The sequence below is a fragment of the Pseudomonas sp. MHK4 genome (assembly GCF_054600775.1).
Genome location: NZ_BAAIAK010000013.1, coordinates 1 through 55,873, shown reverse-complemented (window position 1 = coordinate 55,873; position 55,873 = coordinate 1). Strand labels below are relative to the sequence as shown.

General features: G+C 60.2%; 53 protein-coding genes, 2 tRNA genes and 2 pseudogenes (1 of these 57 cut by a window edge). 35 read left to right on the top strand and 22 right to left on the bottom strand.

The window, feature by feature from the left end:
• On the bottom strand, positions 1-273 hold the 5' portion of the coding sequence (locus ACYP2Q_RS25880) for a gluconokinase (protein WP_459733075.1). It extends 261 nt beyond the left edge of the window; the window shows 273 of its 534 coding nt (coding positions 1-273); its start codon is at positions 271-273; its stop codon lies off the left edge, out of view.
• 215 nt (positions 274-488) lie between these two features.
• On the opposite strand from ACYP2Q_RS25880, the gene gntR reads away from it, so the two are divergent.
• The 4 genes from gntR to ACYP2Q_RS25860 all read left to right on the top strand — a co-directional run bounded on the left by gntR (position 489) and on the right by ACYP2Q_RS25860 (position 4,469).
• Positions 489-1,520, top strand: a complete 1,032-nt coding sequence (gene gntR / locus ACYP2Q_RS25875; RefSeq protein ID WP_459733074.1) for an HTH-type transcriptional regulator GntR — start codon at positions 489-491, stop codon at positions 1,518-1,520.
• 53 nt (positions 1,521-1,573) lie between these two features.
• Positions 1,574-2,212 carry a glutathione S-transferase family protein gene (locus tag ACYP2Q_RS25870; protein WP_459733073.1) on the top strand — a complete coding sequence of 213 codons (639 nt, stop codon included), beginning with the start codon at positions 1,574-1,576 and terminating at the stop codon, positions 2,210-2,212.
• 141 nt (positions 2,213-2,353) lie between these two features.
• A complete protein-coding gene (locus tag ACYP2Q_RS25865; protein ID WP_459733072.1) occupies positions 2,354-3,775 on the top strand; it encodes an MFS transporter in 1,422 nt (473 codons plus the stop codon).
• Between the two features lie 166 nt (positions 3,776-3,941).
• Complete coding sequence (locus tag ACYP2Q_RS25860; RefSeq protein WP_459733071.1) at positions 3,942-4,469, top strand: hypothetical protein; 528 nt, start codon at positions 3,942-3,944, stop codon at positions 4,467-4,469.
• A gap of 92 nt (positions 4,470-4,561) precedes the next feature.
• On the opposite strand, the pseudogene ACYP2Q_RS25855 reads toward ACYP2Q_RS25860, so the two are convergent.
• The 3 genes and pseudogenes from ACYP2Q_RS25855 to ACYP2Q_RS25845 all read right to left on the bottom strand — a co-directional run.
• Positions 4,562-4,978: pseudogene (locus tag ACYP2Q_RS25855) on the bottom strand (methyl-accepting chemotaxis protein); the annotation flags it as partial.
• A 129-nt stretch (positions 4,979-5,107) separates the two neighbouring features.
• A pseudogene (locus ACYP2Q_RS25850) lies at positions 5,108-5,776 on the bottom strand (PAS domain-containing protein); the annotation flags it as partial.
• Between the two features lie 527 nt (positions 5,777-6,303).
• Positions 6,304-6,963, bottom strand: coding sequence for a peptidase inhibitor family I36 protein (locus ACYP2Q_RS25845; protein WP_459733070.1), 660 nt, complete (start codon positions 6,961-6,963; stop codon positions 6,304-6,306).
• A gap of 227 nt (positions 6,964-7,190) precedes the next feature.
• On the opposite strand from ACYP2Q_RS25845, the gene ACYP2Q_RS25840 reads away from it, so the two are divergent.
• From ACYP2Q_RS25840 to ACYP2Q_RS25805, 8 genes are all read left to right on the top strand, one after another.
• Positions 7,191-9,641, top strand: a complete 2,451-nt coding sequence (locus ACYP2Q_RS25840) for a penicillin acylase family protein (protein ID WP_459733069.1) — start codon at positions 7,191-7,193, stop codon at positions 9,639-9,641.
• Positions 9,642-9,831: 190 nt separating this feature from the next.
• A complete protein-coding gene (locus ACYP2Q_RS25835) occupies positions 9,832-10,857 on the top strand; it encodes a ligase-associated DNA damage response exonuclease (RefSeq protein ID WP_459733068.1) in 1,026 nt (341 codons plus the stop codon).
• A complete protein-coding gene (locus tag ACYP2Q_RS25830; RefSeq protein ID WP_459733067.1) occupies positions 10,854-12,539 on the top strand; it encodes an ATP-dependent DNA ligase in 1,686 nt (561 codons plus the stop codon). Before ACYP2Q_RS25835 ends, ACYP2Q_RS25830 begins: the two co-directional genes overlap by 4 nt.
• A 219-nt stretch (positions 12,540-12,758) precedes the next feature.
• The gene (locus tag ACYP2Q_RS25825) at positions 12,759-13,541 is read left to right on the top strand and encodes a transporter substrate-binding domain-containing protein (protein ID WP_431761355.1); all 783 of its coding nucleotides are present in this window, start codon (positions 12,759-12,761) and stop codon (positions 13,539-13,541) included.
• 56 nt (positions 13,542-13,597) lie between these two features.
• Entirely contained in the window at positions 13,598-14,326 is a 729-nt protein-coding gene (locus tag ACYP2Q_RS25820; RefSeq protein ID WP_008060712.1) for an ABC transporter permease, read from the top strand.
• A complete protein-coding gene (locus tag ACYP2Q_RS25815; protein ID WP_459733066.1) occupies positions 14,323-15,033 on the top strand; it encodes an ABC transporter permease in 711 nt (236 codons plus the stop codon). The genes ACYP2Q_RS25820 and ACYP2Q_RS25815 overlap by 4 nt, the downstream gene beginning before the upstream one ends.
• 24 nt (positions 15,034-15,057) lie before the next feature.
• On the top strand, positions 15,058-16,176 hold the full coding sequence (locus ACYP2Q_RS25810) for a succinylglutamate desuccinylase/aspartoacylase family protein (protein WP_459733065.1): 1,119 nt from the start codon (positions 15,058-15,060) through the stop codon (positions 16,174-16,176).
• A gap of 13 nt (positions 16,177-16,189) precedes the next feature.
• Entirely contained in the window at positions 16,190-16,954 is a 765-nt protein-coding gene (locus ACYP2Q_RS25805) for an ABC transporter ATP-binding protein (protein ID WP_020797089.1), read from the top strand.
• Positions 16,955-17,000: 46 nt separating this feature from the next.
• On the opposite strand, the gene ACYP2Q_RS25800 is transcribed toward ACYP2Q_RS25805, so the two are convergent.
• Positions 17,001-17,381, bottom strand: coding sequence for a hypothetical protein (locus ACYP2Q_RS25800; RefSeq protein ID WP_459733064.1), 381 nt, complete (start codon positions 17,379-17,381; stop codon positions 17,001-17,003).
• Positions 17,382-17,580: 199 nt separating this feature from the next.
• Here ACYP2Q_RS25800 and ACYP2Q_RS25795 point away from each other — a divergent pair, with 199 nt between their 5' ends.
• Both ACYP2Q_RS25795 and pdeM read left to right on the top strand, forming a co-directional pair.
• Positions 17,581-20,067, top strand: a complete 2,487-nt coding sequence (locus tag ACYP2Q_RS25795; protein ID WP_459733063.1) for a ligase-associated DNA damage response DEXH box helicase — start codon at positions 17,581-17,583, stop codon at positions 20,065-20,067.
• Positions 20,067-20,726 carry a ligase-associated DNA damage response endonuclease PdeM gene (gene pdeM / locus ACYP2Q_RS25790; RefSeq protein WP_459733062.1) on the top strand — a complete coding sequence of 220 codons (660 nt, stop codon included), beginning with the start codon at positions 20,067-20,069 and terminating at the stop codon, positions 20,724-20,726. Before ACYP2Q_RS25795 ends, pdeM begins: the two co-directional genes overlap by 1 nt.
• 111 nt (positions 20,727-20,837) lie before the next feature.
• On the opposite strand, the gene ACYP2Q_RS25785 is transcribed toward pdeM, so the two are convergent.
• Positions 20,838-21,047, bottom strand: a complete 210-nt coding sequence (locus ACYP2Q_RS25785; protein ID WP_017336784.1) for a hypothetical protein — start codon at positions 21,045-21,047, stop codon at positions 20,838-20,840.
• A gap of 107 nt (positions 21,048-21,154) precedes the next feature.
• Positions 21,155-21,721: a dCTP deaminase gene (dcd, locus tag ACYP2Q_RS25780; RefSeq protein WP_046816561.1), complete on the bottom strand. Its 567-nt coding sequence runs from the start codon at positions 21,719-21,721 to the stop codon at positions 21,155-21,157.
• A gap of 353 nt (positions 21,722-22,074) precedes the next feature.
• On the opposite strand from dcd, the gene ACYP2Q_RS25775 reads away from it, so the two are divergent.
• The gene (locus tag ACYP2Q_RS25775; RefSeq protein ID WP_002554837.1) at positions 22,075-22,284 is read left to right on the top strand and encodes a cold-shock protein; all 210 of its coding nucleotides are present in this window, start codon (positions 22,075-22,077) and stop codon (positions 22,282-22,284) included.
• Between the two features lie 139 nt (positions 22,285-22,423).
• On the opposite strand, the gene ACYP2Q_RS25770 is transcribed toward ACYP2Q_RS25775, so the two are convergent.
• Positions 22,424-23,431 (bottom strand): DUF481 domain-containing protein, encoded by a 1,008-nt coding sequence (locus ACYP2Q_RS25770; RefSeq protein ID WP_459733061.1) that lies wholly within the window; start codon positions 23,429-23,431, stop codon positions 22,424-22,426.
• A gap of 164 nt (positions 23,432-23,595) precedes the next feature.
• Here ACYP2Q_RS25770 and ACYP2Q_RS25765 point away from each other — a divergent pair, with 164 nt between their 5' ends.
• The 4 genes from ACYP2Q_RS25765 to ACYP2Q_RS25750 all read left to right on the top strand — a co-directional run bounded on the left by ACYP2Q_RS25765 (position 23,596) and on the right by ACYP2Q_RS25750 (position 28,385).
• Positions 23,596-23,949 carry an MGMT family protein gene (locus ACYP2Q_RS25765; RefSeq protein ID WP_459733060.1) on the top strand — a complete coding sequence of 118 codons (354 nt, stop codon included), beginning with the start codon at positions 23,596-23,598 and terminating at the stop codon, positions 23,947-23,949.
• A gap of 44 nt (positions 23,950-23,993) precedes the next feature.
• Entirely contained in the window at positions 23,994-25,553 is a 1,560-nt protein-coding gene (locus tag ACYP2Q_RS25760; protein ID WP_459733059.1) for an AmpG family muropeptide MFS transporter, read from the top strand.
• A 142-nt stretch (positions 25,554-25,695) separates the two neighbouring features.
• Complete coding sequence (locus ACYP2Q_RS25755; protein ID WP_459733058.1) at positions 25,696-27,411, top strand: proline--tRNA ligase; 1,716 nt, start codon at positions 25,696-25,698, stop codon at positions 27,409-27,411.
• A gap of 17 nt (positions 27,412-27,428) precedes the next feature.
• On the top strand, positions 27,429-28,385 hold the full coding sequence (locus ACYP2Q_RS25750; RefSeq protein ID WP_459733057.1) for a hypothetical protein: 957 nt from the start codon (positions 27,429-27,431) through the stop codon (positions 28,383-28,385).
• Positions 28,386-28,472: 87 nt separating this feature from the next.
• On the opposite strand, the gene dinB is transcribed toward ACYP2Q_RS25750, so the two are convergent.
• The gene (dinB, locus tag ACYP2Q_RS25745) at positions 28,473-29,534 is read right to left on the bottom strand and encodes a DNA polymerase IV (RefSeq protein ID WP_459733056.1); all 1,062 of its coding nucleotides are present in this window, start codon (positions 29,532-29,534) and stop codon (positions 28,473-28,475) included.
• A 297-nt stretch (positions 29,535-29,831) separates the two neighbouring features.
• Between dinB and ACYP2Q_RS25740 the strand changes: the two genes are divergently transcribed.
• From ACYP2Q_RS25740 to ACYP2Q_RS25725, 4 genes are all read left to right on the top strand, one after another.
• Positions 29,832-29,908, top strand: a tRNA-Met gene (locus ACYP2Q_RS25740).
• Between the two features lie 231 nt (positions 29,909-30,139).
• Positions 30,140-30,216 (top strand) — tRNA-Met (locus ACYP2Q_RS25735).
• A 277-nt stretch (positions 30,217-30,493) separates the two neighbouring features.
• Positions 30,494-33,136: a bifunctional lysylphosphatidylglycerol flippase/synthetase MprF gene (mprF, locus tag ACYP2Q_RS25730; protein WP_459733055.1), complete on the top strand. Its 2,643-nt coding sequence runs from the start codon at positions 30,494-30,496 to the stop codon at positions 33,134-33,136.
• Positions 33,136-34,431, top strand: coding sequence for a virulence factor family protein (locus ACYP2Q_RS25725; protein WP_459733054.1), 1,296 nt, complete (start codon positions 33,136-33,138; stop codon positions 34,429-34,431). Before mprF ends, ACYP2Q_RS25725 begins: the two co-directional genes overlap by 1 nt.
• Before the next feature lie 58 nt (positions 34,432-34,489).
• Here the strand turns inward: ACYP2Q_RS25725 and ACYP2Q_RS25720 are convergent, their stop codons facing one another.
• Complete coding sequence (locus tag ACYP2Q_RS25720) at positions 34,490-36,391, bottom strand: potassium transporter Kup (RefSeq protein ID WP_459733053.1); 1,902 nt, start codon at positions 36,389-36,391, stop codon at positions 34,490-34,492.
• 292 nt (positions 36,392-36,683) lie between these two features.
• Between ACYP2Q_RS25720 and rimO the strand changes: the two genes are divergently transcribed.
• The 6 genes from rimO (at position 36,684) to tsaA (ending at position 41,822) form a co-directional block, all read left to right on the top strand.
• Complete coding sequence (gene rimO / locus ACYP2Q_RS25715; protein ID WP_339554449.1) at positions 36,684-38,021, top strand: 30S ribosomal protein S12 methylthiotransferase RimO; 1,338 nt, start codon at positions 36,684-36,686, stop codon at positions 38,019-38,021.
• A 112-nt stretch (positions 38,022-38,133) separates the two neighbouring features.
• On the top strand, positions 38,134-38,607 hold the full coding sequence (locus ACYP2Q_RS25710; RefSeq protein ID WP_459733052.1) for a GNAT family N-acetyltransferase: 474 nt from the start codon (positions 38,134-38,136) through the stop codon (positions 38,605-38,607).
• Between the two features lie 197 nt (positions 38,608-38,804).
• A complete protein-coding gene (locus ACYP2Q_RS25705; RefSeq protein ID WP_459733051.1) occupies positions 38,805-39,515 on the top strand; it encodes an rRNA pseudouridine synthase in 711 nt (236 codons plus the stop codon).
• Positions 39,516-39,590: 75 nt separating this feature from the next.
• Positions 39,591-40,061: a YehS family protein gene (locus ACYP2Q_RS25700; protein WP_103394455.1), complete on the top strand. Its 471-nt coding sequence runs from the start codon at positions 39,591-39,593 to the stop codon at positions 40,059-40,061.
• A gap of 136 nt (positions 40,062-40,197) precedes the next feature.
• Positions 40,198-40,968 carry an SDR family oxidoreductase gene (locus ACYP2Q_RS25695; protein WP_459733050.1) on the top strand — a complete coding sequence of 257 codons (771 nt, stop codon included), beginning with the start codon at positions 40,198-40,200 and terminating at the stop codon, positions 40,966-40,968.
• Between the two features lie 155 nt (positions 40,969-41,123).
• On the top strand, positions 41,124-41,822 hold the full coding sequence (gene tsaA, locus ACYP2Q_RS25690; protein ID WP_459733049.1) for a tRNA (N6-threonylcarbamoyladenosine(37)-N6)-methyltransferase TrmO: 699 nt from the start codon (positions 41,124-41,126) through the stop codon (positions 41,820-41,822).
• Between the two features lie 130 nt (positions 41,823-41,952).
• Here tsaA and fpr read toward each other — a convergent pair whose 3' ends face one another.
• Positions 41,953-42,732 (bottom strand): ferredoxin-NADP reductase, encoded by a 780-nt coding sequence (gene fpr / locus ACYP2Q_RS25685; protein ID WP_008054100.1) that lies wholly within the window; start codon positions 42,730-42,732, stop codon positions 41,953-41,955.
• A gap of 139 nt (positions 42,733-42,871) precedes the next feature.
• Between fpr and ACYP2Q_RS25680 the strand changes: the two genes are divergently transcribed.
• The gene (locus ACYP2Q_RS25680; protein WP_046816547.1) at positions 42,872-43,798 is read left to right on the top strand and encodes a LysR family transcriptional regulator; all 927 of its coding nucleotides are present in this window, start codon (positions 42,872-42,874) and stop codon (positions 43,796-43,798) included.
• Here the strand turns inward: ACYP2Q_RS25680 and ACYP2Q_RS25675 are convergent.
• The 3 genes from ACYP2Q_RS25675 to ACYP2Q_RS25665 form a co-directional block, all read right to left on the bottom strand.
• Positions 43,795-44,157: a diacylglycerol kinase gene (locus ACYP2Q_RS25675; RefSeq protein WP_034149863.1), complete on the bottom strand. Its 363-nt coding sequence runs from the start codon at positions 44,155-44,157 to the stop codon at positions 43,795-43,797. The genes ACYP2Q_RS25680 and ACYP2Q_RS25675 overlap by 4 nt on opposite strands.
• Before the next feature lie 76 nt (positions 44,158-44,233).
• Positions 44,234-44,884, bottom strand: a complete 651-nt coding sequence (erdR, locus tag ACYP2Q_RS25670) for a response regulator transcription factor ErdR (protein ID WP_459733048.1) — start codon at positions 44,882-44,884, stop codon at positions 44,234-44,236.
• Positions 44,885-45,103: 219 nt separating this feature from the next.
• On the bottom strand, positions 45,104-45,847 hold the full coding sequence (locus ACYP2Q_RS25665; RefSeq protein WP_459733047.1) for a tRNA-uridine aminocarboxypropyltransferase: 744 nt from the start codon (positions 45,845-45,847) through the stop codon (positions 45,104-45,106).
• Between the two features lie 186 nt (positions 45,848-46,033).
• Here ACYP2Q_RS25665 and ACYP2Q_RS25660 point away from each other — a divergent pair, with 186 nt between their 5' ends.
• Positions 46,034-46,456: a PA3611 family quorum-sensing-regulated virulence factor gene (locus ACYP2Q_RS25660; protein WP_274073312.1), complete on the top strand. Its 423-nt coding sequence runs from the start codon at positions 46,034-46,036 to the stop codon at positions 46,454-46,456.
• A 1-nt stretch (position 46,457) separates the two neighbouring features.
• Here ACYP2Q_RS25660 and ACYP2Q_RS25655 read toward each other — a convergent pair whose 3' ends face one another.
• Positions 46,458-46,652, bottom strand: coding sequence for a hypothetical protein (locus ACYP2Q_RS25655; RefSeq protein ID WP_459733046.1), 195 nt, complete (start codon positions 46,650-46,652; stop codon positions 46,458-46,460).
• Between the two features lie 163 nt (positions 46,653-46,815).
• Between ACYP2Q_RS25655 and ACYP2Q_RS25650 the strand changes: the two genes are divergently transcribed.
• Complete coding sequence (locus ACYP2Q_RS25650) at positions 46,816-47,073, top strand: hypothetical protein (RefSeq protein ID WP_459733045.1); 258 nt, start codon at positions 46,816-46,818, stop codon at positions 47,071-47,073.
• A 62-nt stretch (positions 47,074-47,135) separates the two neighbouring features.
• Positions 47,136-48,254, top strand: coding sequence for an LOG family protein (locus ACYP2Q_RS25645; RefSeq protein ID WP_459733044.1), 1,119 nt, complete (start codon positions 47,136-47,138; stop codon positions 48,252-48,254).
• A gap of 43 nt (positions 48,255-48,297) precedes the next feature.
• On the opposite strand, the gene recX is transcribed toward ACYP2Q_RS25645, so the two are convergent.
• The 6 genes from recX to ACYP2Q_RS25615 form a co-directional block, all read right to left on the bottom strand.
• Positions 48,298-48,765, bottom strand: a complete 468-nt coding sequence (gene recX / locus ACYP2Q_RS25640; protein WP_459733043.1) for a recombination regulator RecX — start codon at positions 48,763-48,765, stop codon at positions 48,298-48,300.
• Between the two features lie 8 nt (positions 48,766-48,773).
• Positions 48,774-49,832, bottom strand: a complete 1,059-nt coding sequence (recA, locus tag ACYP2Q_RS25635) for a recombinase RecA (protein WP_459733042.1) — start codon at positions 49,830-49,832, stop codon at positions 48,774-48,776.
• 83 nt (positions 49,833-49,915) lie between these two features.
• A complete protein-coding gene (locus ACYP2Q_RS25630) occupies positions 49,916-50,416 on the bottom strand; it encodes a CinA family protein (RefSeq protein WP_459733041.1) in 501 nt (166 codons plus the stop codon).
• 108 nt (positions 50,417-50,524) lie between these two features.
• Complete coding sequence (locus ACYP2Q_RS25625; protein ID WP_459733040.1) at positions 50,525-51,091, bottom strand: glycoside hydrolase family 19 protein; 567 nt, start codon at positions 51,089-51,091, stop codon at positions 50,525-50,527.
• 141 nt (positions 51,092-51,232) lie between these two features.
• A complete protein-coding gene (locus ACYP2Q_RS25620) occupies positions 51,233-51,583 on the bottom strand; it encodes a phage holin family protein (RefSeq protein WP_459733039.1) in 351 nt (116 codons plus the stop codon).
• A gap of 123 nt (positions 51,584-51,706) precedes the next feature.
• A complete protein-coding gene (locus ACYP2Q_RS25615; protein ID WP_459733157.1) occupies positions 51,707-52,441 on the bottom strand; it encodes a LexA family transcriptional regulator in 735 nt (244 codons plus the stop codon).
• Between the two features lie 203 nt (positions 52,442-52,644).
• On the opposite strand from ACYP2Q_RS25615, the gene mutS reads away from it, so the two are divergent.
• Both mutS and fdxA read left to right on the top strand, forming a co-directional pair.
• On the top strand, positions 52,645-55,224 hold the full coding sequence (mutS, locus tag ACYP2Q_RS25610; RefSeq protein ID WP_459733038.1) for a DNA mismatch repair protein MutS: 2,580 nt from the start codon (positions 52,645-52,647) through the stop codon (positions 55,222-55,224).
• Between the two features lie 142 nt (positions 55,225-55,366).
• Positions 55,367-55,690, top strand: a complete 324-nt coding sequence (gene fdxA, locus ACYP2Q_RS25605; protein WP_274073301.1) for a ferredoxin FdxA — start codon at positions 55,367-55,369, stop codon at positions 55,688-55,690.
• 71 nt (positions 55,691-55,761) lie between these two features.
• Here the strand turns inward: fdxA and ACYP2Q_RS25600 are convergent.
• Positions 55,762-55,873 (bottom strand): transposase (locus tag ACYP2Q_RS25600; RefSeq protein WP_036984840.1); only part of this gene is annotated, 112 nt, incomplete at its 5' end.

Here is a 55,873-nt window from a genome sequence, read left to right as displayed (position 1 = left end):
GTAGATGTGCTTGAGTGCCGAGCAGGTCAGCACCGGGCGCTGGCCCTGGGCATCGATGCGGCGCAGTTCATCGCACAGGCTGTCGAGCCAGCCGGTACGGTCTTCATCGTTCAGAGGGATACCCGCGCTCATCTTTTCGATATTGGCGGCAGGGTGGAAAGAGTCGCCTTCAATGGCAGTGGCGCCGCTCAATTGGCACAGGGCCTCGCTGACGCACGTCTTGCCGCAACCGGCAACGCCCATGATGACCAGGGCGGTGATGGGATGATTCATGTAACACCTCAGCGCGCAGACAGCGCTACCTTTGCCAGTTATGACACTAGACCAAAAGCAGAAGTTGCCGACGCCTTTCTTGTCATTTTGTGGGTTGCAGCATGTGTGTTCCCAACGCCAAAAAGCGAGGATCAGGCGAACCCCCGCTCACGCATTTGCAGCTGCATCGAGACAGCGCTACCTTAGTGCCTTGAATTTTGTTTGGCAAGCCGTCGATGACTCCAACTAAAAACGATAAAAATACCCGCACCACTGGCCGCCCTACTCTCAATGAAGTGGCACGCCTGGCCGGTGTTAGTCCCATTACCGCCTCCCGCGCCCTGCGCGGGGTCAGCACGGTGGCCACGGAACTCGTGGAAAAAGTCCAGAAAGCGGCGCTGGAACTCAACTACGTGGTCAATCCCGCAGCCCGCGCCCTGGCCTCGGCGCAGAGCCATTCGGTGGTGGTGCTAGTGCCGTCCCTGTCCAACCTGCTGTTCATCGACACTCTGGAAGCCATTCACCAGGTCTTGCGCCCCAAAGGCTTCGAAGTGCTCATCGGCAACTTCCACTACTCGCGCGACGAAGAAGAAAACCTGCTGCGCAACTATATGGCCTATCAGCCCCGCGGCTTGCTGCTGACCGGTTTCGACCGCACCGAAAGCTCGCGGCGGATGATCGAAGCCAGCAACATCCCGTGCGTGTACATGATGGAACTGGACAGCGCGGCCGGGCTCAATTGCGTCGGCTTCTCGCAACTGGCGGCCGGGGAAACGGCGGCCGAGCATTTGTTGTCACGCGGACGCAAGCGCCTGGCCTACATCGGCGCGCAGCTGGATCAACGCACCCTGCTGCGCGGTGAAGGTTTCCGCAAGGCCCTGAAAAAGGCCGGCCTGTATAACCCCGACCTGGAAGTGCTGACCCCGCGCTCCTCCTCTGTCGGCCTGGGCGGCGAACTGTTCCTGCAATTGCTGGCCAGTCACCCGCAGGTCGATGCGATCTTCTTCGGCAACGACGACCTGGCCCAGGGTGCCTTGCTCGAAGCCATGCGCTGCGGGATCAAGATCCCCGAACAGGTGGCGATCCTGGGTTTCAACGATTTACCGATGTCGGAACACATGGTCCCGCGCCTGAGCAGCATCAACACCCCGCGCGAAGCCATCGGTCGTCGTGCGGCGGAGCAGATGCTGACGCTGATGGCCGGTAATACCGTGGCCAAGCCGGTACAGGACATGGGGTTTGAGTTGAAGGTGCGCGAGAGTACCTGACGCAATCACTCGTCTCCTACACTTGGATATACACCTCTCGCTGGAGTAGCTCCATGGACCACACACTGAAGATTCTGGGAAAAGCCTCGTCGATCAACGTCAGAAAGGTCCTGTGGACCTGTGAGGAACTGGGGCTTTCCTACGAACGCGAGGATTGGGGCAGTGGTTTTGCCTCGACCCACAGCCCCGAGTTTCTCCGGTACAACCCCAACGCACAGGTGCCGGTGATCATCGATGAGGCCGGCGTGTTGTGGGAGTCCAACACCATCTGCCGCTACCTGAGCGCAAAACATCAACACCATCACACGGAGCTGCTTCCCAGCGAACCGGCCGCACGCGCCCGGGTGGAACAGTGGATGGATTGGCAGGCCACCGATCTCAATTCGTCCTGGAGCTATGCGTTCATGGCCCTGGTGCGCAAGGATCCGGAATTCCAGGAAGCCCATCGCATCGAAGTCGGCGTGCGCGGCTGGAACCAGAAAATGGCCATCCTCGAACATCAGCTCGCGGCCACCAAGGCGTATGTCGCCGGGGCAAAATTCACCGTGGCCGACATTGTCATCGGCCTTTCGGTTAACCGCTGGCTGATGACGCCCATGGAGCGTCCCGACTTGTCGGCCGTCGACGAGTATTTCAAACGCCTGGCGCAACACCCGGGCTTCCTCAAGCACTGCTGTAATGGCCTGCCTTGAGCGGTCGAGCGCTATAAAACAGCAAAATGTAACCATTCATTGCAATAACTTGGCGAATCTTGCTGTTCAAGCAACGGGATTCACAATCATTGATATCCGATAGCAGGCTAAGCTTCTCCATCATAAATACTGGACCAGCCCATGACTGCTCACACCCCTGCTGCACCAGCAGATGACATCGACCCACTGCGCGCCGCGCAGATTTCTGCCCGCATCGATCGCCTGCCCGCCGTCTCCACCCTCTGGCGCCTGGTGGCGCTGCTATCGATCGGTGGGTTCTTCGAGCTCTACGACCTGTTCCAGACCGCCTACATCAGCCCCGGCCTGATCAGCGACGGCATCTTCGCCACCGGCAACCAGGGTGTGTTCGGTATCTCCGATCAAGCCGCCTTCGCTTCGGCGACGTTTCTTGGCCTGTTCCTCGGCGCCAGCCTGTTGAGCCCTTTGGCCGACCGCTTCGGCCGACGCGCGATCTTCACCTTCGCGTTGATCTGGTACACCATCGCCACCGTATTGATGGGCGTCCAGAGCTCGGCGCTGGGTATCATCTGCATGCGCTTTCTGGTGGGCATCGGCTTGGGCATCGAACTGGTGACCATTGACGCCTACCTCTCGGAACTGGTGCCCAAGCGCATGCGCAGCTCGGCATTCGCCTTCGCTTTTTTTGTGCAATTCCTGTCGGTACCGGCGGTGGCGCTGATGTCTTGGTGGCTGGTACCCCAGGCACCGTTCGGTGTGTCGGGCTGGCGTTGGGTGGTATTGGCCAGTGCGGTGTTTGCATTGTTCATCTGGTGGCTGCGCTCACGCTTGCCGGAGTCGCCGCGCTGGCTGGCGCAGCATGGGCGGTTCGAGGAGGCCGACCAGATTCTCGCCCGCATCGAGGCACGCTGCGTGAAGGATCAGGGCAAACCGCTGGACGAGCCGGAACTGGCAGCGGTGGATATCCAGGGCAAGGGGCGTTTCGCCGATATCTGGCAGCCACCGTATCGCCGCCGGGCCTTGATGCTGATCGTGTTTCATGTGTTCCAGGCCATCGGCTTCTTCGGTTTCGGCAACTGGTTGCCCGCGTTGCTCAATGGCCAGGGTGTGAGCATCACGCATAGCTTGATGTATGCATTCATCATCACCCTTGCCTATCCGCTTGGGCCGTTACTGTTCGTGAAGTTTGCCAACCGTTTCGAGAACAAGTGGCAGATCGTCGGCTCGGCGCTGGGTGCCATGACCTTCGGCACATTGTTTGCCCTGCAAACCAGCGCGTTCGGTCTGATCTTCTGCGGGGTGATGATCACCTTCTGCAATGCCTGGTTGAGCTTCAGCTATCACTCGTACCAAAGCGAATTGTTCCCTACCAACATCCGCGCCCGGGCGGTAGGGTTCTGCTACTCGTTCAGCCGTTTGTCGACCGTCTTCAGCAGTTTGCTGATCGGTATTTTCCTCGAACACTTCGGTACCCCGGGTGTACTGGCATTCATCGTCAGCAGCATGTTGATCGTCATGCTGACCATCGGCGTGTATGGCCCGCGCACCCGCAACCTCGCACTGGAAAACATTGCCCATCGCTGAAGACCTTGCGGTCGACCTCTGCCGCCAAGCGGCAAGGTCTGACCGCAAACTCACTCAACCGAACGGGTAAAAATCATTTAATCCGTTGATCCAATTCGGCTTTCATCTCAAGGCACACTATTTGCTCAACGCACTGCACCGCCAATACCTACAAGGTCTGCCTATCATGTTGGTCAGTGCAAAATCAAACCTGGTAACGCCTCTCCCCAAACGCCCTGGTGAAGATCCGACCGCCGAAGCCGCCGCCGGCCTGCAAAGCGTCATGACCCAGGCCCTGCAAAACAACGAGCAGGCGCAAGCCAGCACGCAGGTCGAGGAATCCGCCACGCAACTGGCCACGCAACAGGTGAACGAAGCCACCCGGATCAGCGACAACGTCGATGAGGCGTTCGCCAAGACCCGCGTGGGCCTGCAAGTGACCCCCGCGCCACTGCCTGACGAGGTCAAGGACAGGATTGGCGATGGCTCGGCGACCGCCGAATTCAAGGACTACATGAGCAAGTCCCCGGAACAGCGCATGCGCGATGCGATCCTGCGGGAGATGGGGTTGACCCAGGAAGAGATCGATCAGATGCCGCCGGAGAAACAACAGGCCATCGGCGAGGAAATAGCCGAGCGCCTGCTGGACAAGGCGAAGCTGGCTCAAGTCGAGACAGACCAACGCAACGGGGAAATCACCTCTCAACCACTGTAGGAGCCGGCTTGCCGGCGAAGGCGGCCTTGAACCTTTTATTGATCTTTTGGACGCCTTCGCTGGCAAGCCAGCTCCTACAGGAGAGGTGTCGGTCAGTTCAACTGCAAAGTCGAGTTGAACTGGCTGATCGCATCCACCACATGTCGCGAGCCCTGCTGGATTTCCAGGATCACCTCCCCTGCCTCGTTCGCCAGTTCCACGCCCAGCCCGGTTCGACTCAGGCTCGACTGCATGCTCGACACCGCACTCAATGACAGGTCGTGGTTCTTGCGCACCACATCGACAATCTCCAGGGTGGCCTGGCTGGTGCGTGCGGCCAGGCTGCGCACTTCATCGGCGACCACGGCAAACCCTCGCCCGTGCTCGCCGGCGCGGGCCGCTTCGATGGCGGCGTTGAGCGCCAGCAAGTTGGTCTGATCGGCAATCCCGCGGATGGTCTGGACGATAGTGCCGATGATCTCGGATTGTTTGTTCACCGCATCGATGCTCAGCGCCGCCTGGTTCAGGTCCTTGGAAATGTCCTGGATGATCTGCACCGTCTGCTGCACCACCTCGGAGCCCTTGCGCGCGCAGGCGTCGTTTTGCACCGAGGTGCTGTGGGCCGAATCCGCGGCGGTTTGCAGGGTGGTCATCTGTTGGGTGATGTCGCTGGCAAACTTGACCACTTTGTATAGGCGGCCCTTGGCGTCGAACAACGGGTTGTAGGAGGCTTCGAGGAATATCGTCTGGCCCTGCTTGTTCTTGCGCTCGAAACGATGGGAGTGATACTCGCCGCGGTTCAGCGAGGCCCAGAAGTTCTTGTAGCCCTGGGATTCCGCTTCGGCGCGATGGCAGAACAGGCTGTGATGCTGACCGACGACCTCATTGAGCGAGTATTGCGTGGTTTTCAGGAAATTGTCGTTTGCCGTGATCACCCGGCCTTCGGGGGTGAACTCGATCACGGCCATGGAGCGGCCAATGGCGGCGAGCCTGCTTTGGTTTTCGTGTTCCTGGTTAACCCGGGCGGAAATGTCGGTGGCCACCTTGATCACGCTGCGCACCTGCCGGTCGGGACCCAACACCGGCATGTAGCTGGCTTCGAGCCAGATCTCCTTGCCGCTCTTGTTCAAGCGCAGGAAGGTACCGCTGATCGGCTCGCCCCGGGCGAGATCACGCCACAATTTGGCGTACTCTTCACTGCGGTAAAACGCTTCTTCACAGAATATCCGGTGATGTTTGCCACGCACTTCTTCGGCGCTGTAACCCATGGCCTTGCAAAAGTTCTCGTTGGCCTCGAGGACGATGCCATCAGGGGTGAATTCAATCATCGCCATTGACCGACTGACCGCCGCCAGCTTGGCGTTGGCTTCGGTCAGCGCGCAGCTGAAACGTTGGATTTCCAGCAGGTCAGCCTTGTGGTGCAGATTAAACATGGTCGTATCACCTATGCGCGTTTATGAAAGTTGCCGGTCTTTCAAATCCACCACTACGTTCAACAGAACAGGCACACACGTTCCTCCAAGGAGGAGGAACCCATCAGGTGATAATTGATGTTCGATCGGAGGGGTCGTTAACGCGCCGCTCTCATCAAGACATCCTTCTCTTGATAGCCCGGGATCGGGCCAGCCCTAACGTGCTCATAAGCGAACTCCATTTGCGGATAACGTCCTGCAAGTGTGTCGGTGCCTTGGGTTGCGCACTCTGGCAGCTTGGATCGATGGACCACACCCGCCCATAACGGTCGATAGGGTTAGTCAGGCGTCAGCATAGACATCGGCCTTGGGCTTGCAAGGCCACTAGTCGGCCAGTATTGAGGACAAAATCGGTTCAGCGAGCGAACGGTTTGTTCGGTCGCCTATTGCGCGAACAACATGAACATGGGGGCAAACGCGATGCTCACGACCTGGGCGTTGTGCTCGGTCAGTCGGCTCTGGGCATTGATCTCCGTCCAGGTGTCGATGATGCGCACATCTTCGGGAAGACTGAACGGACAGCAGCCCTTGCCCAGGATCACCTCCCTGATATTGCTCATCACCATATTACCCCTGGCGCCCGGCCCATCCACACCGAAGATCTTCACTGAGTGGGCCTTGTTGTTGTGCTGCCAGGAGGCGACCTGGGCGCTCATGCCGTAGTCGGACAAATTGACCGGCCGGCTTTTCGCAGTGCTGAGCAACGACAATTTCCTGCCTGCATAATCCGTAGCGCTCCAGAAACAGACGTAACCGTAATCACAGGTGCGATCTGACTGACCCGTGTCGCCGGGTACCGGGAAGGTCAGCACCACGGCAGCATTGTCGTAAGTCACCTGAGTAGCGCTGACTAGATGCCCGCCGGATTTACGAATGAGTTGTCGGTCGATTTGCTGTTGCACCTTGACTTTTTGCCCGGCCGTCATGGGCGGCTCAAACAATGCGTAGGGGCTGCGCTTGACGGTCGCCAGTTTCGCCGAAAAGAACAGCACGCCTATACCCAGGCAGAGTGCCACGAAGCCAACCAGCCATTTGCTGTTCATATAGAAACTCCGTTCGCCTGGAACGCTGAACACATTCAGCGTGAGCAGGAATTCAGAGTCCCTTCGGCACAATTGATTGTCTACTGTCAGAAATAACAGGCTCGACGGATGGAGCCATCAGGAGAGTTCTAGAAATAACCCCGCGCCCCGCTTGCGCGGGCCCCTCCTGCTCACTAACGTAGCGCCTTTATTGCGCGCCGCCGCCTCTACCCCGCAGGAGCTTTGCCATGGCCTCGCCAGCCCTTTCACATTTTCTACCCCGGTTCGGCGTTGCCGCAGCAGTGGCGGGTGTTTTAAGCCTGACCGGTTGTCAGAGCTTCAATGCCCAGGACACCCTCCCGCCCGCCTCTGGCGTACAGCCACTCAAAGGGCTGGCGCAGAACGTTTCGGTGCGGCGCAATGCCATGGGCATGCCGTTGATCGAAAGCAACAGTTTTCACGATGCACTGTTCGCCCTCGGCTATGTGCACGCCAGTGACCGCATTACACAGATGGTCACCCTGCGCCTGCTCGCCCAGGGGCGATTGGCCGAAATGCAGGGCTCGGACGTGCTGGACGCTGACCGCTATATGCGCGCGATCAACCTGAAGAAAAGCGCCGGCGAGTTGTACAAGGCCTCTTCACCGCGCCTCAAGCGCTTCTTCGAAGTCTATGCCCGCGGGGTCAACGCCTATCTGTTCCGCTACCGCGACAAGCTGCCTGCCGACCTCGTCGCCTCCGGGTACAAACCCGAGTACTGGCAGCCGGAAGATTCGGCGCTGATTTTCTGCCTGTTCAACTTCAGCCAGTCTGCCAACCTGCCCGAGGAAATTGCCTCGCTGGTGCTGGCCCAGACCGTCACCACCGACAAATTGCCCTGGCTGACCCCTTCGGCTCCGGATGAAAAACTGCCGTTGGGCGAAAGTGAAAAGCTGCAAGGCATCAAGCTCAACGGGCAGGTACCGGGGCTGGCTGACATCAGCAAGGCTACCGGCCAGCTGTCCGAGCTGAATCTGCTGGGCGCCACTTCATCGAACAACTGGGCGATTGCCCCGCAACGCAGCCGCAGCGGTAAAAGCCTGCTGGCCAGCGACAGCCATGGCCCGATGGGGGTGCCGTCGCTGTTCAGCTACGTGCAGATCCGCGCACCGAAGTATCAGGCTTCCGGGGTGAGCATCGCCGGCTTGCCGATGATACTGGGCGGGTTCAACGGCAAAGTGGCCTGGAGCATGACGACCGTCATGGGCGATAACCAGGACCTGTTCCTGGAGAAAATCAAACGCCAGGGTAATGGCTTGACCTACGAAACCGCTGGCAAGTGGCAGCCGGCGATCGTGCGCAACGAGACCTACTTTGTCAAAGGCCAGCGGCCGATTCGCGAAGCAGTGTTCGAAACCCGCCACGGCCCTCTGCTCAACAGTGCCCAGGGCCTGGCCCAAGGCAGCGGTTTCGGCCTGGCCTTGCAAACGCCGAGTTTTACCGACGACAAGAGCCTGGACGCCTTCTTTGACCTGTCCCGTGCGCAGAACGTCGAGAAAGCCTCGGACGCCAGCCGCGAGATTCGCGCCATTGCTTTGAACCTGGTGTTTGCCGATGCCAGCAACATTGGCTGGCAGGTCACCGGTCGCTATCCGAACCGCCGCGAAGGCGAAGGCCTGCTGCCTTCGCCAGGCTGGGAGGGGCGTTACGATTGGGACGGTTACGCCGACCCGATGCTGCACCCCTACGACCAGGACCCGGCCCAGGGCTGGCTCGGCACCGCCAACCAGCGGGTCATTCCCCATGGCTATGGCATGCAGCTGTCCAATTCCTGGTCGGCACCGGAACGTGGCGAACGCTTGGCCGAGCTTGCCAGCGTGGGCAAACATGACACCCGTAGCCTGATCGCCATGCAGTACGACCAGACGACTACCTTCGCCGCCAAACTGAAGAAAATGTTCGAGGCACCGGGGATGTCACAGCCGCTCAAGCAGGCCATCGAGGCCTTGCCCGTGGCGGATCGTGGCAAGGCACGCGAGGCCTTGACCCGCTTGATGGCATTTGACGGCAAACTCAGCCCGACCTCCGCCGACGCGGCGATCTACGAGTTGTTCCTGCAGGAAAGCACCCGGCAGATTTTCCTCGACGAATTGGGCCCGCAAGGCAGCCCGGCGTGGCAGGCCTTCATCGCCAATGGCTCGTTGTCCTACGCGGCGCAGGCCGATCACTTGCTGGGGCGTGAAGACAGTCCGTTCTGGGATGACGTGCACACCTCGCAGAAAGAAGACAAACCGGCGATCCTCGCCCGCAGCCTGGCAGCCGCAATTACCGCAGGCGACAGCCAGTTGGGCGGCGATCACAAAGCCTGGCAGTGGGGCAAACTGCACCGCTATGAGTGGAAGAACGCCAGTGGCCAGACCGTGCGCGGGCCTCAGCCGGCCGGCGGCGACCAGACGACCCTCAACACGGCCGCGTTCGCCGTGGGCCAGGACTTCAACACCACGCGGGTCCCGGCCATGCGCCTGATCGTCGACTTCGGCCAGCCCGAACCGTTGATGGGCCAGATCGCCACCGGCCAGTCCGGCAACCCGGCCAGCCCGAACTACCTCAACGGCATCGAGCCGTGGCTGAAGGGGCAGTACCAGAGCCTGCCGATGCAGCCAGGGAATTTTGACAAGGTATATGGGAACAAGCGGTTGACCCTGACACCTGGAAAATAAACACGTTTCCTGTAGGAGCAAGCTTGCTCGCGATTGCGGTTTGTCAGTCACCATCAATGGTGGCTGGCACGGCCTCATCGCGAGCAAGCTTGCTCCTACAGCAGTGTGTCGTTCAGCCATTAAATCCCGATAGAACTTCTCCCCCCGCGCCAGCCTCCTAGCTAACAAGCCCCTCCACCTGGATAACAACGTGGACCTTGTCATCGCGCGCCCCGAAGGCCTGTACTGCCCTGCCGGCGATTTCTACATCGACCCGTGGCGGCCGGTCGAACGTTCGGTCATCACCCACGCCCATGGCGACCATGCCCGTACCGGCAACCAGCATTACCTGGCGGCGGCGCCCGGTGAAGGGATTCTGCGCACGCGATTGGGCCAGGACATCGACCTGCAAACCCTGGCGTATGGCGAGCGACTGCTGCATCACGGCGTTACCCTGAGTTTCCACCCCGCCGGCCACGTCCTCGGCTCGGCCCAGGTGCGCCTGGAATACGGCGGGGAAGTCTGGGTCGCATCAGGCGACTACAAGATCGAACCCGATGGCACCTGCGCTGCTTTCGAGCCGGTGCGCTGCCACACCTTCATCACCGAGTCGACCTTCGGCCTGCCGATCTACCGCTGGCAGCCCCAGGCGCAGGTGTTTGCCGAGATCAACCAGTGGTGGCAAGCCAACGCCGCGCAAGACAAAACCAGCGTGCTGTTCTGCTATTCCTTCGGCAAGGCCCAGCGCATTCTCCACGGCATCGATGCCAGCCTCGGGCCCATCCTGGCCCATGGCGCGGTCGAGCCGCTGAACCGCGTCTATCGTGAGGCCGGGATAGACCTGCCACCGACGCTCTACGCCGGGGACTTCCAGAAAAGTGATCCAGTGCTGCGCAAAGCGCTGGTCATCGCCCCACCTTCCGCCGGTGGCAGCACCTGGATGCGCCGCTTCGGCGACTTCAGCGATGGCTTCGCCAGCGGCTGGATGCGCTTGCGCGGAGCCCGTCGGCGACGCGGTGTGGATCGCGGTTTCGTACTGTCCGATCACGCTGACTGGCCCGGATTGCTCTGGGCCATCGAACAGACGGGTGCGGAGCGAGTGATGGTCACCCACGGTTCTGTCGCGGTACTGGTGCGCCACTTGCGTGAACAAGGCCTCGATGCCCAGGGCTTCAGTACCGAGTACGGGGACGATGAGGAGGCGTCGACCGCCGAAGCCATCGAGGCGTCGCCATGAAGGCGTTTGCCCAGTTGTACGCCGAGCTCGACGCCACGACGTCGAGCAACGCCAAGCTGGCGGCAATGCAAGATTACTTTGCCCGAGCTACACCGGAAGATTGCGCGTGGGCCGTGTACTTTCTGTCCGGAGGGCGCCCCAGGCAGTTGGTGCCGGTGCGCGTGCTGCGGGAGTTGGCAGTGGCGTACTCCGGGCTTTCACCCTGGCTGTTCGAAGAAAGCTACCAGGCGGTGGGCGATCTGGCGGAAACCATTTCCCTGGTGCTACCCGAGATGCCCTACCGCTCCAACGACGGCCTGGCGGTGTGGATCGAAGAAAAACTGCTGCCATTGCGTGGCGAATCCCCGCAGGTGCTTGCCGAACGCCTGCCCATGCTCTGGTCGCAACTGGACCGTCCAAGCCTGATGTTGTGCATCAAATTGATCACCGGCAGCTTTCGCGTCGGCGTTTCCAAATTGCTGGTGACCCGGGCACTGGCCGCACTGGCCCAACTGGACAGCAAGCGCGTGGCCCAGCGCATGGTGGGCTACACCGACCTCTCCAACCGGCCGAGTGCCGCCAGCTATTTGAAGTTGATCGCCGCGCAATCGCCCGACGAACATGCGCAACGCGGCGGTCAGCCGTATCCGTTTTTCCTCGCCCATGCCCTGGCGCAACCGGTCGAACAATTCGAAGTGCTGCTCGGTGCCGCCGACCAGTGGCAGGTGGAATGGAAGTGGGACGGCATCCGGGCGCAGATCGTCAAACGAGATGGGCGCCTGTGGATCTGGTCGCGGGGTGAAGAGTTGGTCACCGAGCGCTTTCCGGAATTCGACAGCCTGATCCACTGCCTGCCCGACGGCACGGTGATCGATGGGGAAATCGTCGCCTGGAAAGCCACCCGATCGGCGACCGAAGATGCCTTCGACCCAGCTCCGGACGCCCCAGCCGTGCAACCGTTCGCCCTGTTGCAGCAGCGGATCGGCCGTAAAAACCTCACCCGCAAGATTCTCAATGACGTGCCGGTAGTCATCCTCGCCTACGACTTGCTGGAATGGGAAGGTGCGGACTGGCGCAACCAGCCGCAAGGCAGGCGGCGCAGTCAGCTGGAGCAGGTGATCGCCCAGGCCAACAATCCTCTGCTGCTCGCCTCGCCCCTGTTGACCGGAGCAGACTGGTTCGACCTTGCCCGGCAGCGGGAAGAATCGCGCAGGCTCGGGGTCGAAGGCATGATGCTCAAGGCGCGGGATGCGCTCTACGGCGTCGGTCGCACCAAAGACATGGGGGTCTGGTGGAAATGGAAAGTCGACCCGTTCAGTGTCGACGCGGTGCTGATTTATGCGCAGCGCGGTCATGGCCGCCGGGCCAGTCTCTACAGCGATTACACCTTCGCCGTCTGGGATGCGCCACCGGACGCCAGCGAGCGCGCGCTGGTGCCTTTTGCCAAGGCCTATTCGGGGTTGACCGATGAGCAGATGCGCCAGGTCGACAGCATCGTGCGCAGAACCACGGTGGAAAAATTCGGCCCAGTGATCAGCGTCAAGCCGAGCCTGGTGTTTGAGCTGGGTTTCGAAGGCATTGCCTTGTCCAAGCGCCACAAGAGCGGGATTGCCGTGCGGTTTCCGCGGATGCTGCGCTGGCGCCAGGACAAGACGGTCGAGGAGGCTGATCATCTGGGGACATTGCAGGATTTGCTTGGCTGAACCCCATCCCTTGCGAGCGCCGCGCCGAACCAGAAAAGTGCGGGCTTTTCACGACGCCCATTTTCGTGCACTAATCGCCTCCTGCAATTTCCCGAAAAACCTTTTAAACGCTTGTTCGGCACTATGGTTCGGAAATTGCTACTTTCATCAGGGCTTACGCTTACCAGTAACAATAATTCTGCGCCACAAGCGCTCATATTGGTTCTTAGGGATTGAATAATGAAAAAAGCATTGCTGACCCTTTCTGCACTGGCGTTGTGCGTGGCAGCCGGTTCCGCGCTGGCAAAGGAATACAAGGAATTGCGTTTTGGTGTTGACCCTTCCTACGCACCGTTCGAGTCCAAAGCGGCCGACGGCAGCCTGGTAGGCTTCGACATCGACCTGGGGAACGCGATCTGCGCCGAGCTGAAGGTCAAATGCAAATGGGTCGAAAGCGATTTCGACGGCATGATTCCTGGCCTCAAGGCCAATAAATTCGACGGAGTCATCTCTTCGATGACCGTCACGCCAGCCCGTGAGAAAGTCATCGACTTCTCCAGCGAGCTGTTCTCCGGTCCGACCGCCTACGTGTCCAAGAAAGGTTCCGGCGTGACGGCAGACGTCGCTTCGCTCAAGGGCAAGACCGTCGGCTACGAACAAGGCACCATCCAGGAAGCCTACGCCAAGGCCGTTCTGGACAAGGCAGGGGTGAAAACCCAGGCCTATCAGAACCAGGACCAGGTGTATTCGGACCTGACTTCCGGTCGTCTCGACGCCGGTATCCAGGACATGCTGCAAGCCGAACTGGGCTTCCTGAAGTCGCCAAATGGCGCCGACTACGAAATCAGCAAGCCGGTCGACAGCGAGCTGTTGCCAGCCAAAACGGCGGTCGGTATTAAGAAAGGTAACACCGAGCTGAAAGCCCTTTTGGATAAAGGTATCAAAGCGTTACACGATGATGGCACCTACGCCACCATTCAGAAGAAACACTTTGGCGATCTGAACCTGTACAGCGGCAAGTAATGCCCGGCGCCCATCTCGCGATGGGCGCTTTTTTCATCCGATCAGGTTGCTGATTTATGTTCGAAAACCTCCTACAAAACCTGGGGCTCTCCGCCTTCAGCTTGAAGGGCTTTGGCCCGCTGCTGATGGAAGGCACCTGGATGACCATCAAATTATCGGCGATGTCGCTGCTGGTGGCCGTATTGCTCGGTCTGCTGGGCGCCAGTGCCAAGCTGTCAAAAGTCAAATTGCTGCGCCTGCTTGCCCAGTGCTACACCACGCTGATTCGCGGGGTGCCGGACCTGGTGCTGATGCTACTGATCTTCTACAGCCTGCAAACCTGGCTGACGTCGCTCACCGACTACATGGAATGGGAATACATCGAGATCAACCCGTTCAGCGCAGGCGTACTGACCCTGGGCTTCATTTACGGTGCGTACTTCACCGAAACCTTCCGCGGCGCCATACTCGCGGTGCCACGCGGCCAGGTCGAAGCGGCCACCGCCTACGGGCTCAAGCGCGGCCAGCGCTTCCGCATCGTGGTGTTCCCGCAAATGATGCGCTATGCCCTGCCGGGTATCGGCAACAACTGGATGGTCATGCTCAAGGCCACTGCACTGGTGTCGATCATCGGCCTCGCCGACCTGGTCAAGGCCGCCCAGGATGCGGGTAAAAGCAGCTATCAACTGTTCTACTTCCTGGTACTCGCCGCCCTGATCTACCTGGTGATCACCAGTGTTTCCAACTTCATTCTGCGCTGGCTCGAACGTCGCTACGCCGCCGGTACCCGGGAGGCCGTACGATGATCGAACTCTTGCAGGAATACTGGAAACCCTTCCTCTACAGCGATGGCACCAACATCACTGGCCTGGCCATGACCATGTGGTTGCTCAGTGCGTCGATCTTCATCGGTTTCCTCGTCTCGATCCCGCTGTCGATCGCCCGGGTTTCACCGCACGCCTACATTCGCTGGCCGGTGCAGTTCTACACCTACCTGTTCCGCGGCACGCCTTTGTATATCCAGCTGCTGATCTGCTACACCGGGATCTACAGCCTGGCCGCCGTGCGCGCGCAACCGTTGCTCGACAGTTTCTTCCGCGATGCGATGAACTGCACCATCCTGGCATTCGCCCTGAACACCTGCGCCTACACCACGGAGATTTTCGCCGGGGCGATCCGCAGCATGGCCCATGGTGAAGTCGAAGCCGCCAAGGCCTACGGCCTGACAGGCTGGAAACTGTATGCCTACGTGATCATGCCTTCGGCCCTGCGTCGCTCGCTGCCTTACTACAGCAACGAAGTGATCCTGATGCTGCACTCGACCACCGTGGCGTTCACCGCGACCATCCCGGACATCCTGAAAGTCGCCCGGGACGCCAACTCGGCGACCTTCCTGACCTTCCAGTCGTTCGGCATCGCCGCGCTGATCTACCTGACCGTCACCTTTGCGCTGGTCGGCCTGTTCCGCCTCGCCGAACGCCGCTGGCTGGCCTTCCTCGGGCCGACCCACTAGGACCCGCTTCGGGATACAAGAAAAATGCGCCACCAGATACATGACTTGCTGGCCCCCTTGCCGGGGACCGCACGACAGATCCACAGTTTTCACTTCGGCCCACAACCGGCCAAGGGCAAGATCTACATCCAGTCGTCCCTGCATGCCGATGAAATGCCCGGCATGCTGGTGGCCTGGCACCTCAAGCAACGCCTGGCGGAACTGGAAGCCGCCGGCCGGCTGCGCAGCGAAATCGTCCTGGTGCCCGTAGCCAACCCGGCCGGCCTGGAACAGGTGCTGATGGATGTACCGCTGGGCCGCTATGAGCTCGAAAGCGGGCAGAACTTCAACCGCTGGTTCGTCGATTTGAGCGAAGAGGTCGGCAACGCGATCGAAGGCCAGCTCGGCGACGATCCGCAGCGCAACCTCGAACTGATCCGCGACAGCCTGCGCCATGCCCTGGCGCGCCAGACCGCCAGCACCCAGTTGCAATCCCAGCGCCTGGCCCTGCAACGGCTGGCCTGCGACGCCGACATGGTGCTGGACCTGCATTGCGATTTCGAGGCGGTCGCCCATCTGTACACAACTCCCGAGGCCTGGCCGCAGGTCGAGCCGCTGGCCCGCTACATCGGTGCGCAGGCCAGTCTGCTGGCGACAGATTCCGGCGGCCAGTCGTTCGATGAGTGCTTCACCCTGCTCTGGTGGCAGTTGAAAGAGCGCTTCGGCGAACACTTCGACATTCCCCATGGCAGTTTTTCGGTCACCGTCGAACTGCGCGGCCAGGGCGACGTCAGCCACCCAATGGCCAGCCTCGACAGCCAGGCGCTGATCGATTACCTGATTCAATTCGGCGCGATTGCCGGTGAAGCGGCGCCATTGCCCGACCTGCCCTACCCGGCCACTCCCCTGGCCGGCGTGGAACCTGTGGCGACGCCAGTCGGCGGCTTGCTGGTGTTCAGTGCGCTGCCGGGGCAATACCTGGAAGCCGGGCAACTGATCGCCGAAATCATTGACCCGATCAGCGATCGCGTCACGCCTGTCCATTGCACCGCCGCCGGCTTGATGTACGCTCGCTCGCTGCGCCGCATGGCCACGGCGGGCATGGTGATCGCCCACGTCGCGGGCACCGAAGCCTATCGCAGCGGCTACCTACTTTCGCCTTGAGGATGCATGCTCCATGTACAAACTGACCATTGAAGGCCTGCATAAAAGCTATGGCGATCATGAGGTGCTCAAGGGCGTTTCGCTCAAGGCCAACACGGGCGACGTCATCAGCCTGATCGGTGCCAGCGGCTCCGGGAAAAGTACCTTCCTGCGCTGCATCAACTTCCTCGAACAACCCAACGACGGCGCCATGAGCCTCGATGGCCAGGCCATCCGCATGATCAAGGATCGTCACGGCATGCACGTGGCCGATGCCGATGAACTGCAACGGATCCGCACCCGGCTGGCCATGGTGTTCCAGCATTTCAACCTGTGGAGCCACATGACGGTGCTGGAAAACATCACCATGGCCCCGCGCCGGGTGCTGGGTTGCAGCAAGCAGGAAGCCGAAGACCGTGCCCGGCGTTACCTCGACAAGGTCGGGCTGGCGGCGCGCGTAGCGGACCAGTACCCGGCATTCCTTTCCGGTGGCCAGCAACAACGGGTGGCGATTGCCCGCGCGTTGGCGATGGAACCGGAAGTGATGCTGTTCGACGAACCGACTTCGGCGCTGGACCCGGAACTGGTGGGTGAGGTGCTCAAGGTGATCCAGGGCCTGGCCGAAGAAGGCCGGACCATGATCATGGTCACCCACGAAATGAGCTTCGCGCGCAAAGTATCGAGCCAGGTGCTGTTCCTGCACCAGGGCCTGGTGGAGGAAGAAGGCGCGCCGGAGGACGTGCTGGGCAACCCGAAGAGCGAGCGTCTGAAGCAGTTCCTCAGCGGTAACCTGAAGTAGCGGTCGCAGATGAAAGGGGAGCACGGGCTTCCCTTTCATTTGAACCTCAGCCACTGGCGTGCTCCAGCCTGAAGCTGCCATCCGCCACCTCGATACCTTCGGCATCCAGGCCACGAAAACTTCCGGCAAACTGTGCGTCGCCTCCTACCGTCAACTCAAGCGCCCCTCGATACAGCTCCGCTTCCGAGTTGCCCGTCACATGAATGATCATGGGTGAGCGCTCACTCAGCCCCAGATGAAAACTGCCACTCTCGATATCCAGCGGCAGATAGATATAAAACGCTTTGTCCTGGCCATTACTCGCGCCAAGGCAGTGCAGACCTGGTTGTTCGAAATAGTCGAGCGTTGATGCTGCTCGAAACGCGAGGAGCTTCCCATCCTCCGTGATCAAATCGGCGCGCAAATGCCCCGTACGAACTGACTTCATCCGAATGTTCCTATTCACGTTCATGGACAACAGCGCAGCGATAAAACCACGGCCACTCCGCCAAGAGGTTTCAACCACAAACACAGTTATTTCCGAATATGAGAAGTACTCGAACCCTACAGAAGAGCGCTCAGCCGTTAAACCTTTCGCGTTGCGCCGTGGTCACTGAAGGAACACTCTCAGAGCGCACAACGCCGGCATGGGAACCACCACCAACTTCGCCAAACGCTGGTTCACCGCTCGCGACTGGAAGCCATTCGACTTTCAGAAACAGGTGTGGGCCGCCGTCAAGCGCGGGCAGTCCGGGTTGCTCCACGCCAACACCGGCGCCGGCAAGACCTATGCGATCTGGTTTGGCGCACTCAATCGCTTCGCCTCCTGCTCCCCGGCCGTTGAAACATCGCGCAAACGCAAAGTGGTTTCTCCACCCCTGACACTCCTGTGGATCACCCCGATGCGCGCCTTGGCTGCGGATACCGCCCGCGCGCTGCAACGGCCGCTGCTCGACTTGCAGATCCCGTGGAGTGTCGGCCTGCGCACGGGCGATACCAGCAGCAGTGAACGTGCACGCCAAAGCCGACGTTTGCCCACCACCCTGATCACCACGCCGGAAAGTCTCACCCTGATGCTCGCCCGGGCAGACGCGCCAACCGCGCTTTCGACGTTGCGCATGGTGGTGGTCGACGAATGGCACGAATTGCTCGGTAATAAACGCGGCGTGCAATTGCAGCTCGCCCTCGCCCGTCTACGCCGCTGGCATCCACAATTGATCGTGTGGGGCGTTTCGGCGACCTTGGGTAATCAGGAGCACGCCGAGCAGGTATTGATCCCACAGGGCGGCGGTATAAGCGTTCAAGGCCGCACACCGAAAAAACTGCAGGTCGACACGCTGCTGCCGCCCGGGATCGAACGCTTTCCATGGGCCGGCCATATCGGCCTGAAAATGTTGCCGCAGGTCGTCGCGCAACTGGATGCCAGCGCCAGCAGCCTGGTCTTCACCAATACTCGAGCGCAATCGGAAATCTGGTATCAAGCCTTGCTTGAGGCCCGGCCGGACTGGGCCGGGCTCATAGCACTGCATCACAGTTCGTTGTCCCGTGAAACCCGTGACTGGGTGGAGCGCGCCCTCAAGGAAGGTCAACTCAAGGCGGTGGTGTGCACCTCCAGCCTGGATCTGGGTGTGGATTTCCTGCCGGTGGAACGGGTGCTGCAAATTGGCTCGGCCAAAGGCGTGGCGCGACTGATGCAGCGTGCGGGTCGTTCGGGGCATGCGCCGGGGCGAATTTCACGGGTGACCCTCGTGCCGACTCACAGCCTGGAGCTGATTGAAGCCGCGGCGGCGCGGGATGCGGTGGCGCAGCGACGGATCGAACCTCGAAAGTCCCCGCATAAACCCCTGGATGTGCTGGTCCAGCATCTGGTCAGCATGGCCCTGGGCGATGGTTTTGTGCCCGCTGAGTTGTTTGATGAGGTACGCACTGCCTGGGCCTATCGTGATCTCACCGAGGCGGACTGGACCTGGGCCCTGGCTTTCGTACGTCATGGCGGACTTTCCCTGACAGCCTATCCGGATTACCGCCGTGTCGAACCGGACGAACAGGGCATCTGGCGTGTACCCGATGCGCGACTGGCCCGGCGCCACCGAATGAGTATCGGCACCATTGTCAGCGATGCGAGCATTCAGTTGAAGTTCTGGAGCAAGGGTGGCGGCGGCAAGCAACTGGGCAGTGTTGAAGAAGGTTTCATCGCGCGGCTCAAGCCGGGCGACGGTTTTCTGTTTGCCGGGCGCCTGCTGGAGTTGGTGCGCGTTGAAAACATGACCGCCTATGTGAAACGCAGCACCGTGAAGAAAGCCGCGGTGCCACGCTGGAATGGCGGGCGCATGCCCCTTTCCAATGAACTGGCGCAAGCGGTGGTGGCGCGGTTCAGTGCAGCGGCAGGCGGCGAGTTCAATGGTCCGGAAATGCATTCACTGCGCCCACTGCTGGAGGTGCAGCAACGCTGGTCGGGCTTGCCGACCACGCAATCGTTGCTGGCCGAGGCGCTGAAGTCCCGTGAAGGCTGGCACCTTTTCCTTTATCCCTTCGCCGGCCGCCAGGTGCATCTGGGCCTGGCGAGTTTGCTGGCGTGGCGAGTCAGCCAGCAGCAGGCGCTGACGTTTTCCATCGCGGTCAATGACTACGGGCTGGAACTGCTCAGCGCCACCCCTGTGGATTGGGGACAAGTTTTGAACCCTGGGTTGTTGAGCCAAGAGCATTTGCTGGGGGACGTAGTCGCCAGCCTGAATGCCGGAGAGCTGGCCTTGCGGCGCTTTCGGGAAATCGCCAGGATCGCCGGGCTGGTGTTTGCCGGTTACCCCGGCGCACCGAAAAGCACGCGCCAGGTTCAAGCGTCCAGCGGGTTGTTCTTCGAAGTGTTCAAACAGTACGACGCGGGAAATCTGCTATTGGCCCAGGCCGGCGAAGAAGTCCTGCGCGAAGAACTGGACATTCATCGCCTGGAACAGACGTTGGCGCACATCAATCGTCTCCGTCTCGACCTGCATCATGTCAAACGTCCTACGCCCCTCGGGTTTCCACTGCTGGTTGAGCGTATGCGAGAGAGCATGAGTTCGGAAAAACTCGCCGACCGCATCCGCCGCATGGTCAGCGACCTCGAGAAAACCGCCGGCACAGGGAAAGCCTGATGAGTACGCCTTACCCTGTGCAACTGGCCGGCGAGGAACTCTGGTTGCTGCCGGAAAAAGCCCTCTACTGGCCAGCGCAACAAGCCTTGTTGATCGCCGACGTGCATTTCGGCAAGGCCGCCGCTTACCGCAGCCTTGGCCAACCGGTGCCGCAGGGCACCACTGGCCGCAATATCGCCGTGCTCGACGGGCTGCTGGCCAGCCTGCCTTGCCGACAACTGATTTTCCTTGGGGACTTTCTTCACGGTCCGGGCTCACATGCGAGCGCTACCCTTAAACCCTTGACTGACTGGCGAGCACGCAATGCCGAGCTGCCCATGACGCTGATTCGCGGCAATCACGACAAGCGTGCGGGGGATCCGCCGGCCTCGTTGAACATTCGCGTGGTGCCTGAGCCCTTGTTGCTGGGGCCGTTCGCCTTGCAGCACGAACCCGAGCCGCATCCGCATCGGCATGTGCTCGCCGGTCACGTGCATCCGGTCTATCGGTTGCACGGTCGGGGTCGGCAGAGCTTGCGGCTGGCCTGTTTCAGACTGGGTGAGGACATCAGCCTGCTGCCGGCCTTCGGCGCGTTCACCGGTGGCTATCAGGTTGAACGGGGTGAAGACTGCAGGGTTTTTGTCATCGGCGACAACGAAATATGGCCCGTAGCCCTGTAGGAGCGAGCTTGCTCGCGATGGACGTAAGGCCACCGCGTATTGTCAGGTTGCCCGCGTAATCGTTAACGACCTTCGCGAGCAAGCTCGCTCCTACAGGTACAGGAGAATATCTCAGGCCACTGGCGCGGGAGGCGGTTCGTCGGGCAGGGTCGGTTCACCAGGTTCGGTCGGTTGTTCGTTGGGGGTATCGGGATCAGGCTGGCCGGGTATACCACCGGCCATGCTGATTGGCGGGTGTGCCAACAAGGACCAGGCCAAAACGCCAACCTGATTGGGCTCAAGCCTTGCCAGTTCGGCACTTATACGTGGGTCGATCTTCATAAAGCACTCCTGGGCGATGGCCCGACCCGCCTTGCGCGAATCGGAACAGTACATTGCATAGAGTGTACGCTCGCCCAGGAATTCCCACGTTTCGTCAGACGGCTGACTCAGGTGCGCGGCAGGGTCACGCCACGCTGGCCCTGGTACTTGCCGCCACGGTCCTTGTAGGACACTTCGCACTCTTCGTCCGACTCAAGGAACAGCATCTGCGCCACACCTTCGTTGGCGTAGATTTTCGCCGGCAGATTGGTGGTGTTGGAGAATTCCAGGGTCACGTGACCTTCCCACTCAGGCTCGAGCGGCGTGACGTTGACGATGATGCCGCAACGTGCGTAGGTGCTTTTCCCCAGGCAAATGGTCAATACGTTACGCGGGATGCGGAAGTATTCGACGGTGCTGGCCAGGGCGAAGGAGTTCGGTGGAATGATGCAGACGTCGCTGTGGATGTCGACGAAGCTGCCCGCATCGAAGTTTTTCGGGTCTACGATCGCCGAATTGATGTTGGTGAACACCTTGAAGTGATTGGTGCAACGCACATCGTAGCCGTAGCTGGACACGCCGTAGGAAATCACACGGCTATCGTCGCTGCCACGCACCTGGCGCTCGACGAAAGGGTCGATCATGCCGTGTTCCTGCGCCATGCGGCGAATCCACTTGTCCGATTTGATGCTCATGGCGGGTGTCCTGAATAGCGAGGTGGAAAAAATCTGTCCGGCATCTTACCGGGCGCGCCGCCGGGTTCAAAGTGCGCGCTGCAATTCTCGCCGGACATGCAGGAATTACCTGCGTTGGCGACGAATCGACACACCGTCGATCCTTAAAACAGAGAAACCTTCGCAAGAAGCATTGGCACGTTCCGGAAAAAGGGTTAAGGTGGCGTCACTGTGCTGCTTGTGTCACTGAGAATCTCTACACGATATGTTGAATTTCGATCCAACCATCTACAAGAATTTTTCCTGCTCTTTGCACTCAGTCTCGGCCAGGGTTTTTCCTGAGTCGCAGTTATCTTTGTTCAAGGAGTTACACCATGTCTAATCGCCAAACCGGTACCGTTAAGTGGTTCAACGATGAAAAAGGCTTCGGCTTCATCACTCCACAATCCGGTGACGACCTGTTCGTTCACTTCAAAGCTATCCAATCCGACGGCTTCAAAAGCCTGAAAGAAGGCCAACAGGTTTCTTTCATCGCTACCCGCGGTCAGAAAGGCATGCAAGCTGAAGAAGTTCAAGTTATCTAACTTGTACTCGCTTTAGTAAAAAGCCCCGCCCTCAACAGCGGGGCTTTTTTGTGCCCGCATGTTTTTGCCGGGCAAAAAAAGATCGCAGCCTTCGGCATCTCCATGTAGGAGTTGCCGCAGGCTGCGATCTTTTTGCGTCTTACCAGGTCACGCCAAACCCGGCCGTGTAACGGGTCTTGTCCAGGTCGGCATCGTCGGTCCCGTCGATAATGTCTCGCTCGGCCTTGAGGTTCAGCGACGCCCAGTCCGTCACCTTGTAACGCAGGCCCATCTCGGCATCCAGCGCATACTCGGCCACGCCCGACAGCGGCTTGCCCACCTCGCCATTGGTGAAGAACTCCACTTTCTTGCCAATCAGGTAGCGGTTGTAGTCCCACTTCATCGCGACAGAGTAGAAGTTCTCCTTGCTGCCATCGCTGAATTGGTAATCCGTGCGGTTGACCAGCGAGCCCAGGGAGAATGCCCCCAGTTCGTCATCCCAGAACTGGTAACCAGGACCGGTACCGACGGTACGCTGGCGGGACAGGTCTTCGACCTTGTCACGCTTGTACACCAGGCGACCTTGCCAGAACCATTTGTCCGTCAGGAAACGGTCGAGGGAGTACTCTCCCCGCCAATTGTCGGTCGTGACCACGTCATCCTGGAATTCGCGGTTGTACTCGCCTTCTGCGGTATGCCGCCACCGACCATGGCGCGCCGTCGTCTTGAAGTCGATGTCGTAATCGTCGGTGTCCTTGTCAGCCCGCTGGTAATCCAGCGCCGCATCGATATTGCCTTTCCACACCAGATCCTCGACCACCGGCTTGGGCTTGAGGATTTGCTGGACACTCGCCAGCTCAACGGTCTTGGGCGCCTCGCCGTTTTCCAGGGTGACCTTGCCATCTTCCGCCGCGTGCAGGGACTTGGCCTTTTCGCCGGTGTAGGCGTCCTGCTTGACCAGCAGCTCCTGATCGCTTTCCAGTGTCTTGACCTGTTTCCAGTCGATCGGCACCGCGCCGGCATATTCGGTCTGGACCAGCAACTTGCCGCCGTCGAAGAGAATGATCTTGCCGCTCAGCTTGTCACCGTTCTTCAACCAGACGGTATCTGCGAGCAAGGGGGTGGAGGCACTGACGACAGCGAGGCATAGCAAGGTTCTGGACAACATAAGCAAATAAAAGGCTCAGGTTCGCGAAAAAAAATCGGCATTATCCTCAGGAATAAGACCCTAGCAAGGACTGACCCGACTATTTCTATTGAGTTCATTTCTCAACTGGCGATCCAGCATTTACCCTACAGACGGTACCGCGAACGACTTCAGGAACTGCGAACGTGATCGAGCCGACCGAACAACCCGACAATCCCGCGCAAATCCGACGCACGGCGCTTTACCTGACCCTCGCGCAAGTACCCGAAGGCAAGGTCGTGAGTTATGGTCAACTCGCCGAACTGGCGGGACTGGGACGCGCCGCTCGCTGGGTCGGCAGGACACTGAGCCAACTGCCCGGCGACAGCAAATTACCCTGGCACCGCGTACTCGGTGCCGGCGGGCGCCTGAGCCTGCCCCCAGGCAGCCCCTCCGGGGACGAACAGCGCGCGCGATTGCGCATGGAGGGCATCAGTATCCAGAACAATCGTGTTGATATTCAGCGTCATGGGTGGCGCCCGGTAGAGCACAGCGGTTAGAGTGCGCGCTTTGTTTTCGTATTTCTTGAGGCAGACTCCAGCCCATGCCCCGTAAAACCTGGCGCGCCGCGCTTGCTGCCTATGCCAGCCCTTCGACGCTCGTACTGTTACTGCTGGGTTTCGCCGCCGGCCTACCCTACATGCTGGTGTTCTCGACGCTTTCGGTCTGGTTGCGTGAAGCCGGTGTGGCGCGCGAAACCATTGGTTACGCGAGCCTGATCGGCCTGGCGTATGCCTTCAAATGGGTCTGGTCGCCCCTGCTCGACCAATGGCGCCTGCCGTTGCTGGGCAAACTCGGCCGACGACGTTCCTGGCTGGTGTTGTCGCAAGGGCTGGTCATTCTCGGCCTCGTCGGGATGGGCTTCTGTGACCCGCAAAAGCATTTGTCCTGGCTGATCGCCATCGCGGTGGTCGTCGCCTTCGCCTCGGCGACGCAAGACATCGCAGTGGACGCCTACCGCCTGGAAATCGCTGAAGACAGTCGCCAGGCGGCGCTCGCGGCCAGTTACATGTCCGGCTATCGCATCGCCGCACTGCTGGCCACGGCCGGCGCTCTGTTCTTCGCCGAAGGCTTCGGCTCCACCGGCTTCAACTATAAGCATTCGGCATGGGCCGGCACTTACCTGTTGTTCGGCGCCCTGATGGTCCCGGCGCTGCTCACCTCGTTGTTCATGCGCGAACCTGCGGTGCCTTTGCGCACGCAACTGCAGGCCGGGCGCTACAGTTTCGCGCATCAACTGGCCTCGGTGTTCGTCCTGATCGTGCTGCTGGTGTCCGTGCCGGCCATGTTTACCCAGCTCTACAACACCGACTTCGCCAGCGTGCTGTTCGAAGGCGTGAGCCTGCTCGACCTGCTGCTCCAGGACCGCGCGTTCCTGCGCGCCATCCTCTACACCACGCTCACCGCCCTGTGCCTGTCGGCCATGGGCCGCCGGGGCCTGGCGCCGGTGTTGACGCCGGTCAACGATTTCATTCTGCGTTATCGCTGGCAAGCGCTGCTGCTGCTGGGACTGATCGCCACCTACCGGATGTCCGATACGGTCATGGGCGTGATGGCCAACGTGTTCTACATCGACATGGGGTTCACCAAGGATCAGATCGCCAGCGTCAGCAAGATCTTCGGCCTGATCATGACCCTGGTAGGTGCCGGCATGGGCGGCCTGCTGATCGTGCGCTTTGGCATCCTGCCGATTCTGTTCATCGGCGGCGCCGCTTCGGCGGGCACCAATATATTGTTCCTGATGCTCGCCGACATGGGCGCCAACCTGAACATGCTGATCCTGACCATTTCCCTGGACAACTTCAGCTCGGGCCTGGCGACCTCGGCATTCGTCGCCTACTTGTCGAGTCTGACCAACCTCAAGTTCTCCGCCACCCAATACGCCTTGCTCAGCTCGATCATGCTCTTGCTGCCGCGCCTGATCGGCGGTTATTCGGGGGTCATGGTGGAGAAATTCGGTTATCACAACTTCTTCCTGATTACCGCCCTGCTGGGTGTTCCGACGCTGTTGCTGATCGCCCTGCACTGGTTCCAGGAGAACCGTCGTGCCGGTCCGAAACCAACGCCTGAGCCAGTTCCGACCCAGGTCGTGGAAGAATCGTAGGAAACATTCCCAAAATTCCTACATAGGACGGAGTCAATTCCGTCCTCCTGCCACTGCACCGACCGCACGCCTGTACGCCAGCAGAACTCGCCCGTACAATGCTCCGTCATTTCTCGTCATCAGCAATCGATAACGGCCAACCATGCGCACCAGTCAATTTTTGCTCGCCACACAGAAAGAAACGCCTTCCGACGCGGTCGTGATCAGCCACCAGCTGATGCTGCGCGCCGGCATGATCCGCAAACTCGCCTCGGGCCTGTACACCTGGCTGCCGATGGGCTTGCGAGTGATGCGCAAGGTCGAAGCCGTCGTTCGCGAAGAAATGAACGCCGCCGGCTCGCTCGAAGTGTTGATGCCGAGCACTCAACCGGCTGAGCTGTGGCAGGAATCCGGGCGCTGGGAAGAGTACGGCCCTGAATTGCTGCGCTTCAAGGATCGTCACGGTCGCGACTTTTGCGCCGGCCCGACCCACGAAGAAGTCATCACCGACCTGATGCGCAACGAGTTGAGCAGCTACAAGCAGCTGCCGATCAACCTGTATCAGATCCAGACCAAATTCCGTGATGAGATCCGTCCACGCTTCGGTTTGATGCGCGGCCGCGAATTCATCATGAAAGACGCCTACTCGTTCCACGCTGACCAGCCTTCGCTGCAGGTCACCTACGACCGCATGCACCAGGCGTACTGCAACGTGTTCACCCGCCTGGGCCTGAAGTTCCGCCCTGTAGAAGCCGACAACGGCTCCATCGGCGGCGCCGGTTCCCACGAGTTCCACGTACTGGCCGAGTCCGGCGAAGACGATATCGTTTTCAGCAACGGTTCCGACTACGCGGCGAACATCGAGAAGGCCGAAGCTGTGCCACGGGAAACCTTGCGCGCGGCGCCTACCGAAGAACTGCGCCTGGTCGACACTCCGAACGCCAAGACCATCGCGCAACTGGTCGAAGGCTTCAACCTGCCGATCGAGAAGACCATCAAGACCCTGATCGTGCGTGCCGAGGAAGAAGGCAAGCTGATTGCCCTGATCATCCGTGGCGACCACGAGCTCAATGAAATCAAGGCGGCGAACCAGCCAGGCGTGGCCAGCCCGCTGGTCATGGCCAGCGACGCCGAACTGCGTGACGCCATTGGCGCCGGCGCCGGCTCCCTGGGCCCGCTGAACCTGCCGCTGCCAATCATCATCGACCGTTCCGTCGAGCTGATGAGCGACTTCGGCATCGGTGCCAACATCGACGACAAGCACTACTTCGGCGTGAACTGGGAACGCGACCTGCCAGTACCGACCGTGGCCGACCTGCGCAACGTGGTCAGCGGCGACCCAAGCCCGGACGGCAAGGGCACCCTGGAAATCAAGCGCGGCATCGAAGTCGGGCACATCTTCCAGCTGGGCAACAAGTACAGCAAGGCGATGAAGTGCGAAGTGCTGGGCGAGAACGGCAAGCCGGTCACCCTGGAAATGGGCTGCTACGGCATCGGCGTGTCCCGCGTGGTGGCGGCTGCCATCGAGCAGAACAACGACGATAAAGGCATCATCTGGAGCGACACCCTGGCGCCTTTCCAGGTCGCCCTGGTGCCACTGCGCTACGAAACCGAACTGGTTCGCGAAGCCACCGACAAGCTGTATGCAGAATTGACTGCCGCCGGCTTCGAAGTGCTGCTGGACGACCGCGACAAGAAAACCAGCCCGGGCATCAAGTTCGCGGACATGGAGCTGATCGGCATTCCTCACCGGATCGTGGTCAGCGACCGCGGCCTTGCCGAAGGCAACCTGGAATACAAGAGCCGTACCGAGGCCGAGCCTCAAGCGCTGCCGGTCGCCGACGTATTGCCTTTCCTTCAGGCCCGTATCCGCCGCTGAAACCAGATAGAGACGTCATGTTCAAGCGAAACACCTTAGGCCTCGGTGGTGCCGCCCTGTGCGGCACCCTGCTGGTCAGCGGCTGTGCCAATCACATGTCACAACGCAGCGAGCACGAGGAACGTGTCGAGCGCAAACTGCTCGATCACAGCCTGCAGATCGATGTTGGCGAGCCCAAGGTGCTTGAGCTGCCGCAACGCCGGGTGAAAATCCACGAGCAGAAGACTTTCGAAGTCACCGAGTTCGAAGTCACCCGCCATTACGATCGCTACACGCCGTACCAACCCTGGCGGGAGGTCTACGAGATCCCGCTGGGCGCGGTCGCCGTGGTGGCCGGTGTCGGCGCCAATGTGGCCAACGTGTTCGCCCTGGGCAATCTGCCAGACAGCATGACCAAGGACTGGTTCAGCTACGGCTTCGCCGGGCTCAACCCGTTCATGAACGTGCAGTCCCATGGACGCGCCCAGCAGAACCTGGCCGGCATCGACGAAGTCCAGCTCGACAAGCGCACGGAGTACTCGAGCCTGCCCTGGAGCGAGCGTCCGGTCGAGGTCAAGGCCGGCAAGGAAACCTTCGAGATGAGCACCGACAAGAACGGCGTATTGCGCTTGAACCTGTTGGACAGTCCGTTCGCCGAACATGACCTCAATCACCTGAGCAAGCTGCAGATCAACGTCCAGGACGCCAAGGACGATGTGCACAGCGATTCGTCGCTGGCCGTCAGCAGCACCTTGCGCGGCAAGTTGCTCGAAGCCCACGGGTTGATTTACGACGATCTTGAAGACGACGAAGTGAGCCAGTGGGTACACCGGGTCAAGCGCCTGTCGGAGTTGGGCCTGGAAGAAGAAGCCACCGAGCTGGAACAAAGCCTGATCGAGCTGACCCGCAACGATCCGGAGTTGCAGACTGAATTCCTCAAGTCCCTGACCAAGGATGCCGGGCGACTGGTGGCGGCAGATCCCCGTCCGAACTGAGACGCCTGTTAAAAGATCGCAGCCTTCGGCAACTCCTACAGGGGTTCACATTTCCCTGAGCTGCCGCAGGCTGCGATCTTTTGACGTTTAACGCTCAAACAACTCCATCTGCTCGAACCCGCCCCGCAAATCCTCCAGCCTCACCCCCACCCCTAGCAACCGCACCGGTTTGCCACCCCGGTTGAACGCTTGCGTCAGCAATAACTGATAACTGCCCAGATCCCGCCCTGCCCCGGCCTGCTCCAGCGTGGTCTGGGTGAAATCGTGGAACTTCACCTTGACGAAGGGCTTGCCCGGTCGATAACTGCTGTCGATGCGCGACATGCGCGATGCGAGGGTTTCCAGCAGTTCCGGCAGCTTGTCCAGGCAACTGCGCAGGTCGGGCAAGTCGACGTCGTAGGTATTTTCGACACTGATGGACTGGCGGCGACTGTCGTTGTGCACCAGGCGGTCATCGATCCCACGGGCCAAGCTCCAGAGTCGCTCGCCAAAACTGCCGAATTCACGCACCAGCGCCAACTTGTTCCACTCGCGCAGCTGCGAGCAGTCGACGATGCCGAGCTTGCCCAACCTGTCGGCGGTGACTTTACCGACCCCGTGCAGCTTGCTCACCGGCAAGCCACTGACAAACGCCTCGACCTGATCCGGGGTAATGACAAACAACCCGTTGGGCTTTTTCCAGTCGCTGGCAATCTTTGCCAGGAACTTGTTGGGCGCCACCCCGGCAGAGACGGTGATGTGCAACTGATTGGAGACGCGCCGGCGTATGTCCTGGGCAATTCGCGTCGCACTGCCGCCAAAATGCGCACTGTCCGACACATCGAGGTAGGCCTCATCCAGGGAAAGCGGCTCGATGAGCTCGGTGTAATCGCGAAAGATCGTGTGAATTTCCCTGGACGCTTCTCTATAGGCTTCCATGCGCGGCTTGACGATCGTCAGGTCCGGGCAGAGCTTCAATGCATGCCCGGAAGACATGGCTGAGCGCACGCCATAGGCCCGGGCTTCATAATTGCAGGTGGCAATCACCCCGCGCCGGTCCGCCGAGCCGCCCACGGCCAGGGGTTTTCCAGCCAGGCGCGGGTCGTCCCGCATCTCGATGGCGGCGTAGAAGCAGTCACAATCGACGTGGATGATTTTTCGCTGGGTCATTTCAACGCGGTGTTCATGATGTAGAAATAGCGTCACGCGATGTAGGAAAAACAGTATCTCACTGACAACTGTATATAGCACCAGTACCCGCAGGCTTCTTTTTCACTCACAGGTAACTCCGAGAAATTTATTTTCTCAATCGAGAAGTTCATGCCAATAGAGCCACAGCCCTTGCCATGCCTGCCTCTCAGGCCTGCCAGGCGCCGAAATTTGCAGCTAAGCGATTGAACAGGAACAGGTTTTGTCAAAATAGCAGGTTGACACACCCGCGTATTTCTATAGAATTGCCAACACAGACGCGGGATGGAGCAGTCTGGTAGCTCGTCGGGCTCATAACCCGAAGGTCGTCGGTTCAAATCCGGCTCCCGCAACCAAACATCAAAAAAGGCTACTCGAAAGAGTGGCCTTTTTTGTGCGTGTCAGTTTTGTCGTCGGCCTGCCCAACCCTCGCGCCTACCTCAAGCGCGCGGTCGTGAGAAATCCTTGTGATTGCGAAACTTATCTCACCTCCTCCCCCTGTTTTGCAGTTTCTCAGACTTATTTGACCCAATTGGGGATTAACGGTTGACACCCCGGCGATTCTCTATAGAATGCCGCCACACAGACGCGGGATGGAGCAGTCTGGTAGCTCGTCGGGCTCATAACCCGAAGGTCGTCGGTTCAAATCCGGCTCCCGCAACCAAACATCAAAAAAGGCTACTCGAAAGAGTGGCCTTTTTTGTATCTGTTGAAAAAGTCCTTTCGCAACAATGATCTGTCACTGTGCAGTGAGCCGTCCGGGTCACCGATTCGCTGAGTGCCGACTATGCTCAATCGCAAGCTGAGCCCTCTACGACTGTCGACGAACTGTTACCGGGACTCGGTGCCAGGCGTTAATATTTGTGATTATTTTTTTCTACAGGGATTGGTAACTTGGCTGGATACCCCCATCCTGTCGCGCACAATCCAAGAGGTGATTGATGCGCGCCAACTCGTCTGACCCACAAGACACCGTCACAGCGACACAACCGATCAAGGCGCAACGCCTGCGCTTGCTTGATCGAATCAGCAAGTACCGCCAACCCATCGGCCTGGCGGTCACCCTGTTGTTGTTCACCATCGCGCTGATTGCCTGTCGTCACTTGTTGAGCGAACTCGACCTGGACGCGTTGCACGACTCGATCCTCGAGGTTCCGCAACCGGCACTGCTGGGCGCGCTGGGCGCTACCGTCGCGGGTTTCATCATATTGCTGGGTTACGAATGGTCGGCCAGCCGCTATGCCGGCGTAAGCCTGGCACCACGAACCCTGGCGCTGGGCGGTTTCACCGCTTTTGCCATCGGCAACGCCATTGGTCTTTCAATGCTGTCCGGCGGCTCGGTTCGCTACCGCCTTTATGCACGCCATGGCCTGGGGGCCACTGAAGTCGCGCGCATGACGCTGTTCGCCAGCCTCTCGCTCGGCTGCGCGCTGCCCCCGCTCGCCGCGCTGGCGACCCTCAGCGACCTGCCAGACGCATCCGCCGCCCTGGGGCTTTCGCAAGCCTTGCTGGGCACCCTGGCGACGGCTGTGTTGTTGCTGTTCACAGTACTGGCCATCGGCATCTACCGCCGTCGCCTGCCGGAACAACCTTACGCCGACAACCTGCTGGTCAAGATCGGCCGCCGCACCTTGCGCTTGCCTGGGCGCCGCCTGACCTTCCTGCAGTTGATCATTACCGCGCTGGACGTGGCCGCCGCCGCCACCGTGCTCTATCTGTTGTTGCCGGAAGCGCCGCCGTTCGGCGCGTTTCTTCTGGTTTACCTGCTGGCCCTGGCCGCCGGCGTGCTCAGCCATGTACCGGGCGGGGTCGGCGTGTTCGAAGCGATCCTGCTCGCGGCCTTCTCCGACACACTCGGCGCTGCACCACTGGCCGCCGCCCTGCTGCTCTATCGCTTGATCTATGTGGTGCTGCCGATGCTGGTGGCCTGCCTGTTCCTGCTGATCAGCGAAGGCCAGCGCCTGTTCCAGACGCGCCAGACCCTGCGCGCCGCCTCCGGCCTGGCCGCGCCTATCCTGGCGGTACTGGTGTTTCTGTCCGGCGTTGTCTTGTTGTTCTCCGGCGCGACCCCGGAAATCGATACGCGCCTTGAACATATCGGCTTCCTGATCCCGCACCGCCTGGTCGACGCCTCGCACTTTGGCGCCAGCCTGATCGGCGTGTTGTGCCTGTTGTTGGCCCAGGGCCTGCGTCGTCGACTGTCGGCGGCGTGGATGCTGACCACCATTTTGCTGCTGGTCGGCGCCCTGCTCTCCCTGCTCAAAGGGTTCGACTGGGAGGAAGCCACGCTGATGGTGCTGACGGCGAGCCTGCTGGGAGTTTTCCGCCGCTCGTTCTATCGCCCCAGCCGCCTGACCGAACTGCCGTTCTCGCCCCTGTACCTGGTGGCCAGCGTATGCGTACTCGGCGCCTCGATGTGGCTGCTGCTGTTCGCTTACCAGGACGTTCCGTACAGCCACCAACTCTGGTGGCAGTTCACCCTCGATGCCGATGCCCCCCGTGGCTTGCGCTCGCTGCTCGGCGCGGCGGTCCTGCTGGTGGTGGTGTCCCTGACCTGGTTGCTGCGCACCGCACGCCCGGTGATTCACCTGCCGACACCCGATGAGCTTGCGCGCGCCAGCAAGATCCTCATGGCGTCCGCCCAACCGGATGGCGGCCTGGCCCTGACCGGCGACAAGGCGCTGCTGTTCCACCCCAACGACGAGGCGTTCCTGATGTACGCCCGTCGCGGCCGCAGCCTCGTGGCCCTGTATGACCCGATCGGTCCGGGCCAGCAACGGGCGGAAATGATCTGGCAGTTCCGCGACCTGTGCGACATCCATCACGCCCGCCCCGTGTTCTATCAGGTGCGCGCGGAGAACCTGCCGTACTACATGGACATCGGCCTGACCGCGATCAAGCTGGGCGAAGAAGCCAGGGTCGATCTCGTGCGCTTTGACCTCGAGGCCAAGGGCAAGGAGATGAAGGACCTGCGCTACACCTGGAACCGTGGCACCCGCGATGGTTTGTCGTTGGAAATCCATGAGCCAGGCCAGGCGCCAATGGATGAGCTCAAGGTAATCTCCGATGCCTGGCTGACCGGCAAGAACGTGCGCGAGAAAGGCTTCTCCCTCGGCCGCTTCAGCGACGACTACCTCAAGCACTTCCGCATTGCAGTGATCCGTTTCGAAGGACGCCCGGTGGCGTTCGCCAACCTGCTCGAGACCTACGGCCATGACCTGGCCAGCCTCGACCTGATGCGTGCGCACCCGGACGCCCCCAAGCTGACCATGGAGTTCATGATGGTCGGCCTGATCCAACACTATAAGAGTCACGGATACGCGCGCTTCAGCCTGGGCATGGTGCCGTTGTCGGGGTTGCAACCCCGGCGCGGTGCACCGCTGACCCAGCGCCTGGGCTCGATGGTATTCCGCCGTGGTGAGCAGCTCTACAACTTCCAAGGCTTGCGCCGCTTCAAAGACAAGTTCCAGCCTGACTGGGAACCCCGTTATATGGCCGTGCCCGCCGGACTCGATCCGCTGGTTGCCTTGGCCGACACTGCCGCCCTGATCGCGGGCGGCTTGACTGGATTGGTGAAACGCTGATGATTCAACGCTCCCTGCGCTATGTACTGGGCACCCTGGTAGTGGTGGCCCTGATTCTCGGTGGCGGGTACTGGTACCTCAAACGCCCGGCACCTGAACCGACCCTTGAACAATTGACCCCCACCGATGGCACGGCGATGACCCGGGTTATCCCAGGCACCACGCCAAAGGCCCAGGTGCTGGTGGCGGTCAACGAAGACCAGAAACTCAGCGACAAACAATTGCTGACCTTGAGCCGCAGTGGCTCGGCGCAGATTGTCCAGGTGATCCTGCCCAAGGACTGCCTGCTGCAAAGCCGTGCACTGCAGAGCGGCCTGCGGGAACTGAAAGGCCCGGCCACACTGGTCAGCGGTATCGGCCCGGGCGCGGTGCTGGCCTGGCGCTGGTTGGCCGAGCAGAAAAACGACAAGGCCCAGGCCGTGTCGGTGGACCTGGCCCTGGAAAAACCCGGCTGTACCCATCTGCTGCCGAAAAGCGCTGGCCATGGCCACTGGCTGGTGGCGTGGAACGACAACCCGGACGACACCAGCGCCGGCTTCGTGCGCGACCAGCCCAACGCCGAAACCAGCATCAGCGACTACGACATCAACCTGCCGCAGGTGCTGAACAACGAACTGCGCAAATTGCTGGTCGGTGGCGACAAGGACGCCGGTGGCTTGCAGATTCCCGTGGTCGAAGTGCCTGCCGGCCAGGCCAAGGATACGGTGACCCTGTTCCTGTCGGGTGATGGCGGCTGGCGCGACCTCGACCGCGACGTGGCGGGCGAAATGGCCAAGATCGGCTATCCCGTAGTCGGCATCGACACCCTGCGCTACTACTGGCAGCACAAGAGCCCCGAGCAAAGCGCACTGGACCTCGCCGAACTGATGCAGCACTACCGGCAGAAATGGGGCACCAAGCGCTTCATCCTGACCGGTTACTCGTTCGGTGCCGATGTGCTGCCGGCGATCTACAACCGCCTGGCAGAGTCCGAACAGCAGCGCGTCGACGCCATTATCCTGTTGGCCTTCGCCCGCACCGGCAGCTTCGAAATCGAAGTCGAGGGCTGGCTCGGCAACGCTGGCAAGGAAGCCGCCACCGGCCCGGAAATGGCCAAGCTGCCCGCCGCGAAAGTGGTGTGCATCTACGGTGAAGAAGAGGTCGACGAAAGCGGCTGCACCGACAAGAGCGCCGTGGGCGAAGTCATCAAATTGCCCGGCGGCCACCACTTCGACGAAAACTACCCAGCCCTGGCACAGCGCTTGGTGGGTGTGATCGAGAAGCGGCAAGCGCAGGAAACAGAGGCTCAGGAATGATCTGAGCCGCACAAAAAAGCCCCCGCTGCCGCAAGGCAACGGGGGCTTTTTGCTGGGCCTACATCTCCACCTGCGTCCCCAACTCAATCACCCGGTTCAACGGCAAATTGAAGAAACGCAAATTGCCATTGGCGTTCTGCAACATGAACGCGAACAACCCTTCGCGCCAGCGGGCCATGCCTTCGAGCTTGGAGGCGATGACCGTCTCGCGGCTGAGGAAGTACGTGGTGCGCATCGGGCTGAAGTCCAATTCATCGAGATGACACAGTTTCAGCGCCTTCGGTACGTCCGGCTCGTCGGTGAATCCGAAATGCAGGATCACCCGGAAGAAGCCTTCGCCATAGGATTCGACCTCGAAGCGTCGGCTCGCCGGCACGCGCGGGATGTCTTCGTAGACCACCGTCAGCAGCACCACCTGCTCATGCAGCACCTGGTTATGCAGCAGGTTGTGCAACAGCGCGTGGGGCACGGCGTCCGGGCGTGCAGTGAGGAACACCGCCGTGCCCTGCACGCGGTGCGGCGGCTGCACAGCGATACTGCTGATGAAAATCTCCAGCGGCAGGCCACCCTCGTCGATCCGCTCCACCAGCAACTGCTTGCCGCGTTTCCAGGTGGTCATCAACACGAACAGCGCGAGACCGGCGATCACCGGGAACGCCCCGCCTTGTACGATCTTCGGCACGTTGGCGGCGAAGTACACGCCGTCCACAAGCAGGAAACCCAGCAGGACCGGCACCGCCAGCACCGGCGGCCACTTCCACAGCAGCAGTATCACCGCCGACACCAGGATACTGGTCATCAACATGGTCCCGGTCACCGCCACGCCGTAGGCCGAGGCCAGGGCACCGGAGGATTCGAAACCCAGCACCAGGAGCACCACGCCGACCATCAACGCCCAGTTCACCGCGCCGATGTAGATCTGGCCTTGTTCGGCACTGGAAGTGTGCTGGATGTGCATGCGCGGAATGTACCCGAGTTGGATCGCCTGGCGGGTCAGGGAGAACGCCCCGGAAATCACCGCCTGGGAAGCGATCACGGTGGCCAGGGTCGACAGACCGACCAGCGGAATCAATGCCCAGCTCGGTGCCAGCAGATAGAACGGGTTGCGCGCGGCTTCCGGATCGCCCAGCAGCAGCGCCCCCTGGCCGAAGTAATTAAGCACCAGCGCCGGCAGCACCAGGATGAACCAGGCACGGGCGATCGGCTTGCGGCCGAAGTGGCCCATGTCGGCATACAGCGCTTCGGCACCGGTCAGAGCCAGCACCACCGCGCCCAGGATCGCCACGCCCATGCCCGGGTGCACGACGAAAAAACGCACACCCCATGCCGGGTTCATCGCCTGCAACACTTCGGGGTGCTGGATGATCCCATGGACACCCAATGCCCCCAGCACCACAAACCAGGTGACCATGATCGGCCCGAACAGGATGCCGATGCGCGCGGTGCCGTGGCGCTGGATCAGGAACAACGCCACCAGCACGATCAGCGACAGCGGCACTACCCAGTGGTCGATGCCATCGAACGCCAGCCCCAGGCCTTCAATGGCCGACAGTACGGAAATCGCCGGGGTGATCATGCTGTCGCCGTAGAACAGCGCCGCACCGATCAGTCCGCAGACCACCAGCAGCGTGCGCAATTTCGCGTGCCCTGCCGCCGCCCGACGGGCCAGCGCGGTCAGGGCCATGATCCCGCCTTCACCCTGGTTGTCGGCGCGCAGGACAAACATCATGTACTTGATCGAAACCACCCAGATCAGCGACCAGAAGATCAGTGCCAGAATCCCCAGCACGCCGTCATGGTTGACCGGTACGCCATACCCTCCCGAGAAGACTTCCTTGAGGGTATACAACGGGCTCGTGCCGATATCGCCATAAACCACCCCGACCGCCGCGACCAGCATGCCAATAGGCTTGGCCGCCGAATGACCGGCACCCTCAGCCTGACTACTTGCCTGACCCATCCACCACTCCTACTACCCAGACCTGGGCTTCTATGAAGAAGCACTATGCTTTGTCATGCAGCATGCGCTGTTTTACTTGCTGTTACAGACGTTTCGTTGACTGTAAAAAATCGGTAAAGCCCAACGGCGCGAAGCATAGCGCAGCACTCGTCGTATTTCCCTGCATAAAGCTGGTCAAGTGAACGTCTCATCGCTAGAATTGCGCACTTTTTGATCAGAGGCGCAGTTCAAGCGCCCGTCCGTCGGTTTTGCCCAACCCGGCAAGCGGCGTCACAAAACACCGAGGTTAGACATGTCCACCACTCCTGCGCCGGCCAATCCAAAGGTTGGCTTCGTATCACTGGGTTGCCCGAAAGCACTGGTCGACTCCGAGCGCATCCTGACCCAGCTGCGCATGGAAGGCTATGACGTGGTGTCCACCTATCAGGACGCCGATGTCGTGGTGGTCAACACCTGCGGCTTCATCGATTCGGCAAAGGCCGAGTCCCTGGAAGTGATCGGCGAAGCCATCAAGGAAAACGGCAAGGTCATCGTCACCGGCTGCATGGGTGTCGAAGAAGGCAACATCCGCAACGTGCATCCGAGCGTGCTGGCCGTGACCGGCCCGCAGCAGTACGAGCAAGTGGTCAACGCCGTGCACGAAGTCGTGCCGCCGCGCCAGGACCACAACCCGCTGATCGACCTGGTGCCGCCACAAGGGATCAAGCTGACCCCGCGCCACTACGCCTACCTGAAGATTTCCGAAGGCTGCAACCACAGCTGCAGCTTCTGCATCATCCCGTCGATGCGCGGCAAGCTGGTCAGCCGCCCGGTCGGTGACGTGCTCGACGAGGCCCAGCGCCTGGTCAAGTCCGGCGTCAAGGAACTGCTGGTGATCTCCCAGGACACCAGCGCCTACGGTGTCGACGTGAAATACCGCACCGGCTTCTGGAACGGCGCGCCGGTGAAAACCCGCATGACCGAACTCTGCGAAGCCCTGAGCACCCTCGGTGTCTGGGTGCGCCTGCACTACGTCTACCCGTACCCGCACGTCGACGAGCTGATCCCGCTGATGGCCGCCGGCAAGATCCTGCCTTACCTGGACATCCCGTTCCAGCACGCCAGCCCGAAAGTGCTCAAGTCGATGAAACGCCCGGCGTTCGAAGACAAGACCTTGGCGCGAATCAAGAACTGGCGCGAAATCTGCCCGGACCTGATCATCCGTTCGACCTTCATCGTCGGCTTCCCTGGCGAAACCGAAGAAGACTTCCAGTACCTGCTGAACTGGCTGACCGAAGCCCAGCTCGACCGCGTCGGCTGCTTCCAGTACTCGCCGGTTGAAGGCGCACCGGCCAACGACCTGGACCTGGAAATCGTCCCGGACGACGTCAAGCAGGACCGTTGGGAGCGCTTCATGGCGCACCAGCAGGCCATCAGCTCGGCGCGCCTGCAAATGCGCATCGGCCGTGAAATCGAAGTGCTGGTCGATGAAGTCGACGAGCAAGGCGCGGTCGGCCGCTGCTTCTTCGATGCCCCGGAAATCGACGGCAACGTGTTCATCGACAATGGCAGCAACCTGAAGCCAGGCGACAAGGTCTGGTGCAAAGTGACCGACGCCGACGAATACGACCTGTGGGCTGAACAGATCTAAACGCAAAAAATACGAAAAGCCCTGCTCCCTTGACGAGATGCGGGGCTTTTTTACGGCTATCGTTTGGAGAGGAACGGATTCTCATCTCCAATAACTTAAGGGGCAGGCTGGCATGCGCCAACATTCGGTCATTCACACACCGAAACAAAGCGACTACGAGGAATTGACCCGGGTCTGGGAGGCCTCGGTCCGCGCCACCCATGATTTTCTGCCGGACAGCTACATCGAACTGTTGAAGAACCTGGTGCTGAATCGCTACCTCGACGCGGTGATGCTGATCTGCACCAAAGACCCGCAGCAGCGAATCACCGGGTTCGCCGGTGTCGCGGCGGGCAAGATCGAAATGCTCTTCATCGACCCGGCGTATCGCGGACAGGGCCTTGGCAAACGGTTGCTGCGTTATGCCCTGGAAAACCTCAACGCCGATGAACTGGACGTCAACGAACAGAACCCGCAAGCCCTGGGGTTTTACTTCAAGCAGGGGTTTGAGGTGATCGGCCGGTCGGAGGTCGATGGCATGGGACAGCCGTACCCGTTGTTGCATATGCGTTTGCGGCAGGCTCAACAACTCACACGCAACGGCTGACACACCACACACCTGTAGGAGCCGGCTTGCTGGCGATGGTCGTTAACGATAACGCGTACTTTCAGGATAAACGCGGCGCTCTTGATTCCATCGCTGGCAAGCCAGCTCCTACAAAAAGCCGCATGACACAAATGGAACCGGGCTTAACCGGCGCCACGCAGGTACAATGCCCACCCCTTTTTTGTTACGGCCCTGTCATGAATGACCCGATTCGACTCTCCAAACGCCTCATCGAACTCGTCGGCTGTTCCCGTCGGGAGGCTGAGCTGTTCATCGAGGGCGGCTGGGTCACCGTTGATGGTGAAGTCGTCGACGAGCCGCAGTTCAAGGTCGGCACCCAGAAAGTCGAGCTCGACAAGGACGCCAAGGCCACCGCGCCGGAGCCGGTGACCATCCTGCTCAACGTGCCTGCGGGCATGGACGCGCAGAGCGCCATGGCGACCATAAGCGCCGAGACCCTGAGCGAAGAGCACCGCTACGGCAAACGCCCGCTCAAGGGCCACTTCCAGCGCCTGACCGCCAGCACCGACCTGCAGGCCAATGCCAGCGGTTTGCTGGTGTTCACCCAGGACTGGAAGATCCTGCGCAAGCTCACCGCCGACTCCAGCAAGATCGAGCAGGAATATGTGGTCGAGGTTGAAGGCGACATGGTTGAGCATGGCCTCAATCGCCTGCAACACGGCCTGACCTACAAGGGCAAGGAACTGCCGCCGGTCAAGGCCAGCTGGCAGAACGAAAACCGCCTGCGCTTCGCCATGAAGAACCCGCAACCGGGCGTGATCGCCCTGTTCTGCCAGGCCGTCGGCCTGAAGGTCGTGGGCATCCGTCGCATCCGTATCGGCGGCGTGTCCATCGGCAAGGTGCCATTGGGGCAATGGCGCTACCTGTCCGGCAAAGAGAAGTTCTAAGGCTCTTCACGCCGCCACACATTCTGGCGCCGCGGCTTGTACGGCGCCCACTGCTGAATATCAGGATTGCACACCATGATTCATAACGACGTACTGCGCAGCGTGCGCTACATGCTCGACATCAGCGACAAGAAAGTCATCGAGATCATCAAGCTCGGCGGCATGGACGTGACCTTGGCCGACCTGCTGACCTACCTCGACAAGAAAGAGGAAGACGAGGAAGGTTTCGTACGCTGCCCGGACGAAGTCATGGCGCATTTCCTCGACGGCCTGGTGATCTTCAAGCGCGGCAAGGACGAAAGCCGTCCACCGCAGCCCATCGAAGTACCGGTGACCAACAACATCATCCTGAAAAAGCTGCGCGTGGCCTTCGAGCTGAAAGAAGACGACATGCACGCGATCCTCAAGGCCGCCGAGTTCCCGGTGTCCAAGCCTGAGCTGAGCGCACTGTTCCGCAAGTTCGGCCACACCAACTACCGCCCGTGCGGTGACCAGCTGCTGCGCAACTTCCTCAAGGGCCTGACCCTGCGCGTGCGCCCGCAATAAACACCCGCCGGCCTTGACCCGCAAACGCGCAGGTCCAGGCCGGGCCGTATGGCCCCCCATTCCGCGCAAAAATAATGGCTCCGCTTCCTGCGACTGACGACTAGGGTGTAATGACCTTCAGCCCTCAGGACTCGCCATGCATCCCTACTTCTCCCTGCAAGGCCGCACCGCACTGGTGACCGGCGGCACCCGTGGTATCGGCAAAATGATCGCCAAGGCCTATGTCGAGGCTGGCGCCACCGTCTACGTCTGTGCCCGCGATGTCGAAGCCTGTCGGCAAACCGCCGATGAGCTCGGTGCGCTCGGGCGCTGTCACGCGGTGGCCGCCAACCTGGCCACTGAAGAAGGCGTGCAGCAGCTGGCCACGCGACTGGGCGAGCAGATGACCCACCTCGATATCCTGGTGAACAACGCTGGCACCACGTGGGGGGCACCATTGGAAAGCTACCCGATCAAGGGCTGGGAGAAGGTCATGCAACTGAATGTGACGTCAGTATTCAACTGTATCCAGCAATTTCTGCCGCTGCTACGCAAGGCCGGTTCGCCTGCGAATCCGGCACGGATCATCAATATCGGTTCAGTCGCCGGGATTTCATCCTTCGGCGAACAAGCGTATGCCTACGGGCCGAGCAAAGCGGCCTTGCACCAACTGTCGCGGATTCTGGCGCGGGAACTGGTGAGCCAGCACATCAACGTCAATGTGATCGCCCCGGGGCGCTTTCCGAGCAAGATGACCCAGCATATCGGCCATGATGAGCAGGCATTGGCGCAGGACACCGCGGCGATCCCGATGAAGCGTTGGGGCCGCGAGGAAGAGATGGCGGCTTTGGCCATCAGTCTTGCGAGTACGGCTGGGGCCTACATGACCGGAAACATCATTCCGCTGGACGGTGGGTTTAGCCTCTGAAATCGGCGTTACGACCTTCGCGAGCAAGCCCACACTGATCTCCTGTGTACCCTATCAAATGTGCGGGCTTGCTCGCGAAGGGGCCGGCACAGGCACAACTGAATCTGGTCGAACGGGTTATCATGCGCGCCTTTATTCTGCCTCGACCCCAAACCATGACCTACAGCGTTTCCCCCATCGGCTTCGTGCGCTCCTGCTTCAAGGAGAAGTTCGCCATTCCACGCCAGCCGCAACTGGCCCCGGCTGCCCGCGGCGTACTGGAACTGGTGGCACCGTTCGATCAAGGGGACGCGGTGCAGGGCCTGGAGCAGGTCACCCACGTGTGGCTGCTGTTCCTGTTCCATCAGGCCCTGGAGGAAAAGCCACGGCTCAAAGTCCGCCCTCCGCGCCTGGGCGGAAACAAATCCATGGGCGTGTTCGCCACGCGCGCCACCCACCGGCCCAATGGCATTGGCCAGTCCGTGGTCAAACTGGACAAGGTCGAAGCTGATCGCCTGTGGATATCCGGGATCGATCTGCTGGACGGCACGCCGATCCTCGATATCAAACCCTACGTGCCCTACGCAGACATCATCGCCACAGCCACCAACAGCATTGCCAGCGCCGCGCCGCAACTCATTCCCGTGCAGTGGACGGATGCAGCCCTGCAACAGGCTCAAGGGCATGCTCAGCGCCTTGCAGAGCCCTTGGTTGAACTGATCGAGCAATGCCTGGCGCAAGATCCGCGTCCGGCGTACCAGACGCCTGCGCCGGAACGGGAATATGGTGCGCAATTCTGGGATGTGGATGTGCGCTGGCATTATCCGAGCCCGGAGCTGATCCGGGTGCTTGAAGTCATTCCCGCGAAAGCCTGAACGCCGGAAACAACTGTGGGAGCGAGCCTGCTCGCGATTGCGGTGTGACAGCCAACATTGATGTCGACTGACACTCCCCCATCGCGAGCAGGCTCGCTCCCACAGGTAAAACAAAAGCAGTTGCCGGTGCTTATTTCTCGACGAACGCACGCTCGATCAGGTAATCACCCGGCTCGCGCATCCGCGGCGAAACCTTCAGGCCGAAGCTGTTCAACACTTCGCTGGTCTCGTCGAGCATGCTCGGGCTGCCGCACAGCATGGCGCGGTCGTCCTGCGGGTTGATCGGTGGCAGGCCGATATCGCTGAACAGCTTGCCGCTGCGCATCAGGTCGGTCAGGCGACCTTCGTTCTCGAACGGCTCGCGGGTCACGGTCGGGTAGTAGATCAACTTGTCACGCAACGCGTCGCCGAAGAACTCGTTCTGCGGCAGGTGCTCGGTGATGAACTCGCGGTAGGCGACTTCGTTGACGTAACGCACGCCGTGGCACAGGATCACTTTTTCGAAACGCTCGTAGGTTTCCGGGTCCTGGATGACGCTCATGAACGGCGCCAGACCGGTACCTGTGCTGAGCAGGTACAAATGTTTGCCAGGCTTCAAGTCATCCAGCACCAGCGTGCCGGTAGGCTTCTTGCTGATGATGATCTCGTCGCCTTCCTTCAGGTGCTGCAACTGGGAAGTCAGCGGACCGTCAGGTACCTTGATGCTGAAGAACTCGAGATGCTCTTCCCAGTTCGGGCTGGCAATCGAATAAGCGCGCATAAGCGGGCGGCCATTGGGCTGTTGCAGGCCGATCATCACGAACTGACCGTTCTCGAAGCGCAGGCCCGGATCACGGGTGCACTTGAAGCTGAACAGAGTGTCGTTCCAGTGATGAACACTGAGGACACGCTCGTGGTTCATGTTGCTCATGTACGGGGACTCCTGGAGATTGGGTCTGCGCTTGCTCTTTCAGGAAGAGACCGGCGGTGCGCAATTGCATCGCATTCTAATAGCGCCGACAATATCTGTTAACTGGATTATTAAGATAAGGGTTATCGGTTATATCGATATGCGATTTACTCTCCGTCAACTTCAAGTGTTCGTCGCCGTCGCCCAGCAGGAAAGCGTCTCCCGTGCTGCGGGCCTGCTCAACCTCTCGCAGTCGGCGGCGAGCACATCGATTACCGAGCTGGAACGCCAGTGCAGCTGCCAGCTGTTCGATCGCGCCGGCAAACGGCTGAGCCTCAACGCCCTGGGTAAACAACTGCTGCCCCAGGCGGTCGCCCTGCTTGACCAGGCCAAGGAGATCGAAGACCTGCTCAATGGCAAATCCGGTTTCGGCTCATTGGCGGTGGGCGCCACCCTGACCATTGGCAACTATCTCGCCACCCTGTTGATCGGCGGTTTCATGCAGCGCCATCCGGAAAGCCAGGTGAAGCTGCACGTGCAGAACACCGCCAACATTGTGCAACAGGTTGCCCACTACGAAATTGACCTGGGTCTGATCGAAGGCGATTGCAGCCACCCGGACATCGAAGTGCAAAGTTGGGTCGAAGATGAACTGGTGGTTTTCTGCGCGCCACAACACCCGCTGGCCAAACGCGGCACCGCGAGCATGGAGGAGCTGAGCCACGAAGCCTGGATCTTGCGAGAACAAGGCTCAGGCACGCGCCTGACCTTCGACCAGGCCATGCGTCATCACCGTAGCGCGCTGAACATCCGCTTGGAACTGGAACACACCGAAGCCATCAAGCGTGCCGTGGAATCCGGCCTGGGAATCGGCTGCATCTCGCGGCTGGCGCTGCGCGATGCGTTCCGTCGCGGCAGCCTGGTTGCGGTGGAGACACCGGACCTGGACCTGGCGCGACAGTTCTATTTCATCTGGCACAAGCAGAAGTACCAGACCTCGGCGATGCGCGAGTTTCTCGACCTGTGCCGCGCATTCACCGCCGGGGTGCAGCGCAGCGACGAGATCGTCTTGCCAGCGATCGCTTAAAGCAGAATCACCGCCCAGACCAGCGCGATCATGGTCAAGGCCACAAATTGCGCGGCGCTGCCCATGTCCTTGGCGTTTTTCGACAACGGGTGCAATTCCAGGGAAATGCGGTCGATCGCCGCTTCCACGGCCGAATTGAGCAACTCGACGATCAGCGCCAGCAGGCATACCGCAATCAACAACGCCTGCTCGACACGACTCACGTTCAAGAAGAACGACAGCGGGATCAGGATGACATTGAGCAACACCAGTTGCCGAAAAGCTGCTTCGCCGGTGAAGGCTGCGCGCAGGCCGTCCAGCGAGTAGCCGGAAGCATTGAGAATACGTTTCAGGCCGGTCTGGCCTTTGAAAGGTGACATAGAGTAGGAACTGACCAAAAAAAGGAGTGAGAAAGCTAGATTAACCAAAGTCAAAAAAGCGTGAAGATGCCAGCGCTTAATGGCTTGAAATTGACTCAAGTTGTTGCAGCAGCAGTGCCGCCTGGGTGCGAGTGCGCACATTCAGCTTACGAAAAATCGCGGTGACGTGGGCCTTGATGGTCGCTTCGGACACACTCAGTTCGTAGGCAATCTGCTTGTTCAACAACCCTTCGCAGACCATGGTCAGCACCCGGAACTGTTGTGGCGTCAAGCTGGCAAGACCTTCACTGGCTGCCTTGGCTTCATCGGAAACGCTGACGGCTTCGAATGCCTGCGGCGGCCAGAATACATCGCCATCGAGTACCGCACGCACGGCTTTCTGGATAACACTCAGGTCGCTGGACTTGGGTATGAAACCGCTTGCACCAAATTCGCGGGATTTCACCATGATCGTCGCTTCTTCCTGGGCCGAGACCATGACGACAGGAATTTGCGGGTACTGGCCGCGCAGCAGCACCAACCCGGAAAAACCGTATGCACCCGGCATGTTCAGATCCAGCAGCACCAGGTCCCAGTCAGCCTTTTCGGTCAGGCGGGACTCCAGCTCGGCAATGCTCGCCACTTCCACCAGGCGCACATCCGGGCCCAGGCCCAGGGTCAGCGCTTGATGCAGGGCGGAACGAAAAAGCGGATGGTCATCGGCAATCAGGATTTCGTATGTGGCCATTTTTCAAATGATCCTGTTTTTCATGGGATGCCCGATGCATTCGGGTATCGCCAAAACAACTCAAGGTAACAGCCAAGGAGCCGCACCAACAGGGCACGTTCAACGCAAAAAACGGCGTTTCAAACTCTGGCCGCACCCTAATCGGCGCCAAGCATGCCCAGCGAAACCGGGGTGGTCAAGCAACATGGCTGGCACACTTTATTGCAGCATCGGCGACAATCAATCCATCAATACCACTGCTGGCTGAACGTAGGCCATCAACTCGGTGTGCGCCGGGGTCGAAACATTCATTTCCAGCTGACGCTTGGCATCGAGGTAATGTTGGCTGAACACATCGAAATAAGCGTTGAGTGCCGACGCGGCCTCTACATCACCTGCCAGATCGAGACACAACGCTGCGACTTCCGCTGTGCACAAATGTTCGCTACGGGTGGAGCGGCGCAGTTGGTAGCGGGAGAGCTTCTCGGGCAACAGGCTAAGGATCGGAAGCGAGTCGAAATAGGGACTTTTGCGGAAAATCTTCCGGGCTTCAGTCCAGGTCGCGTCCAGCAAAATGAACAGCGGCCGCCGGGCCTGATCGACCGCCACGCTGTGAGTGACACGCTCAGGCGCGACATATTCACCCGGGAACACCAGATAAGGCTGCCATTGCGGGTCGGACAGCAACGCCAGCAACTGTTGATCCACCTCGGTTCGCGACCAGATGAAAGCATGGTTGTCGCGCACCACATCGGCGATCAGCCAGCCGGTGTTGCTGGGTTTGAACACTTCCTTGCCGGTCATGATCAGGCACACCCCGGAGCGGGTCTCGACCTGCGGGCGCCAGGCGCACAGGCAGTGACTCTCGATCACGCGGCACGCGCGGCAGCGGGTTGCCCGCCAGCCACGGGCCTGGATCGGCTTGATGCCTTCCTCTTCGCGCTGGTCGCGCAGACGGGCTACGGCGTTGGGAGCATGGATCATTGCAGGCCATGCCGGCAGGAAAAAGAGATCGACACGAAAAGCACTCGCAGGGTGAAAGTGCAGGCAGTTTACCAGACCCATTGGCGCAAACCTGTACCGTCCTGGCCTGCTCCCCTATAATTCGCCGCCACTGAACGCACAGTCATGTGATGGGTCAAACCCCCATCACTGCCCCAGGAGAGTTTCATGCTGCGCCTTATCGTTCCCACCGCTGCCATTCTGCTGGCGTCGTCCTTCAACGCTCAGGCCGCGTCCTTGAGTGAGCAGAATCTCAACAGAGAGCTGCGAAACGTCGCCACGCAAAGCAGCGTCGGCACCCCGCGGGCGATCAATGAAGACATTCTCGATCAGGGCTATACGGTCGAAGGCAACACGCTGATCAACCACCTGAGCGTGCAAAGCAGTCACGCCAACAAGATGCGCGCCGACCCCAAGGCCGTGTACTTCCAACTGGGTGCCTCGGTGTGCAACAACCCGTCCTTCCGCAAGCTGATGGCCAAGGGCGCGGTCATGCGTTACGACTTTACCGAGGTAAAGACCAACCGTGCGGTCGGCTCTGCAAGCTATCAGGAATCGGATTGCCCGAAAGCGACCCAGAAGAAAAAATAAGTCAGTGGGATTTTGCGCGCCGCTGTTCATCCTCGGCGCGCAGTTCCGCCACCAGCGCTTGCAAATAGCGCGAGTGCCGCTCCGCGCCCATCAAACGCCGGCAACACTCTTCCTCGAGACTCAAATGGTTGATCTCGGCTGATGACTTCAGCAATCGATACAGTTGCGTATCGATCTCCAGAATGACCCTGGCCATGGCTTACCGGCTCCCTGCACCTCACTCGTAATGAGCGAAAAATCCTTGAACAGCTTGTACCTTGCGCCCTGCCCTTGACGCCAAGTTGTCGTGTAATACCTGTAACTTAGTAAATCAGAGCACAGCATACTCGGGGCGGGTTCAGACGAGCGGTGAAACCACCTTGCAAATCGTCAATAAACGGTTGCCAGGAAAGACTTTGCGGCGCAATGATCAAGGCAGCGTGAATCATCGCGAGGGCCTGGATTTCAGGTATCCACGTTCATTTCGTCATGGCAGGAAAGGGGCCGCCCGCTACGTCTTGTGCTGTGCAAACGTTTCTTTCATCCAAGGGAAAAACAGAGCCGGTATGGATGACCTGATCACCGGTCGGGTCAAGTGGATCGCACAGGCATGGGCCTGGGCAGACAGCGACGCATGAAGTGTCGTGGCGTCGACGGTGAAGGGTCGAAGCCGATGGCTCCGTGCAGAAGGAGAAGTTGAATGCCTTACCAACCGAATGACCTCCTGAGCCGTCATTTTCAAGAAAGCGGCCACGACCTCATCAGCAAGGTCGAAGAACAGCTGAACCTGGTTTCACCCAACAGCCCGAACATCCCGATCTACCGCGACATGATTCTGACCGTGCTGCGCATGGCCCAGGAAGACCACAATCGCTGGAATGCCAAGATAACCCTGCAGGCCCTGCGCGAACTCGAGCATGCGTTCCGGGTGCTCGAGCAGTTCAAGGGGCGACGCAAAGTCACTGTTTTCGGCTCCGCACGCACGCCAGTAGAACATCCCTTGTATGGCCTCGCCCGGGAACTCGGCGCCGCCCTGGCGCGCTCGGACATGATGGTCATCACGGGTGCGGGAGGCGGCATCATGGCCGCGGCCCACGAAGGGGCCGGCCTTGAGCACAGCCTGGGATTCAACATCACCCTGCCCTTCGAGCAACATGCAAACCCCACCGTCCAGGGCACGACCAACCTGCTGCCCTTCCATTTTTTCTTCACGCGCAAGCTGTTCTTCGTCAAGGAAGCGGATGCACTGGTGCTGTGCCCGGGCGGTTTCGGCACCTTGGACGAAGCGCTGGAAGTACTGACGCTGATCCAGACGGGCAAAAGCCCATTGGTGCCCGTGGTGCTGCTGGACGCGCCGGGCGGAAAATTCTGGCAAGGAGCGCTGGACTTCATCCACCAGCAACTGGAGGAGAATCGCTACATCCTGCCTGCCGACATGAAACTGGTGAAGCTGGTCTACAGTGCCGAAGAAGCGGTGGAGCAGATTAACCAGTTCTACAGCAACTACCACTCCAGCCGCTGGCTCAAGCATCAGTTCGTGATTCGCATGAACCACAAGCTCAGTGACCAGGCACTCGAACACATGCAAGAGGCATTCGCCGACCTATGTCTGAGCGATCAATTCCATCAACATGCCTACAACGGTGAAGAGCACGACGAAGCACAATTCAGTCACCTGGCGCGACTGGCCTTCACCTTCACCGCCCGCAATCACGGCCGACTGCGCGAGCTGGTGGATTACATCAACCTCGCGGAAAACTGGGCCCAAAACCAACCAACGGCACAACAACGTACGCGAGTGCCATTAAAGGTTACGTGAGACAAAAAAAACGGCCCGCTATCGAAATAGCGGGCCGTTTCAGTCAATCGTCCATCCCTCGGCCACTGAGCAAGCGACTGATCATTTCCATGGAGTATCCCCGATACGCCAGGAACCTTCCTTGCTTGGCGCGCTCCCGGGCATCTATCGGTAAATGCCCGGAGAACTTGCGCCGCCAGGTGTCTTGCAACTGTTCCTGCCAGTCGATCCCGCTCTCGCGCAAGGCGAGTTCAATATCGCTACGTTGCAGCCCACGCTGACCTAACTCTTCACGAATGCGTAAAGGGCCATAACCGGAACGGGCACGGTAGGAAACAAAGCTTTCAAGGTAGCGGGTTTCGGACAACAAGCCCTCTTCCGTCAGTCGGTCGAGTGCTGTTTCGATCATTTCGGGAAGAGCGCCGCGCTGACGCAGTTTACGCGTCAGCTCGACTCGACCGTGCTCGCGTCGTGCGAGCAGGTCCATTGCGGTTCGCCGCACCGCGACGAGGGTATCGAGTACGGCGGTCATCGGATCAATCAGATATCAGCGTCAGCCAGGTCGTCTTCGGTCTCTTTGACCGCAGAAGCCTTGGAGTCCGCTACCGAAGCCGGGGACAACAGCTTGTCACGCAGTTGTTTCTCAAGCGTTGCGGCAATGTCCGGGTTATCCGCCAGGTACTTGGCCGAGTTGGCTTTACCCTGGCCGATCTTGGTGCCGTTATAGGCATACCAGGCACCGGATTTCTCAACGAACCCGTGCAGAACACCCAGGTCGATCATCTCGCCATTGAGGTAGATGCCCTTGCCGTAAAGAATCTGGAACTCGGCCTGACGGAACGGCGAAGCCACCTTGTTCTTTACAACCTTGACGCGGGTCTCGCTACCGACGACTTCATCACCTTCTTTCACCGCACCTGTGCGGCGGATATCCAGACGAACTGACGCATAGAACTTCAGCGCGTTACCACCGGTAGTGGTTTCCGGGCTGCCGAACATCACACCGATCTTCATCCGGATCTGGTTGATGAAGATCACCAGGCAGTTGGCGTTCTTGATGTTACCGGTGATTTTACGCAGCGCCTGGGACATCAGGCGGGCTTGGAGGCCCACGTGCATGTCACCCATTTCGCCTTCGATTTCAGCTTTCGGCACCAGGGCCGCCACGGAGTCGACGATGATCACGTCAACCGCATTGGAACGCACCAGCATGTCGGTGATTTCCAGGGCTTGCTCACCGGTGTCAGGCTGGGAAACCAGCAGGTCGTCGACGTTGACGCCCAGCTTGCCGGCGTACTCAGGGTCCAGGGCGTGCTCGGCATCGACGAATGCGCAGGTCGCGCCGGCTTTCTGGGCCTGGGCGATTACGGACAATGTCAGTGTGGTTTTACCGGAAGATTCAGGACCGTAGATTTCAACAATGCGGCCTTTTGGCAGGCCGCCAATGCCCAAAGCGATGTCCAGACCCAGAGAGCCAGTGGAGATGGCCGGGATCGCCTGACGGTCCTGATCGCCCATACGCATTACGGCACCCTTGCCGAATTGACGTTCGATCTGACCCAGGGCCGCAGCCAAGGCTTTCTTCTTGTTGTCGTCCATTAAAGTCCTCACGTAATCAATAAGGCCTGACGGCCAACACCTGTATAAGTAGACAGTATTATTCCACAGCGTTTGCGGATCGCCTACCCCTGATTTGAGATTTCTCCCGCGGCATGGCGCAGCAGCCCCTCTAGCGCGGCCTTCACCGTTTGTCGGCGGACCTCGTCGCGGTTACCGGCAAAGTGCTGTACCTCGCTGAACACCTGCTCGTCGACGCCCCAGGCCAGCCAAACAGTGCCTACCGGCTTGCTGGGCGAACCGCCATCCGGTCCCGCCACCCCGCTGACCGCCACGGCAAAACGCGCACTGCTTTTTTCCTGTGCGCCACGGACCATGGCCTCGACCACCTCCCGACTGACCGCCCCCACCGTCAAAAACAACTCGCTCGGGACATTCAGCTGAAGAGACTTCTGTCGGTTGGAATAGGTGACATAACCGGCCTCGAACCACGCCGAGCTACCGGGGATCCGGGTAATCGCCTCGCTGATACCGCCGCCCGTACAGGACTCGGCAGCAGTGACGTGGGCATTGAGAACCTGCAGACGCCTGCCGAGTTCAGCGGCCAGTTGAGTGATTTCTTTCACGGTCATCTCCTGATCGGACGGAATGAGGCCTAACGTACACGAGCGAGTAGCGCTTGCAAGTGACAGGATCGATCAAGATGTGAGCGGGCAAACGCTCTGATACAGGCCTCACGGGCTTGCGGGCGGGCATAACACCGCCTTGGCCCGCTCCCACAGCAGCAAACGCTGCGGCAACCCGTTCAAGCCACCATTGATACGCCGGGTAATACTGTTGAACTCATCGCCGTCGGCCAGTTCATTGAGGCCGTTTCGCTCCCAGAACCAGGCCGCGGATTCGGCGGCCCACTCTGGCTGCTCCAGCAGTTCGGGTTGTTGCAGCAGGCGCTCATCACCAAACAGTGCCCGACTGCATTGCAGATAATTAATGCGACCGGTGACCTGGATAAGTCCGCGACCCCGATAGCGTTGACCGTCGCCGTCGGGTTCAGGGGAATTGCCCAAGCGTGTGGCCAGGACCCCGGTATCGTATTTCTCGAGATATTTCTCGCTGCCCAGCTCTCGCACATGCTGCAACTGCCCCGACTCGTGGCCGATTTGCGCCAGGAAGGCGGCGATGCGCCCGGGGCTACTGATATTGCGCCGTGTCATGGCGTTATTGAGGGCCAGGATGAACACCCCTGCCCGAGTGCGGGCACTTGGAAAGATCATGAGTAGCTGTTGCTCGGTGAGGCGCATCGCTCGCTCCTTGATTGATGCATGACATTCGCAAGGTGCGGCTGGGAGCGCCGCACGCTGAACACAAGACTACAGACCCGCCCCACGTAAGCCTCGCCGGTAATTGTTGCGCCGTGTTATGCCGCGCGCAGCGATAGCCATTCACTGCTGATCAGGGCGAGAATCACGCGCAGGCCCGTCATCGATACCGATACGCCTGGCCACCCAGCGCCCGTACAGCCCGACGGCCATGTCGGCCCCGGCTATCGCGGTGAGGCTCCCAAAGGCACCCGCGGCCCAGATCGACATCCCGGCGGCGTACAGCAACATCATCGCCGAGACGCCACAGACCATGCAGGCCCCGGAGCGCAGGGCCAGGCGTCGCAGCAATGACCAGCCACGAGCCCCCTCCTTGTCGGCGCGCCACATTTCCCCGGACACCCCGCTGACCACTGCGAGCGTGACGACGAGCCAGATCGGCAGGTCCAGCAACAGTTGTTGCTCGTTTGTCATGTCGGATCTCCAGGGTATGCAAACGATGGAGCACCAGATTATGCATGTATGCATACACAGTCAATGCACAAATGCATTATCCAATCCGAAAGAAATGGCGCCTACGGGCAGGCAAATCAACGATTAGCGAGCGTACATGCCCCACCAGAACACATGACCCAGGATCACGATCTGCTCTTCCTGCATGTCCTGGAACGAGTAATCCTCGTCCGGATGCTCCTCACGGTTGAAGCTGCGCAGGCGAATCCCGGTGGGCAGGCGGTACAGCTGCTTCACCCGCAGCTGACCGTTATGATTGATGGCATAGAGATCGCCATCGATGATGTCGCCAATCCCGCGCTTGCCGGCGTTGACGCCCACCGTGGCGCCGTCGCGCAACACGGGCAGCATGCTGTTGCCGCGCACCGTCACGCATTTGGCCTGGTCGAACTGCACGCCGTTATGCCGCAGGCTGCGCTTGCCGAAGCGCAGGCTGGCGCGCTCGCTCTCTTCGATGACGAATCTTCCTGATCCTGCAGCCAATTCAACCTCGCGAAGAAAAGGCACTGAGACCTCGTCGTCATCGATGGGGGTGTCGTCGTCCCACAGACTGATGTCGGTGAGTTGCGAATGCGCGGCTTCACGCCGGGCGCTGATTGCCGGCCCGATGACCGCGCGCCCACGCAACTGATCGGTACTCACGGCGAAGTAGTCGGCGATCTTGGAAATATGTTTATCCGAAGGATCGACGATTTTCCCGCCGAGGATGCGTGAGAGCGTGGATTGAGGCACGCCGGTGCGACGGTGAAGCTCCGTGGGGGAGATACCGTGCTGATCGAGCAGTGCTCTTAAAACGGTCGATACGTTGCGTTTTTGCATAATGCGCATATTGCTCGAAGTTTGTTGCCACGACAAATGCTGATTTGCATAACCTACGCATGAATCATCAATAAAAACGTCACCCGGCCGTGGATGCCTGCGTCGACAAGACCGCCCATGGTAACCTTGCGCCCATCGCGGAAAAGCCGTGCCAATGCCCGCTTTTGCCCCACACCTTTTGAACGAGTTTTCCTGGCAATCCGATGAATAAAGCCCTCTCCGACCTGTCCTCGCACACGCCGATGATGCAGCAATACTGGCGCCTGAAGAACCAGCACCCTGACCAGTTGATGTTCTACCGCATGGGCGACTTCTACGAGATCTTCTATGAAGACGCGAAGAAGGCCGCCAAGCTTCTCGACATCACCCTGACCGCTCGCGGGCAGTCGGCCGGCCAGGCGATTCCGATGTGTGGCATTCCTTACCACGCGGCGGAAGGTTATCTGGCGAAGCTGGTAAAGCTCGGCGAATCCGTGGTGATCTGCGAGCAGGTCGGGGATCCGGCCACAAGCAAGGGCCCGGTGGACCGTCAGGTGGTGCGGATCATCACCCCGGGCACGGTGAGCGATGAAGCGCTGCTCGATGAGCGCCGGGACAACCTGATCGCCGCGGTCCTGGGCGATGAGCGCCTGTTCGGCCTGGCGGTCCTGGACATCACCAGCGGCAACTTCAGCGTGCTGGAGATCAAGGGCTGGGAAAACCTGCTGGCGGAACTGGAGCGAGTCAATCCGGTTGAGTTGCTGATCCCGGATGACTGGCCAAAGGATCTGCCGGCCGAGAAGCGTCGTGGCGTTCGTCGCCGTGCACCCTGGGATTTCGAGCGCGATTCGGCGCTGAAGAGCCTATGCCAGCAATTCTCGACCCAGGACCTGAAAGGTTTCGGCTGCGAAAACCTGACCCTGGCCATCGGCGCCGCCGGCTGCCTGCTGGCCTATGCGAAGGAAACCCAGCGCACTGCCCTGCCGCACTTGCGCAGCCTGCGTCACGAACGCCTGGACGACACCGTGGTGCTGGACGGCGCCAGCCGTCGCAACCTGGAACTCGACACCAACCTGGCCGGTGGCCGCGACAACACCCTGCAATCGGTGGTCGATCGCTGCCAGACCGCCATGGGCAGCCGCCTGCTGACTCGCTGGTTGAACCGCCCCCTGCGCGACTTGAGCGTTTTGCTGGCGCGCCAGACCTCGATCACCTGCTTGCTCGACGGCTACCGTTTCGAACAGCTGCAACCGCAGCTCAAGGAAATCGGCGACATCGAGCGCATTCTTGCCCGGATCGGCCTGCGCAATGCCCGTCCACGGGACCTCGCTCGCCTGCGTGATGCCCTCGGCGCACTGCCGCAACTGCAAGTGGCCATGACCGAGCTGGAAGCGCCGCACCTCAACCAACTGGCAACCACCACCAGCACCTACCCGGAACTGGCGGCATTGCTGGAAAAAGCCATCATCGACAATCCGCCAGCGGTGATCCGTGACGGTGGCGTGCTGAAAACCGGTTACGACAGCGAACTCGATGAACTGCAATCGCTCAGCGAGAACGCCGGGCAATTCCTGATCGATCTCGAAGCCCGGGAAAAAGCCCGCACTGGCTTGTCTCACCTGAAAGTCGGCTACAACCGCATCCACGGCTACTTCATCGAACTGCCGAGCAAGCAGGCCGAGTCCGCACCCGCCGATTACATTCGCCGCCAGACCCTCAAAGGCGCCGAGCGCTTCATTACCCCGGAACTGAAGGCATTTGAAGACAAGGCACTGTCCGCCAAAAGCCGTGCCCTGGCGCGCGAGAAGATGCTGTACGAAGCACTGCTCGAGGACCTGATCGCCCAATTGCCACCGCTGCAGGACACGGCGGCGGCGCTGGCCGAGCTTGACGTGCTGAGCAACCTGGCCGAACGGGCGCTGAATCTCGACCTGAACTGCCCGCGCTTTGTCAGCGAACCGTGCATGCGTATCAACCAGGGTCGCCACCCGGTGGTTGAACAGGTATTGACCACCCCGTTCGTGGCCAACGACCTGAGCCTCGACGACAATACCCGCATGCTGGTGATCACCGGTCCGAACATGGGCGGTAAGTCCACCTATATGCGGCAGACGGCGTTGATCGTACTGCTGGCGCACATCGGCAGTTTCGTCCCGGCAGCCAGTTGCGAGTTGTCCCTGGTCGACCGGATTTTCACCCGGATCGGCTCCAGCGATGACCTGGCCGGCGGACGCTCGACCTTTATGGTCGAGATGAGCGAAACCGCCAACATCCTGCATAACGCCACCGAGCGCAGTCTGGTGCTGATGGACGAAGTCGGGCGCGGTACCAGTACCTTCGACGGCCTGTCCCTGGCGTGGGCGGCGGCGGAACGCCTGGCGCACCTGCGGGCCTACACGCTGTTCGCCACCCACTACTTCGAGCTGACGGTGTTGCCGGAAGCCCAGCCGCTGGTGGCCAACGTGCACCTCAATGCCACCGAGCACAACGAACGCATTGTGTTCCTGCACCATGTACTGCCAGGGCCGGCCAGCCAAAGCTATGGCCTGGCGGTTGCGCAGTTGGCTGGCGTGCCGAACGAGGTGATCTTGCGTGCCCGAGAGCACTTGAGCCGCCTGGAAGACACCGCCCTGCCCCATGAAGCGCCTGCGCCGACCAAAGGCAAACCGGCCGCGCCGCAGCAGAGCGACCTGTTCGCGAGCCTGCCGCATCCGGTGCTGGATGAACTGGCCAAGCTCGATCTGGACAACATGACGCCACGTCGCGCACTCGAAATGCTCTATACACTAAAGACACGGGTCTAACGCAGCGGCTTGCAAGCTGTTAGAATCTCGCGCGGTTTGGGATGCTGCAGGCTTTTAGCCTGGCCTGCAGACTATCGCTCCCAAACCTTGCGACCCCTACGTGAAGGGGCGCAGCAAGCCGCGCCTGAGGAGAAAATTAGAAATGACCTTCGTCGTCACCGACAACTGCATCAAGTGCAAGTACACCGACTGCGTAGAAGTCTGTCCGGTGGACTGCTTTTACGAAGGCCCGAATTTCCTGGTGATTCACCCGGATGAGTGCATCGACTGCGCACTGTGCGAACCTGAATGCCCGGCTGTGGCCATCTTCTCCGAAGATGAAGTACCTGCAGGCATGGAAAACTTCATCCAGCTGAACGTTGAGCTGGCTGAAATCTGGCCGAACATTACCGAACGTAAAGATCCATTGCCCGACTCTGCCGAGTGGGATGGCAAGCCAGGCAAGATCGAACACCTCGAACGCTGATTACCCCCGCGTTTACAAAAAAGGCCCCACAAGGGCCTTTTTGCTTTTCTGCAGGCAAAAAAAAAGGTTCTTCACGGATTACCGGGAAAGACGCTCTTGATCTTCATGAAAAAGAATTCGCTATCCCGGTAACCGTACGCCATCCGCTTGATGACCTTTATTCGATTGTTTATCCCTTCCAGC

Coding starts and splice junctions, on each gene's coding strand:
- gntR (WP_459733074.1), top strand. CDS start 489: ATGACTCCAACTAAAAACGATAAAAATACCCGCACCACTGGCCGCCCT.
- ACYP2Q_RS25870 (WP_459733073.1), top strand. CDS start 1,574: ATGGACCACACACTGAAGATTCTGGGAAAAGCCTCGTCGATCAACGTC.
- ACYP2Q_RS25865 (WP_459733072.1), top strand. CDS start 2,354: ATGACTGCTCACACCCCTGCTGCACCAGCAGATGACATCGACCCACTG.
- ACYP2Q_RS25860 (WP_459733071.1), top strand. CDS start 3,942: ATGTTGGTCAGTGCAAAATCAAACCTGGTAACGCCTCTCCCCAAACGC.
- ACYP2Q_RS25845 (WP_459733070.1), bottom strand. CDS start 6,963: ATGAACAGCAAATGGCTGGTTGGCTTCGTGGCACTCTGCCTGGGTATA.
- ACYP2Q_RS25840 (WP_459733069.1), top strand. CDS start 7,191: ATGGCCTCGCCAGCCCTTTCACATTTTCTACCCCGGTTCGGCGTTGCC.
- ACYP2Q_RS25830 (WP_459733067.1), top strand. CDS start 10,854: ATGAAGGCGTTTGCCCAGTTGTACGCCGAGCTCGACGCCACGACGTCG.
- ACYP2Q_RS25825 (WP_431761355.1), top strand. CDS start 12,759: ATGAAAAAAGCATTGCTGACCCTTTCTGCACTGGCGTTGTGCGTGGCA.
- ACYP2Q_RS25820 (WP_008060712.1), top strand. CDS start 13,598: ATGTTCGAAAACCTCCTACAAAACCTGGGGCTCTCCGCCTTCAGCTTG.
- ACYP2Q_RS25815 (WP_459733066.1), top strand. CDS start 14,323: ATGATCGAACTCTTGCAGGAATACTGGAAACCCTTCCTCTACAGCGAT.
- ACYP2Q_RS25810 (WP_459733065.1), top strand. CDS start 15,058: ATGCGCCACCAGATACATGACTTGCTGGCCCCCTTGCCGGGGACCGCA.
- ACYP2Q_RS25805 (WP_020797089.1), top strand. CDS start 16,190: ATGTACAAACTGACCATTGAAGGCCTGCATAAAAGCTATGGCGATCAT.
- ACYP2Q_RS25800 (WP_459733064.1), bottom strand. CDS start 17,381: ATGAAGTCAGTTCGTACGGGGCATTTGCGCGCCGATTTGATCACGGAG.
- ACYP2Q_RS25795 (WP_459733063.1), top strand. CDS start 17,581: ATGGGAACCACCACCAACTTCGCCAAACGCTGGTTCACCGCTCGCGAC.
- pdeM (WP_459733062.1), top strand. CDS start 20,067: ATGAGTACGCCTTACCCTGTGCAACTGGCCGGCGAGGAACTCTGGTTG.
- ACYP2Q_RS25785 (WP_017336784.1), bottom strand. CDS start 21,047: ATGAAGATCGACCCACGTATAAGTGCCGAACTGGCAAGGCTTGAGCCC.
- dcd (WP_046816561.1), bottom strand. CDS start 21,721: ATGAGCATCAAATCGGACAAGTGGATTCGCCGCATGGCGCAGGAACAC.
- ACYP2Q_RS25775 (WP_002554837.1), top strand. CDS start 22,075: ATGTCTAATCGCCAAACCGGTACCGTTAAGTGGTTCAACGATGAAAAA.
- ACYP2Q_RS25770 (WP_459733061.1), bottom strand. CDS start 23,431: ATGTTGTCCAGAACCTTGCTATGCCTCGCTGTCGTCAGTGCCTCCACC.
- ACYP2Q_RS25760 (WP_459733059.1), top strand. CDS start 23,994: ATGCCCCGTAAAACCTGGCGCGCCGCGCTTGCTGCCTATGCCAGCCCT.
- ACYP2Q_RS25755 (WP_459733058.1), top strand. CDS start 25,696: ATGCGCACCAGTCAATTTTTGCTCGCCACACAGAAAGAAACGCCTTCC.
- ACYP2Q_RS25750 (WP_459733057.1), top strand. CDS start 27,429: ATGTTCAAGCGAAACACCTTAGGCCTCGGTGGTGCCGCCCTGTGCGGC.
- dinB (WP_459733056.1), bottom strand. CDS start 29,534: ATGACCCAGCGAAAAATCATCCACGTCGATTGTGACTGCTTCTACGCC.
- mprF (WP_459733055.1), top strand. CDS start 30,494: ATGCGCGCCAACTCGTCTGACCCACAAGACACCGTCACAGCGACACAA.
- ACYP2Q_RS25725 (WP_459733054.1), top strand. CDS start 33,136: ATGATTCAACGCTCCCTGCGCTATGTACTGGGCACCCTGGTAGTGGTG.
- ACYP2Q_RS25720 (WP_459733053.1), bottom strand. CDS start 36,391: ATGGGTCAGGCAAGTAGTCAGGCTGAGGGTGCCGGTCATTCGGCGGCC.
- rimO (WP_339554449.1), top strand. CDS start 36,684: ATGTCCACCACTCCTGCGCCGGCCAATCCAAAGGTTGGCTTCGTATCA.
- ACYP2Q_RS25710 (WP_459733052.1), top strand. CDS start 38,134: ATGCGCCAACATTCGGTCATTCACACACCGAAACAAAGCGACTACGAG.
- ACYP2Q_RS25705 (WP_459733051.1), top strand. CDS start 38,805: ATGAATGACCCGATTCGACTCTCCAAACGCCTCATCGAACTCGTCGGC.
- ACYP2Q_RS25700 (WP_103394455.1), top strand. CDS start 39,591: ATGATTCATAACGACGTACTGCGCAGCGTGCGCTACATGCTCGACATC.
- ACYP2Q_RS25695 (WP_459733050.1), top strand. CDS start 40,198: ATGCATCCCTACTTCTCCCTGCAAGGCCGCACCGCACTGGTGACCGGC.
- tsaA (WP_459733049.1), top strand. CDS start 41,124: ATGACCTACAGCGTTTCCCCCATCGGCTTCGTGCGCTCCTGCTTCAAG.
- fpr (WP_008054100.1), bottom strand. CDS start 42,732: ATGAGCAACATGAACCACGAGCGTGTCCTCAGTGTTCATCACTGGAAC.
- ACYP2Q_RS25680 (WP_046816547.1), top strand. CDS start 42,872: ATGCGATTTACTCTCCGTCAACTTCAAGTGTTCGTCGCCGTCGCCCAG.
- ACYP2Q_RS25675 (WP_034149863.1), bottom strand. CDS start 44,157: ATGTCACCTTTCAAAGGCCAGACCGGCCTGAAACGTATTCTCAATGCT.
- erdR (WP_459733048.1), bottom strand. CDS start 44,884: ATGGCCACATACGAAATCCTGATTGCCGATGACCATCCGCTTTTTCGT.
- ACYP2Q_RS25665 (WP_459733047.1), bottom strand. CDS start 45,847: ATGATCCATGCTCCCAACGCCGTAGCCCGTCTGCGCGACCAGCGCGAA.
- ACYP2Q_RS25660 (WP_274073312.1), top strand. CDS start 46,034: ATGCTGCGCCTTATCGTTCCCACCGCTGCCATTCTGCTGGCGTCGTCC.
- ACYP2Q_RS25655 (WP_459733046.1), bottom strand. CDS start 46,652: ATGGCCAGGGTCATTCTGGAGATCGATACGCAACTGTATCGATTGCTG.
- ACYP2Q_RS25645 (WP_459733044.1), top strand. CDS start 47,136: ATGCCTTACCAACCGAATGACCTCCTGAGCCGTCATTTTCAAGAAAGC.
- recX (WP_459733043.1), bottom strand. CDS start 48,765: ATGACCGCCGTACTCGATACCCTCGTCGCGGTGCGGCGAACCGCAATG.
- recA (WP_459733042.1), bottom strand. CDS start 49,832: ATGGACGACAACAAGAAGAAAGCCTTGGCTGCGGCCCTGGGTCAGATC.
- ACYP2Q_RS25625 (WP_459733040.1), bottom strand. CDS start 51,091: ATGCGCCTCACCGAGCAACAGCTACTCATGATCTTTCCAAGTGCCCGC.
- ACYP2Q_RS25620 (WP_459733039.1), bottom strand. CDS start 51,583: ATGACAAACGAGCAACAACTGTTGCTGGACCTGCCGATCTGGCTCGTC.
- ACYP2Q_RS25615 (WP_459733157.1), bottom strand. CDS start 52,441: ATGCAAAAACGCAACGTATCGACCGTTTTAAGAGCACTGCTCGATCAG.
- mutS (WP_459733038.1), top strand. CDS start 52,645: ATGAATAAAGCCCTCTCCGACCTGTCCTCGCACACGCCGATGATGCAG.
- fdxA (WP_274073301.1), top strand. CDS start 55,367: ATGACCTTCGTCGTCACCGACAACTGCATCAAGTGCAAGTACACCGAC.